This is a genomic window from Bacillus sp. XB1 (assembly GCF_053557995.1).
Window position 1 is genome coordinate 57672 of the sequence record NZ_JBNRIL010000004.1, and the last position, 57671, is coordinate 115342.

Genomic DNA, 57671 nt, shown 5'->3' on the forward strand with positions numbered 1-57671 from the left:
AGGCATTTCTCGTGAAGATTTATTCATTACTTCAAAAGTGTGGAATTCGGATCAAGGATATGAAACGACACTTGCTGCATATGAAGAAAGCTTAAAAAAATTAGAGCTGGATTATTTAGATTTATACCTTGTTCATTGGCCTGTAGAAGGGAAATATAAAGATACGTGGAGAGCGTTAGAAACACTTTATAAAGAAAAACGCGTACGTGCAATTGGGGTAAGTAATTTCCAAATTCATCACTTACAAGATGTAATGAAAGATGCAGAAATTAAACCAATGATTAACCAAGTAGAATACCACCCTCGTTTAACACAAAAAGAATTACAAGCTTTCTGTAAAGAACAAGGTATTCAAATGGAAGCATGGTCACCACTTATGCAAGGTCAATTATTAGATAATGAAACATTACAAGAAATTGCTGAGAAACACGGTAAAACAACAGCGCAAGTTATTTTACGTTGGGATCTTCAAAATGGAGTAATCACTATTCCAAAATCAACGAAAGAACACCGCATTATTGCAAATGCCGATATATTTAATTTCGAATTAACGAAAGAAGATATGGAAAAAATCGATGCGTTAAATCAAAATCACCGCGTTGGTCCGGATCCTGATAACTTCGATTTCTAAGATTAAAGTAAGAAAGAAGAGTGCGTAAAAGCACTCTTTTTTTGTGCATAAAAATAGTTTCTAAATAAATACTACTTAGTATTAAGTTTGTGATAAGGGGCTGTAAACATGAATATAAAGCAATCGTTCAAGATTTTAGCTATGTTTTTAAGTGTTTTATTTGTGTTATTCCCGCTTCAAAAAGCATTTGCAGAAGTTATGGACCATACAAAGTATGAAATGAATTGGAGTTATAGTAAGTCAAAGAAGAAACCAATTCGAACAGAGCTTATTAAAACGGCAGATGGCAAAATTGCTTTTTGCTTAAATGTAGATTTGAAATCTCCAAGCGGTCAAGATTTACCGGAAATGGGGAAAGTGGATATTAACGTATACCGTGTACTATTGAATGGATATCCACAAAAGAGTCCACAAGAATTAGGTGTTTCTGATTGGAGAGAAGCACATTACGCAACGCAGCTTGCAGTGTGGAATGCGTTAAAACAAATCGATATTAATGATTTAGATTTCCGCAATAAAAATGTAGAGAAAGTAACGAAAGACATCGTTGCAAAAGCAAGCGCTAGTGAAGAGTTACAAGAAATTACGATGAGTGTAACTCCTACAGAAGAACAAGAAGCAGTATTAAAAAATGATTTCTTTGAAACAGGTTTATATACAGTAGAAACAAATGCAAAAAGCGGAACGTATAAAGTGCAAGCAACAGGTGCGCCAGCGGGCGTGAAATTTGCAAATGAAAAAGGCGAAACAAAAACAGAATTTAATGTAGGAGAAAAGTTCCGCATTTTAATTCCGAAACAAACACCAGCTGGTGGATTTAGCTTTAAAGTATCAGGAAATTTAACGAAATTACAAGGGATTGCGCATAAAGGTACACCGACTATTCAAAATGCAGTAGTATTACTTGAGCGTAGTGAAGAAAAAACAAGTCCAGAGTTAGCGGTAAGTTGGAAAAAGGCTGAGGCTCCAAATAAACCAAATAAGCCATATACTCCAAATGAACCGCATAAACCGAATCAAAAGAGATAATGAGAAAGCATTGGCGTATGCCAATGCTTTTTCATATGAATTCTTTAAAGGTATATCAAGATAATAATTAATCGAGTAAAACACTATTTTAACGTTTTAAAAAGTATTTAAAAATAATAAAATGTGACAAAATCTAAACGTTACAATAAATAGATTTTATTCACGAAATTGTAACATTATTCTAATTAGAGAGGCTATCAAACAAAGTGTAAAGCGTGTAAAATTCATTTGGAAAAACTACCTATAGATGGTCATATATGAAGAAAATGTAAGTTTTTATTGTTATTTTTATTTTTAGATGTATAGATGACAATACTGAAAAATATCTTTTACTATTCTCTTTTTTTATGTAGCAAGAGAACTCATCACAAATAGAGAGAAGTGAGGAGGGCATATTACATAAAAATTTTACAATGTAAGAAAGCGAATGCATGGAGAGAAATGCGGTAGTAATATATACAGGTGCGCGAGGTGTTAGTCCATTCATCAAATGTTTTTATAGAAATAATAGGATTACTTATTAGATGAATATATAGGGTAGTTTATCTAAATAAAGGAACAGGGGACACAGATTATGTCGAAGAAAAAGACGAGTAGGGTATTAGTAGCTGGAATATGTATATCTACATTATTATCGCCAGTAGCTTTCGAAGCATCGAAAGGATATGCAGCACCTTTGGAAGAAAATAAAGGTGGGAAATTAGAAGAGGTAAAAGAGAATAAGTTTGAGCAGAGAGTATTTCAGTTGCCGGGGAAAGGTAGCGTAGAAGAAGAAAATAATCGTTTAAGAGTTACTTGGAAACTTTCCGCTAATGAACCGACTGGAATTTATGCAGAGCCAAATGAAGAGATTACAATTGACATAAAAGGAACGCAGTCTATCCAAGCTTTTATTGGAACGAGATCTTATGATGAAAAGGACCCAGAGGAGTTTGATTTAAAACCAGGGAAAAATGTTATTTCATCTTCAAGAGGCGGTATTTTATATTTTTATAATATGAATAACGAAGGAGAAGTAACAGCTTCCGTTACAAATGGTGGTAGTCACTTTCCTTTATTTATTTTAGGTAAGCATACAAAAAAAGATTGGGATGAAATGTTAAAAAAATATAAGGATCCTTATGCAGTTGAATTAAAAGGTGAGAGAAGCTTAATTACTACTACTTACGATTCTGTGCAGAAATATATGAAGAATACGGATCCAACAGATTTAATGAAATTGCATGATAAGATTATCCGTTTAGAAAACGCAGTGGCAGGATTATCTGAGGACAGTGTTGGGGTTGCAAAATCTCCAACTCATTATGTTCAGTTTGTTGAAAAACGGAAGCCTGCTAAAGGGGACTTTATGTTTGCAAAACATTATCATACAGGATATATTCCAACTGCAATGAATAGAGTTTTAGATATAGAGGTACTTGAGAAGGATGGATGGGGACCGTGGCATGAAGTTGGTCATTTACATCAACAAGAACCGTGGAAGTGGTCTAAAGTAAGGGAAGTAACAGTAAATATTTACTCATTAGCTGTTCAAAAGGCGTTAGGGAATCAATTAGAAATGGATGAGCACTATAAAAACTCATTTGAGTATTTAGAGAAGCCTAAAGCAGAAAGATTCATTGATGATATTAATCCTCTTACAATGTTTTGGCAATTAAATGTAGTGTATGGAGAACATTTTTATCCTAGGTTACATCAAGCTTATCGTTTGTTACCTCAGAGTGAAATGCCTCATTCTGATGAAGAGAAAAAGCAGCTATTTATTTATATGACATCGCAAGTGGCAGGGCAAAATTTAATTCCTTTCTTTGAGGAATGGGGATTAACACCAAATGATGATATTAGAGAGAAAATAGAAAAATCAAAGTTACCTAAATTAGAAAAGGAAATCTGGAAAGCTACAGATAGTAATGATATTCGTGAGAAGCAAGTTGAACCGTATAAGGTTCCATATGGTGAACCTGCTAATGAAGTACAAAATCTTTTAGTTGGTACAGATTCTGACGAGAATGAAGCAAGTAAACTTGTTCGAAATTTAGGTGAGAATGTAAAAGTAACAGGAAAGATTGTATGGCCTAAACTAGAGAATGGTAAACAGGAAGTGTTAGTAGAAATTGGGGATGAGAAAGGAAATAAAAATTCAATTCCTGTCCAAGTTAACGGATTTTATGATGACAGTATAGTTTTTCAAGGACTTTCAGATGATGTAATGTCGACAGTGACACTTCACCACAATAAGAAGAAATTAAATGTAAACTTTACTAATAATGAAATACATTACCGTTTTGAAAAAGAAGAATATATGGGCTTAACGCTATATGATCGAAATGGGATTGAAAAGAAACGCGTATCTGCAGAAGGACAAGAAACGGGAAAAAGATTTGCGATGGAACTAAATGAATTGGATTTTGAATATGGTGATGTAGTAAAAGTATTCCATGCAGAACCGGATCGTCTGAAGTGGTACCAAAATAATACACTTGTAGATCAAGGGAAGGCTAAAAATAAAAAAGAGAAATTATTCCAAATCACTGAGCAAGGGTTCGAATTAAAAGATAGTTTACAAGAAGTGACGGCGAAACCGCAAAAAGTAGTAGTCGGAATGGATGTAGACAAACTAGATCCGAAAGAATTTGTACAAGTAAAAGATGGAGAAGTGGTTGGTTTTGCAGAAAAACCAAATACATCAAAAATCGGAGAACAAAAAGTAAAAGTAGAAACGAAAGATCGATTTGGAAATAAGAAAGTGACAGAAGTTCCTCTAATAGTAACATATGGAGATAGCCTACTTGTATATGGGCTAAGCTATAGAGATGGTGACTTAAAATCAATTGTAACTTTGCATCATGATACGAAAAAACTGAGTGCGACAGATACAAAGAACCTAATTCATGATTACTTTAAAGATGAAAAGTATTTTGAATTCACATTGTACGATAAAGAAGGAAGAGTGAAGAAAAATATAGCAGTAAAAGGTTTAGAGAATACGCAAGAATTTGCTAAGGAAGTAAATGGAATTGCATTTGAGTATGGAGATGTAGTGAAAGTATATCATGCGGAATCTTCTCGTTTACATTGGTATCAAAAAGATGTATATGTGGGCGAAGGAAAAAGTAAAGAGATAAAGGAATTAGTCTTCAAAATAACTGAAAATGGATTTGAAAGATTAGACGGTGAGCAAACAGTAAAAGCAAATCCGCAGCAAGTAGTAATCGGAACAAATAGCGAAACGCTAGACGCGAAGAACTTTGTTGAAGTACAGGGTGGAGAAGTAGTAGGTTTTGTAGGGGAAATAGATACGACAAAAATTGGTCAGCAAAAAGTGAAAGTAGAAACGAAAGATCGTTTTGGAAATAAGAAAGTGACGGAAGTTCCTGTAGAAGTGACATATGGGGATAGTCTAGTCTATCAAGGTGTGTCCGATGTTACACGTTCAATTATTACGTTAAACCACGCTGAAAAGAAATTACATGCAACATTTACAAATGATGAGATTCATTATCGCTTTGTAAATGAACAGTATATAGGCCTTACGATTTATGATCAAAATGGAACTGAGAAAAAGCATGTAACCGCAGAAGGACAAGAAACTTCGCAGAATTTTGCAGAACAAGTAAATGGTATGGCGTTCGAGTATGGTGACGTATTGAAAGTGTATCATGCCGAGTCAGATCGTTTAAGTTGGTATAAAAAGAGTGAGTTAGTTGGAAAAGGAGATAAGAAAAAGTTTAAAGAAATTTCCTTTAAGGTTACTCCAAATGGTTTAGAACAAGTGTAATAATAAAAAAAGCTCGTAAAACATTATGTTTTACGAGCTTTTTCTATTATTCAGCTTCAGAAACTACTGTGAAGCGTTCGTTTACATGTTTTGGGTTTTCAATCTCATCAAGTGCTGCAACTGCGAAGTCTTCGTAACTTACGTAGCTATCACCTTTTGAGTTAACAAGAAGATTGTCTTTGCCAGCTTTGTAAGAACCAGTGCGTTTTCCTAATGCGAATAGTGCAGAAGGGCTGATGAATGTCCAAGTGATATCATTTGTTTGTTGTAAAATTTCTAAGTTTTTACCTTGGTTTTGAGCTGTTGCAAGATATTCTTTCGGGAAACCTGGTGTCTCAAATACACGTGTTGTTTTCTCTTCGTCTACAAATAAGCTTCCAGCGCCTCCAACTACAAGTAATTTTGTATTTGGTGCGCCTTTCATAGCTTCAATAAGTACGTTTCCTGCATCTACGTGAAGGTGTTCTTCGCCTGCTGGAGCACCGAATGCATTTACAACTACGTCAAATGCCTGCAGGTCGTTAGATGTAAGAGAGAATACATCTTTCTCTAAAACTTTTACGTTTTCTTCTGTAATTTTTGCAGCGTTTCTTACGATTGCAGTTACTTCATGTCCGCGATCCAATGCTTCTTTTAAAATACGACTTCCTGCTTTACCAGTTGCTCCGATAATTCCGATTTTCATAATAAATCCCTCCAAAGTGTTTTGTTAAAGTGTATATCTGAAAGTAAATGAATTTGTTGTAATTAGGTTTGTTACAACCTGTTGTAATCATTATAGTTACAGGTTGGTATTTTTGTCAATAGGGTTGTTTGTGAATTTATTTTTTGTTTTAGTATGCACAGTTAGAGGGAGGGTAGTCAGTCATAAAGATATTGTTACTGTGAACCTGGCTAATATTTGGAAATTGCAAATTGTCGAAAAATGTTGATTTTTGAATGTTTTTTAAATATAATTCGTTTTATGGAGAAAAGGAGGGGTTAATTGTATGAATATTTTAGAGCAATTTATTTCATCAACAAATACAATTCTTTGGTCATATATTCTTATTGCAATGTTAATTGGTTTAGGGCTTTATTTTTCTATTAAATTGAAATTCGTACAAATTACTCATTTAGGGGAAATGGTTCGTTTAATGAGTGATGGACTAACTGGAAAGACACGTAAAAAGGGCAGCGTATCATCGTTCCAAGCATTTTGTATGAGTTCTGCAGCTCGTATTGGTATAGGTAACTTAGCTGGTGTAGCGTTAGCTATTTCTATGGGAGGACCTGGAGCAGTATTTTGGATGTGGGTTATTGCGATTATCGGGGCTTCTTCAAGTTTCGTCGAAAGTACGCTTGCACAAATTTATAAAATAAAAGATGGCAGTGGATTCCGTGGTGGTCCTGCTTATTATATGGAAAAAGGTTTAAATAAACGTTGGATGGGGATTTGGTTCTCTATTCTGATTACAATTAGTTACGGTTTAATTTTCAACTCAGTACAAGCAAACACAGTTACATTAGCGTTTAAAAATGCATTTGGTATTGAGCGTTACGTTGTTGGGATTGTATTAGCAGTATTAGTTGCGGTTATTATTTTTGGTGGTGTAAAAAGTATTGCGCGTATGTCGGAAATGATTGTTCCGCCAATGGCAATTCTTTATATTGCAGTAGCGATTTTCGTTGTTATTAAAAACTTCTATTTACTACCAGATGTGTTTACAGAAATCTTTAACGGTGCATTCGGTTTAGATTCAGCTGTAGGCGGTGGTATCGGTGCTGCGATGAAATATGGTATTCAGCGCGGGTTATTTGCGAACGAAGCAGGTATGGGTAGTGCGCCGAACGCGGCAGCAACAGCTGATGTAACGCATCCAGCCAAACAAGGTTTTATTCAAACAATCGGCGTTTTAGTAGATACATTCTTAGTATGTACATCAACAGCATTTATCGTACTATGTTCTGGTGCATATAAAGCAACGAACTTAGAAGGTATTGAATTAACACAAAATGCATTAAGCTCACAAATTGGCCCATGGGCGAGCAGTTTCTTAGCGATTATTATTTTCTTATTCGCTTTCAGTTCACTTCTAGGAAACTACTACTATGGTGAAACAAATATTGAATTTATTAAGCAAAGTAAAACGTGGTTAACAATTTACCGTGTTGCGGTAGTTGGAATGGTATTATTCGGTTCTGTTGCGACGCTTCAAGTTGTATGGAATATGGCAGACTTATTTATGGGTCTAATGGTAATAACGAACTTAATTGCGATTACACTTCTTGGCCGATTTGCGTACGCGGCATTAACAGACTATGTAAGGCAAAAGAAACAAGGGAAAGATCCAGTCTTCAGTGCAGATTCTATTCCTGGTTTAACGAATACAGAGTGCTGGGATAAGCCAGTGGTAACAGATAAAGAAAAAGCAGTGTAATTGAAAAGGTGAGCATCGAGGTAAATTCGATGCTCGCCTTTTTTGTTGTAGTAAATGATGAAAAAGGTGAGAGGTAATTATTAATATAACTTTTTTTGTTTGTTTCTCTCGTTATTTGTGGGGAACGTACTGTTTTAAAAGTATGGCTGGTCGAATAGGATAAGTTATTAAGTATTGGATAAATGCATGTAATGGCTATGTTTTTATGTAAAAAAACACATATGTTAAAAGAATTAACGTAATCATGTCATAAAACCTAACATAAAGTTCTTGATTACTAAAAGTTTTTAGAATATAATTTTCTTATTGTTAGGAAGAGGGGGCAATGCAAATATGGATTTTTTAGCTAAGGTAATTGGGGATGTAAATAATATCCTTTGGTCATATGTCATTATTGCGATGTTAATTGGGTTAGGGCTCTATTTTTCATTTCGTGTAAAATTTGTCCAAGTTCGTTACTTCGGTGAAATGATTCGTTTGCTTGGGGATGGAGCAAGCTCGAAAACGAGGAAAGCGCAAAAAGAGAAGAGCGGTGTATCATCATTTCAAGCATTTTGTATGAGTACAGCTTCTCGTGTAGGTACTGGTAACTTAGCTGGTGTAGCTATTGCGATCTCAGCAGGTGGTCCAGGAGCAGTATTTTGGATGTGGTTAATCGCGGTAATTGGGGGTGCTTCTGCATTTGTAGAGAGCACATTAGCGCAAATTTATAAAGTAAAAGATGGGAATGCATTCCGTGGGGGCCCAGCGTATTATATGGAAAAGGGTTTAAAGAAACGCTGGTTAGGTGTTGTGTTCTCTGTTCTAATAACAGTAAGTTTCGGATTGATTTTTAATGCTGTACAGTCTAATACTGTAGCGGCTGCCTTTGATGGGGCATTCAAAACAGATAGTAGGTTAGTAGGTCTTGTTATGGCTGGTTTACTTGCAGTTATTATTTTCGGCGGAGTAAAACGAATTGCTCGCGCGGTTGAAATGATTGTTCCAGTAATGGCAATTATTTATGTAGCAGTGGCATTATTCGTTGTTGTAACAAACATTACGGCAATTCCGTATGTATTTAAAGAGATTTTCTTACATGCTTTCGGAATTAAAGAAGTAGTAGGTGGAGGATTAGGAGCCGCGATTTTACTAGGGGTAAAACGCGGATTATTCTCAAATGAAGCAGGTATGGGGAGTGCGCCGAACGCAGCAGCGACTGCGAACGTAACGCACCCAGTTAAACAAGGTTTCATTCAAACTTTAGGGGTATTTACAGATACATTATTAATTTGTAGTTGTACAGCATTTATTATTCTTTTATCAGATGTGCATAATGCAGCTGATTTAAATGGAATTCAATTAACGCAGCAGGCGTTAAGTCAACATATCGGTCCATGGGCTTCTATATTTGTAGCAGTTGCAATCTTCTTGTTTGCATTTAGTTCATTAGTAGGTAACTACTACTATGGTGAAACAAATATTGAATTCTTAAATGGAAGTAAAGTGTTATTAACAGCGTACCGCATTGCTGTACTTGGTATGGTTATGTTAGGATCTGTAGCGACAATTCAAATCGTTTGGGATGTAGCAGATTTATTCATGGGTATTATGGCTGTTATTAACTTAGTGGCGATTGTATTCCTCTCTAAGTATGCTTTTGCGGCATTATCAGATTACGTAAAGCAAAAGAAACAAGGGAAAGATCCGGTATTCTATGCGGATTCTATTCCAGGTTTGAAAAATACAGAGTGCTGGGATAAGTCAGCAGTAGCTGATAAAGAAAAAGCAGTATAATGAGGTGAGCATCAAGTGAAACTTGATGCTCATTTTTTGTTTTATCCAGTTGTTTATAGATGGTAAAAGACGAACATTTATGAGTATTTCATAATTAAATGTAATTTTTTAAAGAAAAGTGCGGATATGAGTTGTGATTTATGTTAGAATGGAAAATGCCTTTGAAACAAGAGTTTTTATGACATTTCCTATCCAATCGAAGGTTACGGAGGAGAAATGGAAAGTTCGGATTATTTCTTGTTTTGAATGGTCAGACGTTCAACGTTAATGAAGAGTTAAATGGAGGATTTTATTAATGAAGTTTGTTATGTTCCTTGTAGGATTACTCGTTGTATTTGTACTCGGTTTTCTTATAAGTGCCGATCGAAAGAAGATTAAGTATAAACCAATCGCAATTATGCTTATTATTCAGCTAGCATTATCTTATTTCTTATTAAATACGCAAGTTGGTTATATTTTAGTAAAAGGAATTTCAGATGGATTTGGCGCACTTCTTGGATATGCGGAAGCTGGAATCGTTTTCGTATTTGGTGGTCTTGTTAATAAAGGAGAGGTTTCATTCTTCTTAACAGCGCTATTACCAATCGTATTCTTTGCGGTTTTAATCGGAATTCTGCAACACTTTAAAATTTTACCGATATTTATTCGTGCTATTGGTACGTTGTTAAGTAAAGTAAATGGTCTAGGAAAACTAGAATCATATAATGCAGTAGCAGCTGCCATTGTTGGACAAGCAGAAGTATTTATTACAGTAAAAGATCAATTAAGTAAAATCCCAAAACATCGTTTATATACATTATGTGCATCTTCTATGTCGACAGTGTCGATGTCAATCGTTGGTTCTTATATGAAAATGATCGAACCGAAATATGTAGTAACAGCACTTGTATTAAATTTATTTAGTGGTTTCATTATCATTCATATTATTAACCCGTACGATATTACAGAAGAAGAAGATACACTGAAATTAGAAAATAAGAAAAAACAATCATTCTTTGAAATGCTAAGCGAGTACATTATGCTTGGTTTCACGATTGCGATTACAGTAGCAGCTATGTTACTTGGTTTCGTAGCATTAATTACAGCAATTAATAGCTTGTTTGATTCAATGTTCGGTATTACATTCCAAGCTATTTTAGGATATATTTTCTCACCATTAGCATTCGTAATGGGTATCCCGCAAGCTGAGATGGTAACAGCGGGACAAATTATGGCAACAAAATTAGTATCAAACGAGTTTGTTGCAATGCTTGATCTTGGAAAAGTAGCTGGTGATTTATCGGCTCGTACAGTTGGTATCCTTTCTGTATTCCTTGTATCATTTGCGAACTTCTCATCTATCGGAATTATCGCAGGTGCAACGAAAGGTATCGATGAAAATCAATCAAATGTTGTATCATCATTTGGTCTACGCCTTGTGTACGGTGCGACATTAGTAAGTATTCTATCAGCGATTATCGTTGGTGTTATGTTATAAAAAAAGATGGCTCTAGCTCATAGCTAGGGCTATTTTTATGGTAAATTTGCATGAAAAAACCAATTAATTAGGAATATATTAACATATAAAAATCTTTTAAAATTTATATTGCATTTCGTCTAGATAACGCTTACAATTTGATTTGTAGGTGGTATCAATTTCAGACTTTCAATTATGGTAGGAGAGAAGAAGCTACCTTTTATAAATTGCAATTTATGTAAACGCTTACTGATTTTAGATGACAGTTGAATAGTTTTAGGGGTTTTAAATTTTTTTAACAACAATGGTCAGACGTCATTCGTTATACGTTATACGACCAATAACTCGTGGGAGAAGTGGAGGATTCACATATGAAGTTCGTAATGTTTCTAGTCGGTTTACTTGTAGTGTTTGTACTAGGTTTCCTTATCAGTTCAGATCGTAAGAAAATTAAATATAAACCAATTGCACTTATGCTTGTCATTCAATTGGTGCTTGCGTATTTCTTACTAAATACAAAGGTCGGATTCGTATTAGTAAAAGGAATCGCAGATGGATTTGGCGCCATTTTAAAATTTGCGGAAGCTGGGGTTAATTTCGTATTTGGTGGTCTAGCAAACGATGGACAAGCACCATTCTTCTTAACAGTATTATTACCGATTATTTTCTTAGCAGTATTAATCGGGATTCTGCAACATATTAAAGTTTTACCGATTATCATTCGTGCAGTCGGTTTCCTATTAAGTAAAGTTAACGGTTTAGGAAAACTAGAATCATATAATGCGGTAGCAGCTGCAATCGTTGGTCAAGGGGAAGTATTCATTACGGTAAAAGATCAACTAAGCAAATTACCGAAAAATCGCTTATACACACTTTGTGCATCTTCAATGTCTACAGTATCGATGTCAATCGTCGGTTCTTATATGAAAATGATTGATCCAAAATATGTAGTAACAGCACTTGTATTAAACTTATTCAGTGGATTCATTATCGTTCATATCATTAATCCATATGAAGTAAAAGAAGAAGACGATATTTTAGAATTACAAGAAGACAAGAAACAAACATTCTTTGAAATGTTAGGCGAATATATTATGCTTGGTTTCTCTATCGCTGTAACAGTAGCGGCGATGTTAATCGGTTTCGTAGCATTAATTACAGCAATTAACGGTGTATTCGATTCAATTTTCGGAATCACATTCCAAAGCATTTTAGGATACATCTTCTCACCATTAGCATTTGTAATGGGTATTCCAACATCAGAGATGCTACAAGCAGGACAAATTATGGCAACAAAATTAGTAACGAACGAATTCGTTGCAATGCTTGACCTTGGAAAAGTAGCTGGTGATTTATCAGCTCGTACAGTAGGTATTTTATCTATCTTCCTTGTATCATTTGCGAACTTCTCATCTATCGGAATTATCGCAGGTGCAACGAAGAGTATCGATGGCAAACAAGCAAACGTTGTATCATCATTCGGTTTAAAACTTGTATACGGTGCAACATTAGTAAGTATATTATCAGCGATTATCGTTGGGGTTATGCTTTAATAAATTAAGAAAAGCAATGAGCGTAGGCTCATTGCTTTTTTGTTTAACTTGCTTTATCCAAGTCTCTTTTAAAACGTGGTTTCTCTAAATAAGTTCCCAGTCTCCACACATATTCCACTGGCCCCATTCGGTATTTCTGGAGCCAATAGGTGCTAACGAATAATTGAATCGTATAAATTCCGATGGTTAAAAGAATACCGAAGAAATAGCCGATTTTCCCGTATAAGCCAAATCCATATGCGTAAAAAATAGTTGTTGCGATAATAGATTGCACTAAGTAATTACTAACGGACATTTTCCCCATGTTCGCCATGTATGTTAGTAGACGGGTTGCTTTTTTGTAATGGAATAATAAAATGATTGTGCTTCCGTAAAAGAAGGTCATAGTTACTGGTGTAAGGCCATCTTGTAACATAATTAAAAGCGGGTGCTTTACGAACATAGCTAAGATTTTAATTGTAAAAGAAAAGAGACCGGTGGCAAACCATATTTTTTTGACAGCAGGTATATGTTTATTGACCTCAAATAGCCAGCCTTTTTTCCCTACATACATTCCGAGTAGAAACAGTGGAGACATAAAAATTATTGCGAAAACTGATATGAAAAATAATCCGAATGCACCGTCAATTCCCATGTAATCAAAAGGATTTTCAGTCAATCTAAAGTTGACGTGATCCATATAGCTTCCAGTTTGATGGACTTTATGTTCTTTTTCAGTATAAGGTGCTAAATCATTTATATTTGTAGATGGATCAGTTTGATAAGACATAAGTGTAATAAGTGCGAGTAGAATAATCGCCCAAATGAGCAAAGTTTTCGGTTTTCGATTGATGAACATCATTAAGAAAATCCCAATTATTCCGTATGCAAATAAAATATCGCCCTCCCAAACAAAAGTGCCGTGAATGTAGCCGAGTAGTAAAAGAATGAGAATACGTCTTATGTATGTGGGGAAGAATTTTTTTCCTTTTGCGATAATACTTTTTTGTAACAAAATAATGCTAAGTCCAAATAGAAAAGAAAATAGGGATATAAAGTTATGTGTGCCGAAGAATTGAATAAACCAATTAGCGCCTTTATCAAGATCGCCGAATAGATAAGTTGGTTTTTCACTGGTGAAGAACCCGAATTGAATTAATGTCATATTGACTAGTAAAATGCCAAACAAAGCGAAACCACGAATTGCATCAACAGCTTCTACACGTTGATTCATTTTTCCTTTCCTCGTATATTCGTTTTTATATTGAAAATAATACCATTTTATAGCTGGCACTATGTCAAATATGAGGAAATTTAAGGTGATTTTAAGATAGAGAGCAAACAAAAAAATCACCTTAATTCATGTATTAAGGTGATTGAAATATTATTCAGCTGGAGGCGTAAATGTACGTTTCTCTAATTCAGCATCTAGCATAAACAGTGCGTTTGAATCACTTGTAATACGTTTTAATTTTTGAATGATGCTATCGAATGAAGCTTCTTCTTCAACTTGTTCGTCAACGAACCATTTTAAGAATGTAATTGTTGCATGTTCACGCTCGTCCCAAGCGATATCAGATAAGTTATAAATACGTTTCGTTACTTCACGCTCGTGCTCAAGTGCGACTTCAAAAGCGTTTAATACAGATTCGTATTCGTTATTTGGATTATCAAATCCAGTAATAATAGCGCGTTCTCCGCGGTCATTAATATAGTTGTAAAGCTTCATTGCGTGGAAACGTTCTTCTTCAGCTTGTACAAGGAAAAAGTTAGCGAATCCATCATAGCTCTCAGCTGTACAGTAAGCAGCCATTGCCATATAAGCATGGGCAGAGTAAAATTCAAAGTTCATTTGTTCATTTAATGCGTCGTGCAATTTTTTTGATAACATAAAATCCCCCTTAGTATTGTGACAATAATATTATACCATAATTGATAATATTCTCATTTAGATACTTCGAACCTTTTCGAAAGCTTTGTGACGTGTGCATCCATAATGTCTTGTAAGTCTAAATCATATTTTTGCGAAAGAATAATAAGGTTAGATAGTACATCGCCAAGTTCTTCTTTTAGTTCTTGTTTTAGCTCTTCTTCTGTTTTCGCATCTTCATCAGGGCGATCGCGGCCAATTTCAATAGCACGAACGACTCGTGAAACTTCCCCAACTTCCTCGGTTAAGAAATTTAAGCGAATAAAGGCATTATACTGTGACCAGCTTCGTTTTTCGTAAAATTCCTCAACCCATCTTTGAAATGCAACGATATCCATTTCTTCCTCATCTCCTCAATATGTTGTACAATGTTCATTGTATCATAACAATATATAGTTTCGGGGTGTAGGGATGAGAAAGATTTGTGTGTTTGCAGGTTCTAATTTAGGGGAGAGACCAGAATTTAAAGAGCAGGCAATTCAGTTAGGTAAAATGTTTGTTGAGAACGACTATGAGCTCGTATACGGTGGTTCATGTGTCGGATTAATGGGAGAAGTAGCAAACGAAGTTCTTCGTTTAGGTGGACGTGTAACAGGTGTTATGCCGCGCGGTCTATTCCGAGGAGAAATTGTGCATACAGGATTAACAGAATTAATTGAAGTAGAGACGATGCACGAACGTAAAGCTAAAATGGCAGAGCTTGCAGATGCTTTTATTGCGCTTCCAGGCGGATACGGAACGTTTGAAGAACTATTTGAAGTTGTATGTTGGTCACAAATTGGTATACATAATAAGCCGGTTGGTTTATTAAACATAAAAGGTTTTTACGGACCAATTTTGCAAATGGTTGAACGTGCAGCGGAAGAAGGATTTATGAATCCATCAAATAAAGAATTGATCGTTTCAGCAGAGACAGCAGATAAACTGATTCATGCAATCCAAAATTATGAGCGTCCTGTTTTGGGAACGAAGTGGAAGCAACTATCATAGCAAATACGGAAACACATGTCGTTTTAATTTAAGATGGCATGTGTTTTAATTTGGTTAAATATGTTAATTTTAGATGTAATGTTTTTGGAAAAGGAGAAAGAGATGGAGGAGTTTGTGTATTTAAGACCGGTCTTTAAAAGTATTTTAGCAGCATCTATTCTTGTTATGCTAATTGTTTTGAGACAGAAGAAAGAGTTGATTAATGAATTTTCGCTTTGGTTTATCTCGGTATTGTGTATCGGTGTTTCCGCGATAACGTTGTTTATGTCTGGGTTTATCGTTGATGAGTATAATCTAGGTGGAGATCCACAATCGTTTTGTATGTTTATTGCGATTGGTTGTATTAGTGGTCTGAATTTCATTATTTATTACAGAAGGCAATAAAAGAGGCATTCCATATTACTTTGGAATGCCTTTATCATTTTGATTGCTTTGTTTTTTATACAGGTACCAGCCACCCCAGCCGCCACCAATTGCTACGACAATGAGGAAAGCATAGTCCTTAACCTCGACACGTATATTGAAAATATTAGCTATAAGTAAGAGAATCCCAACTGTTATTAACGCAAAAAATGCTCTAATTAAGTAGTCTTTCAACTGAACCACTCCCGTCATTTAAGTAGTAAATGATGAATTTGGAAAAGCTTTTTGGGTCTATGATACTAAAGGGTGTTTCCTATATTTTAACATAGATGAGATTGTAATATATTGATAAAAGTAGGGGAGAGGTGTTTGTTAATATTGTCGTGATTTGTCGATAAGTCGATATAATTAAAAAATCGCTGATATATTGGAGGGAATCGCCGATATAATTGGAAAATCGCTGATATGTTGGGGGGAATCGCCGATATATTGGAAAAATCGCTGATATAAATTTCATGTACCAGCATGCGCGACCAATCTATAGAAAAAAGCGACTCTGAACGAGCCGCTTCCGCTTTTAATTATATCCAGCTCCGGTAGCTAGAATGTTCGGTGGCTTCGCTTTTTCCTGCGAGGCAAAGAGCGCCTCTACGTCAAAAGCTCCATCCCCCTCACATTCTGAGCAAGCTACCTCCGCTTTTAGGTGATATCCAGCTCCAGCGGCTAGAATCTCCGGTCATTTCACTCTCTCGCTCGAAGCAAAAAGCGCTTCAAGGTCGAGAGCTCCAATGCCCTGCGATTCTGAGCAAGCCGCTTCCGCTTTTAATTATTATTGATTCAAGAACGCACGTAGCATCCAAGCGTGTTTTTCTAGTTCTGTGTAGATGCCTAGTAGTAGGTCAGATGTCATTTCATCGTCAGAGTCTTGAGCGATTTCCATGCCTTTTTTCAGTTCGACTAGCATCATTTCGTAGTCTTTCATGATTGCTTCGACCATCCCTTCTGCAGTTTCTCCGTATGCTGCTTCTTGAATAGAAGATAGTTCTAAGTATTCTTTCATTGTTGCTACTGGTTTGCCGCCAATTGCTAAAATACGTTCTGCAATTTCATCGATGTGAGTAGCTGATTCTGTGTAAAGTTCTTCGAATTTCTCGTGTAATGTGAAGAATTGAGGTCCTTTTACGTACCAATGGAAGTTGTGAAGTTTTGTGAATAAAACGCTCCAGTCTGCTACTTGTTTGTTTAATACTTCGATTACTTGTTTGTTCATTATGATCAATCTCCTTTTGAGTTGTTATGTGATATCAATTACTAATTTATAATAATTATAATCTAGTAATCTCTATAAATCAACCCTTTTGCTGGAATTAATTTGAACAAATTATGAACTGTTGTAAATAAAAGGCCCTATTACGGTGAAGTAATAGGGCCTTTGTTTGAGATATGGCTCTTGTTCTGAACGAGCCGCTTGTGCTTTTAATGATATCCAGCTCCGGTGACTAGACCAGTCGGTCATTTCGCGCCTTCCTGTTCTGAGCAAGTCACCTCCGCTTTTAATTGATATCCAGCTCCAGCGGCTAGAATCTCCGGTCATTTCGCTCTCTCGCTCGAAGCAAAAAGCTCTTCAAGGTCGAGAGCTTGAAGTGTCCTGCGATTCTGAACGAGCCGCTTCCGCTTTTATTTGTTAAACAGCCTTTTGTTTTTCTTCTACATCTTGCCCATCCCAGCACTCTGTATTCTTTAAGCCAGGGATAGAGTTTGCAACGAAGACAGGATCTTTTCCTTGTTTCTTTTGCTTCAAATAGTCTACTAATGCAGCGTAAGCAAATTTGCTAAGGAATGAGATGGCAATTAAGTTTGTGAATACCATTAGTCCCATGAATAAATCAGCTAAACTCCAAACTGTTTTAAGAGCAGCGATTGATCCGAAGAATACCATTCCGACAACTGCAACACGATAAATCATTAACCATGTTTTACTTTCTTTAATGAATGCGATATTTGTTTCACCATAATAGTAGTTTCCTAGAAGTGAACTGAAAGCGAATAGGAAAATAATAATCGCTAAGAAAGTGCTTGCCCACGGTCCAATTTGTGAACTTAATGCGTTTTGTGTTAATTCGATACCTTCTAAATTTGATCCTTTGTAAAGTCCAGAACATAATACGATAAATGCTGTTGATGTACATACTAAGAATGTATCTACGAAAACGCCTAACGCTTGAACAAGCCCTTGTTTTACAGGGTGAGATACATCAGATGTTGCGGCTGCATTAGGAGAACTACCCATTCCCGCTTCTGTAGCGAATAAACCGCGCTGAATTCCGAACTTGATTGCTGCTCCAATACCACCAGCGATGGCTTGGTCTAAACCGAATGCACCGTTAAAGATTTCCATGAAAATGCTTGGTAACATACTGAAGTTGTTAATAACGACAAAAATAGCCACGCCGATATAAACGATTGCCATTGGCGGAACAATCATTTCTGTAATACGTGAAATGCTCTTAATGCCACCAAAAATAATAACTGCAACTAATAAGGCTAATAGAGCTCCTACGATTGTTCGCTCTAGTCCAAAAGCATTTTCAAACGCTATTGTTACTGTATTTGCTTGCACTGAATTGAAAATTAATCCGTACGCAACTGTAATAAGAAGTGAAAACCAGACGCCCATCCAGCGTTTGTTTAACCCTTTTTCCATGTAATATGCTGGCCCACCACGGAACCTACTTCCATCTTTTACTTTATAAATTTGCGCAAGTGTACATTCTACAAAACTAGTAGCTGCTCCGATAATTGCGATAAACCACATCCAAAATATTGCGCCAGGTCCACCCATTGAAATTGCTAATGCTACACCAGCTAAGTTTCCGATACCGATACGTGCTGCTGCACTTAAGCAAAATGCTTGGAATGGTGAGATGCTATCTTTCTTTTTTTCTTTTCGATTAAACCCTTTACTAATTAAGCTGACCATCTCACTGAAATGAGTAATTTGGACAAATTTTAATTTAAAAGAGAAGTAAAGACCGAAGCCGATTAGCATTGCAATAAGAATATATGACCATAAAATATTATTCGTTACCTCAAGGAATCTGCTAAAGATATCAACCATATAATACACTTCCTTTTTTTCGTAATAAGAAAATTATATGCAAAAAATATACGAGAATCAATTTTTCTAAAAAATTATGTTACTTAAAACATTTTTGTGTTATGATTATGTTACATCGTAATATTTTTAGAATTATTTACATTTTAAAAAACTAAATTTAAAGCGAGAAGGTGGGGATAATTTGAAAGAAGATTCTTTATGGAAAGTAAGCCTTGAGAGTTTGAAAATGAGAAGTAATATATTTTTTATCATTACATCTTTAAGTATCTTTTTAGGGTCCACTTATTATTACAATAAAAGATTTCCAAATCACAAATATCCTGAGTGGTTAGAATTTCTAAAGTTGATTGGATGAATAAAAGACAGAAAAACAGAAAATTAAAATAAACAAGTTATGGAGGAGCTAAAAATGAATATTAGAGAAAGTGAACTTCCGGGTATTGGTTATAAGTTTCAAATCGTTACGAAAGGTAATGAAAAGATGGTAATTGTCATTCATGATGATGGTCGTAGAGAAATGTATCATTTTGATTCAGACCATGAAGAAAGCATCTCAAGTATTTCACTACGTGACTCAGAGGCAAGACAAATCGCTGCAATATTAGGTGGAATGGTATATAAGCCTAGGGCGTTAGAAAATGTTGAGATGGTTTTTGAAGGTTTAGCGATTGAGTGGTTCAAAGTGGAGAATACAGCTCCAGCAATCGGAAAAACAATTGGCGATCTTGAAATAAGAAAAACATATAGCGTAACAATAATCGCGGTTATGAAGAAGAACATGAAGAAGCTATTTAATCCAGGACCAGAAACAGTAATTGAAGAAGGAGATATGCTTGTAGTTTCAGGTGAGAGAGAAGAAATTAAAAAAATCATTAATGAATTACTTTCAAATAGGGGGGACTGATTAGATGGATACGTTAATTTTTGAAGTTGGTACAGCTTTAGTTTTAGTGGCAATTGCAGCAGTAATTGCTGGAAAATTTAAATTCTCAGTAATTCCTTTTCTAATCGTTCTTGGAATGTTAGTAGGACCGCATGCACCGACAATAGGTGTTATCGATCTCAAATTTATTGAAAGTGCAAGTGTAATTTCTTTCCTTGGACGGATTGGGGTTCTATTCCTTCTATTCTATCTAGGATTAGAATTTTCAATGAAAAAACTAATTAAATCTGGACGCTCTATTGCGATTGGCGGAACGATTTATATTTTAATTAACTTTTCACTTGGTTTGTTATACGGATTTATAATGGGATTCCCATTACTAGAAATCTTAATTATTGCGGGTATTATTACGATTTCTTCTAGCGCTATCGTTGCTAAAGTGTTAGTGGACTTAAGAAGAACTGGTAATAATGAAACCGAATTAATTTTAGGAATTATTATGTTTGAAGATATATTCCTTGCTGTATATTTATCAGTTGTTTCTGGTTTAGTACTTGGGGATCACGCTTCCTTCTTAGGTGCCCTTACTTCAATTGGAATTGCTTTAGGATATATGCTTCTATTCTTTATAGTAGCTAGAAAGGCTACGCCGTTATTAAATAAATTGCTCAATATTAGCTCAGATGAAATCTTTATTATTGTAGTATTTGCTTCGTTATTCTTCATTGCTGGTTTTTCAGAAACAATTCACGTTGCAGAAGCAATTGGAGCACTTCTTCTAGGATTAGTTTTCTCTGAGACAGAGCATAGTGACCGAATTGAACATCTTGTTGTTCCATTTAGAGACTTTTTCGGAGCTATTTTCTTCTTCAGCTTCGGGTTAAGTATTGATCCGTTCTCATTAGGCGGAGCGATATGGTTAACGTTAGGTGCTGTCCTTCTTACGATAATCGGTAACTTTGTAGCAGGAATGATTGCAGGAAGACAAGCTGGATTATCTCATAAAGCATCAACAAATATCGGATTAACAATCGTTTCAAGAGGAGAGTTCTCCATCATTATGGCTAATATCGGTATCGCCGGTGGTTTAATGTCAGTACTGAAACCATTCTCAGCACTATACGTGCTTATACTATCCATTTTAGGCCCACTTCTGACAAAAGAGTCGAAGAATGTATATAAATTCTTAAATAAAATCTTTAAGTGGGATACGAAGACTAACTAAATTAAAAAAATAAAAGTACAAGATATTTCCTGCTTGTACTTTTATTTTGGTGATGAAAACAGTAAAGAGAGGTACATGATGTTAGGAGAGTTGATTCATTCGGTTTTAGTTTTTTTAGAAGGACTTGGTTATTGGGGAATTATGCTTGGATTAATGCTAGAGGTTATTCCAAGTGAAATCGTATTGTCTTATGCAGGCTATTTAGTATCAACAGGAAGCATTACATTTTGGGGCGCTGTCGCGTTCGGTACAATTGGTGGTGTAATTGCACAACTATTCATTTATTGGATTGGTCGATATGGAGGAAGACCTGTTCTTGAGCGATATGGAAAATATATTTTAATTCAGAAGAAACATATTGATTATGCTGAAGATTGGTTTAATCGTTATGGAACTGGCGTTATCTTTACCGCACGTTTTATTCCGGTTGTGCGTCATGCTATTTCGATACCAGCGGGTATTGCGAAAATGTCACATGCTAAGTTTATTACGCTAACTACATTAGCTGTTATTCCGTGGTCAATTGTGTTTGTATATTTAGGTTTTAAATTAGGAACAGAGTGGGAAAGTATTAATAAAGTTGCGGGGCCATATGTGAAATACTTTGCACTTGTTGCTATTGTTTGTGCAATTGGTTATTTTGTATTAAAAAAAATGATGAAAAAAAAGTGATTACAGAAAAGGAATCTATGTCGAAGTAGATTCCTTTTTATTGGCATTTTTTCAAGGATGAAAGAATACGTTTAATATTTACTATATTGTGGCATACATATAGGAAAAGGGAGTTTGGAAAGGGGAATAAAGAAAAATGGAACTCCAGTTTCAAAATGTATATCAACAGGTAGAGAATTGGTATGTGTTGGATTCGGAGCTTCCTTGGGATGTCAAAAAGCTGAGAGAGGATTTGTGTTCTCTTATTGAAGTATGTAAAACACCCGTTATTTTTTGTGATACGTGTGATGCAAATGATGTACTTCTATCATTAGGGGAAGAGGAAGAAGAGTTCCTATTCCCAGTAGGTGGTTTTTATCATAAAGAAAAGAAATTAATTTTCGTTTGTATGTGGGAAGAGTATGAGCAAGTTCTCAAAACGCTACTGCATGAATTTCGCCATGCGATGCAACATAAGAGAGATATATTGTATGTGGGAAGTGAACGGTACGAAGAGCGGTGGATTGAAAAAGATGCGAGGAAGTTCGCGGAGAGGAAATTGGATGAATATAAGAGTAGAAAGTTAATGTAAAGCATAGTGGAGAAATAGCCCTGTGCTTTCTTTATGCTTATTAAAAATAAGTATTTGACTTTTATTAAGTTTAGTTCTAAACTAATGATATGAAACGAGCGAGGTGATGAAATGAAAACAGAAGATAGACTAGGGCTACTATTATGGTTTCGTTTGTCACGCTTTTATAATAAGAGTATTCGTGAGACGAATCAGCATTTGAAAAGATGGAATGTATCTGCCGCCCAGTTTGATGTGTTAGCTCAAGTTGGAGGACATGATCGTTTAACGCAGCAAGAACTTGGAAATAAGCTATTTGTTACGAAAGGAAATGTAACGCAGCTTTTAAATAAAATGGAGCAGCTTGAGTGGATTTTGCGTGAACAAGAGGGTACTACGAAATATATTTCTTTAACAGAAAAGGGAAGAGCTTTATATGAAGAAATCGTCCCACCTCAAGAAACGTTCCAAGCAGAGAAGTTTCATAATTTAAACATAGAGGAACAAAAGCAATTATTAACACTACTAAAAAAGTTACAATAAGAAAAAAATTTAAAATAAATCTCGAATTCGAGATAGTATGAGGTGAAGGATATGTTTAGAAAAATTGATCATAAAAATATGGGCAGAGCAAATCATGGTTGGTTAAATACACATTTTCATTTTTCTTTTGCCAATTACTATAATCCAAATAACATGAACTTCGGAGCGTTACGTGTTATTAATGATGATCTAGTAGCGGCGCAAACTGGTTTTGATATGCATCCACATCGTGATATGGAGATTATTTCTTACGTTGTAGATGGTGCTTTAACACATGAAGACAGCATGGGAAATCGCGGAACAATTGAGCGTGGACATGTTCAATATATGAGTGCTGGCACGGGCGTATTTCATAGCGAGCATAATTTAGGCGATGAAACGCTGCGTTTATTACAAATTTGGATTTTACCAGACCGTGCAGATCATAAACCAAACTATGGTGAGTTTAAATTTGATTGGAGCAAGCGTGAAAATGAATGGTTCCACATGGTATCTTCAGTAGAAGGAAATGCACCAATTCAAATTCACCAAGATGCGAATTTATATTCCTTATCATTAGAGGCTGGAAAAGAAATTCATTTTCCAGTGAAAGAAGGCCGTCAATTGTATCTTGTACAAATTGAAGGAAGCAGTGTAATCAATGGTGAAAATCTTGTTATGCGTGATGCAGCGGAAGCGGTAGAAGAAGATATTCATATTGAAGCAAAAGAGCAATCACACTATTTAGCAATTGAATTGAAAAAACAATAAAAGGTTTATAGAAAAGAGGACATCCGATAGATGTCCTCTTTTTTTGATTGGAATTGTCTGAAAAATGTTTCTCAAATTTTCGGTAGAGGTATCAGCTGGGAAAATAAGAATTGTATAAAAGTGTCAAAAATCTTTATGGGAATGGGGAATGTTATAGTGAAAAAGCAAGTCATTTCATCAGCATTAGCGTTAACTGTTATCGCCGGGGGATTTGGAGCGTTTGGGGCAACGACAACGAAAGCGGAAGAACAAAAAATTCAATATCATCAAGAATTTAAAACACCTGCATACATAGGTGAAGAATGGAAAGCACCGGAAGGACTAGATAAAAAAGAGACAGTCTTTCAATACTTAGAGAGTAAGAAAGATATGTTTAAATTAGCAGGAAATATTGAAAAGCATTTTAATATCGTTGGGGAAGAAAAAGACGCTGAATCTGATACGACACATGTGAAGCTAGTTGAGAAACATAATAACATTCCTGTGTACGGTTCTGATCAAACTGTTACACTTGATAAAGAGAATAATGTAAAAGCATTCTTCGGACAAGTTATTCCGAATTTAGATGATAAAAATATTCCTGCAGCTGCAAGCATTACTGCGGAACAAGCAGAAACGATTGCAAAGGCAGATATTGAGAAAGAAATTGGTAAAGTAAAGAGTTATGACGGTGTGAAAAAAGATTTATTTGTATATGAAAAGGACGGTAATTACTATCTTGCATACTTAGTTAAGGCATCGATTTCAAAACCAGCTCCAGGATATTGGCATTATTTTGTTGATGCAACGAATGGAAATGTTATTGAGAAATATAACGCTGTAGATAACATTACTGGATTTGGTTACGGAGTATTAGGTGCTAGACAATCATTTGAAATTGCTCAAGATACGAAAACAGGACAATTCAACTTGTTTGATGGTAAACGAGGACAAGGTGTTCATACATTTGATGCAGAAAATATGGACGAGAACTGGTTTAATTTATTCTCACAATGGCTTGGATATACAGGAGAAGAAGTTGAAAGTAAATCTAAGTTCTTCGAAGATAAAGCTGCAGTTGATGCGCATGTAAATGCGGGAAAAGTATATGATTACTACAAAAAGACATTTAATCGTAACTCTTTCGATGATAAAGGTGCGAAGCTTATTTCAACTGTTCACGTAGGTACAGCTTGGAATAACGCAGCTTGGAATGGTGTGCAAATGATGTACGGTGATGGCGATGGAAAAACATTCATTCCATTATCTGCTGGACTTGATGTTATCGGTCACGAATTAACGCATGCTGTAACTGAACATACAGCAAACCTTGTTTACAAAAATGAGTCAGGGGCGTTAAATGAATCGTTATCTGACATTATGGGTGTTATGGTTGAGAAGAAGAGCTGGGATTTAGGTGCTGACATTTATACACCTGATAAACCAGGCGATGCACTTCGTTCATTAAAAGATCCAGCGTCTATTCCAAACCCATTAAAACCAAGTGAAGGTTACCCAGATCACTATAGTAAACGTTATACTGGAACAGCTGATAATGGCGGCGTTCATATTAACAGTAGTATTAATAATAAAGCTGCTTATTTAGTATCTGAAGGCGGAGATCATTACGGCGTGAAAGTAACTGGAGTGGGCCGTGAAGCAACAGAAAAAATTTACTACCGTGCGCTTACGAAATATTTAACTGCAAACTCTGACTTCAAAATGATGCGTCAAGCGGCACTTCAGTCAGCTGAAGATTTATACGGTAAAAACTCTAAAGCTGTACAAGCTGTAACGAAAGCTTATGATGCAGTAGGTGTAAAATAATAAGAGAAAAGACCTGACATCCTAGTCAGGTCTTTTCTTTATCCCGCTATCCGCAAATGATGAAATTTCCACTTTATTTAGTCGCGAATACCTAATGCGATTTTTGCCATACGTGACATACGTTCTTTCGACCAGGGCGGATTCCAAACGACATTTACTTCTATTTCATTAACTTCAGGTACGTTTGTTGATAATACTTTTTTAACGTCTGATACGATTTGCCCAGCCATTGGACAACCGATAGAAGTCATAGTCATCGTAATGACAGCATTATTATTTTCATCTGCTGTAACGTCATACACTAATCCAAGATTAACGATATCAACACCTAGTTCAGGGTCAATAACAGCTTCTAAATTGGCAAGTAATTTATTTTCAAATGCTTCTTGTGACATAAGCAGCCCCTCCTACACTTTAATGATATCGATTCTCATTATAACGGAAATGAGCATAATGTGCAGGAAATGAGCTCAAAAAAATATCCCTCTTTCAAAGAAGGGATATTTTTGAACATCTATTCTGTTTTAAAATGAGATACGAGTTGATCTAACTCTTCAACTGTTTGTTTCATTTTTCTAGCAGTTACTGTCATTTCATTCATAACAATAACTTTCTGTTCAGCAGATTGTGCCGTTGCGGCAGTTTCGCTGGATACTTCAGTAGAGATAGAAGCGATGTTATTAAGTGAAGCATTCATTTCTTCAGCACTTGCAGCCATTTCTTCAGCAGTTGCTGATATATCTTGCATTTGAGTAGATACTTTATTTACTTGTTCCACAATTGTTGTGAAAGAAGTACCAGCTTCACGAATAACATTGATACCTTCAAATGCTTCAGAACGGCCTTGAGACATCATAGAGCTAGCAGTTTCTGTATCATTTTGAATTTGATGTAGTAATTGATTAATGTCTGTTGCAGCTGTTTTAGATTGTTCAGCAAGTTTTCGAACTTCGTCAGCTACGACAGCAAATCCTTTTCCGTGCTCGCCAGCACGAGCTGCCTCAATAGAAGCATTTAAAGCAAGTAAGTTTGTTTGCTCAGCAATATTAGAAATAGATTGTACAGCAGTATCAATATATTTCGTATGAGTGATTAGACGTTCAACCACTTCTGACGTAGCATTTACAGCTTTGTGTATTGTTGTCATTTGTGAAACAGATTTTTGGATAACCGTACTTCCATCGCTAGCATGTTCAGATGTGGCAACAGCAAGTTCCGCTACAGATGAAGCAGATTCAGCGATGCGCTGAACACTTACTGCCATATCATCCATTGCAGTTGAACTTTCTTCCATACTAGAAGTTTGTGATTGAATACTTGCATTTAAGTTGGACATCGAGCTTTGGACTCTTAATGTCGCCTCACGTGATGTATTCGTTTTTTCTAGCATATTTTCAGAAGCGGTTTGTACTTCCACTGATGTTTTTTGAACACGATTAATGATATGTTGTAGGTTTTCTAACATTTTATTAAATGATGTTGCGATAGCACCTATTTCATCGTTGCTATTTACTTGTAGACGTGCCGTTAAGTCACCTTCTTGAGAGGCTAATTCTTTTAGTTTCGTGTCAATTTGTTGAATTGGTTTCACAAGTTTACCAGAGAACCACCATGCAAGAATAATTGCAGCGACAATACAAATAACAAGTGATAAGAAAATAACATATTCAATTAAGAGTGCAGATTGGTCAATTTTTTCAATAGATTGTTCACGTAATTTAGCTTGTTCATTACTGTAATTTGTGAAGTCACCAATTACTTTATAGACCGTTCCGTTTTCTGAAGAAGCTACTTGTAAAGCTTCTTCCCATTTTTGTTCTTTTGCAAGAGTGAATACTTTTTCTTCAATGAACTTTCTCCAAGTAGACCCTAATTCCATTGTGCTTTTTACGGACGAAGAAAGATTTGGATTAGAAAGAAGTTTATCTTTTGAATCTTCAAGACGTTTACTCATCTGATTAAACTTGTCTAATTCGACTTGATCATGTTGTAGTAAATAACCCCTTAAAGCAGATAGCTGTACTTGATAAGCGTCTCCACGTTCTTTCAATTCTGTTGCCAGTGGAGAAATTTCTTTTTGTAATGTTTCAGCTTTACGAGATTGGTCAATAGCAAAAAATAAAATAAAAGCTAAGGCGATGCCAAATAAAGCGCAAATCGTTCCCATCATGAACATAAGTTTTTTTCTGATACTTACAAAATTCATATAATTAAAAGCCTCCTTTGTGAAATCTTAGTATTAGAATTAATAAATGTAAAAAATTGAAAGAAAGCTTTACTCCAGTTGGAATAAAGCTTTCTTATTTCCTTTAGGAATTATAGCAGACGGAATGAGAGATAGAAAGAGATATTTTAAAGTGAAAAAGGAGAACCTGTAAAACTTTCTTTCCTATACCTTTGAGCTCGTGTCATTTTCACTTTAAGCGTTTGTTTTGAAATGAGAGACGAGAACTTCAAGTTCTTGTACGATTGTTTTCATTTCAGATGATTTGTTAGCCACGATACTCATTTTGTTTACTTGATCACCAGCTGAATGTGCTGTTTGTAATGTTTCTGCAGCAACTTCATTTGAAATAGAGGCGATATTATTTAAAGCTGCGTTCATTTCTTCAGAGCTTGCAGCCATCTCTTCAGCAGTTGCAGACATTTCTTGCATTTGCGTAGAGACTTTGTTAATGTGGTTAACAATTTCTGAGAATGAAGATCCGGCAGTACGAATAACAGTAATTCCTTCAGAAGCTTCTGCTTGACCTTGTGTCATCATGTCATTTGCTATTTTAGTATCGGCTTGAATTTGATGCAGTAAATGGTTAATGTCAGTTGCGGCTAGTTGAGATTGTTCAGCAAGTTTTCGAACCTCATCAGCAACAACAGCGAATCCTTTTCCATGTTCACCAGCACGAGCTGCTTCAATAGAAGCATTTAAAGCGAGTAAATTTGTTTGCTCGGCGATATTCGAAATAGATTGAAGTGCAGTATCGATATGATTTGTATGTGTAATGAGTCGCTCAATTACTTGTGATGTAGCGTTAACAGCTTCGTTAATTGTGTGCATTTGTGTAATAGATTTCTCAATGACTTTATTCCCATCATCTGCTTTTTCTGAAGTTGTGACAGCTAAACTAGTAACAGAAGAGGCGGACTCAGCGATACGCTGAACACTTGTTGCCATGTCATCCATTGCAGTTGAACTTTCTTCAATGCTAGAAACTTGTGAACGAATATTGTGTTCAAGAGCATTCATAGTTTCTTGGGTCCTTGCGGTATTTTCCATAGAAGCAGTCGTTTCGATAAATACATTTTCGGAAGCTTCTTTTACACTTGTTGATGTTTGTTGAACTTGTTTTATTATATGCTGTAAGTTAGTGAGCATTTGATTAAAGGAATTTGCAATGTCACCTATTTCATCTTTACTTGTTACGTGTAATCTAGCCGTTAAATCTCCATCTTGAGAAGCTAATTCTTTTAACTTCTCATCAATTTGTCGAATTGGTTTAACGAGTTTACCAGAGAACCACCATGCTAATAAAATAGACGTTAATGTACATGTAATGAGTGAGAAGAAAATAATATATTGAATAAGTGATGAAGAAGACTCGACGTCAGCAATTAATGCGTCACGTTTCTCATTCTCTTCATTTGTATATTTATTAAAACGATCTAAAAGATCATTTACATAATCTGTTTGTGCTAAAGCAATTTTGGATGCTTCGTCCCATTTTCCTTCACGAGCAAGAGGTAGTACCTCATTATCTATGACGCTACGCCATTTTCCCCCCATTAAAATAGCTTCTTTCATTCCTTCTGGGAGCTTCTTGTCACTTGTTACTTTCTCTCTAGTATCAGCTAATTTTTTCCCTTCTCGGTTGAACTTATCTAATCCTTTTTGATCATGTGATAGTAAATATTCTTGTAAACCAGCAACTTGTGCTTGGAACCAATCGCCACGTTCTTTTAAAATCGTCGCTCTTTTTGATACATCATTTTTTAACGTTTCAATTTCACTTGCTTGATTCATGGCGAATGAAAGAATAACTATAAGAGCAATGCTAAATAAAGAAGAAATGCTTAAGAGTGTGAACAGTAGTTTTTTTCGAATACTAACATATTTCATCGTTACCCCTACCCTCATTTAAACTGTTTATTATGATTTATGGATATTCAAAACGAAATTAATAAAAACATTATTATGAAGTTATTAATCTGTTCAATGAAAATTATAGCAGATAATGGAAGGAGTCAGATTGGTATTAGAAAAAGTTCTTAAAATGTATACATTTGCATATCATAAAATTCATAAATAAATATTAGAAATGCTATTGAAATTTGAAATGACATCATGTATACTTCTAATTAGTTGATAACGATTATCAGTATCAACTAAAACATTACTCTTCGTTATGTTGGTCATACCCCTTTTTGACGGCGTAAGTCAGAGACGAAATGTTGAAATATCTTGTGTCCTATTCTACAGAATTATGGTAATCTCCAACCTCAACTTATATGCGTGAGCATGCAAAAAGGATCCTATCCGTGAAGGGATCCTTTTTTGCATGCTGTCGCAATTATTGTATATAGACCAGGGATACGTTCTTCGATTCCTTCCGGTGCAGTAGAAGGGAAGAGCCATCTTTGATGAGGTCCGTGTTCTTCAACTAGTTTTTCAATTTTAAAATGTTCTTCCGCGAGTGTTGTAATAATTTCTCCTAACGTCCAGCGACGGATGGTTGTTTTAGGTAGCGATTCTTTCTGTGCTTCTGTAAGAAGGATGCTATAAGCAACATCATCTTCAATTAATTCTTTATCGAAATAATTTCCACTTGCTCGAAATGATGGATGGTCTACTCCTAATAGCTTTGTGTATATTGGATGGTAATCGCGAAGGATAAGTATTCCACCGGGCTTTAGTAGTTGAGAGATTGTTGTAAAAAGTGGTTTTAAATCTAGAAAGTAATGAAGTACACCAAGTTCCAGTAATACGATATCAAATGATTTGGAGAGATTTACATCTAGTACATCAGAAACGATGTAATGAATAGAGACGCCTGCGGCTTCCGCAAGTTCATTTGCATATTTTGCATTACTTGCTGAAATATCAACAACTGTTACGTCAGCTCCTAAAAGAGCGAGTGCGACAGCTTTATTTCCTTTTGAGCCGAGTAAATTAATAATACATTTTCCTTTTGGAGATTGTATGTAAGGTAAATAATGTGCTACTTCGCGCGTGGGATCTTTCATGATTTTTTTCGCATAATCAGCTGGTGCCCCGTGGCGATTCGTCCAAGCTTCATAAGCAGCTGTATTCCAGCTTTTTTCATTTATAGTGCTTAGTTGTTTTTGGTTCAATGTTATCACTCCTTTTGTGAACGTATAGTTATTCGGCAGAGGGATGGGATTTCCTTTTCTTTCTGAATAAAAGTTTGATTTTTCTGTTATTAAGTCGTACAATACTTTTTATACGTAAAAGCGTTGAAAAGGAAAAGTAGGATGAACACATTCTTTCCAGAGAGCTTCGGTAGCTGAGAAGAAGCAAGAATATTCATTTGAACAATGGCCTTTGAGCTTCGTCCTGAACTTATCAAATGATAATAGTAGGCGGCGACGAGAGTTGGTACTCGTTATCAAAACCACAGTATAAGAGCATATAGCTCCGTACTTGTTAAGGCTAATTATGTGAGTAATTGGCGAAATAAGGTGGTACCGCGACTGTTTATACAGCCCCGCCCTTATCTTTTTTAAGATAAGGGCGGGGCTTTTTATATTTAAAAGGAGGAATGTAAGATGAGTATTTTTATTGGAGGCGCTTGGCCGTATGCAAATGGTTCGTTACACCTTGGCCATATTGCGAGTTTGTTACCTGGAGATATTTTAGCGCGTTATTACAGGGCAAAAGGTGAGAATGTGCTGTATGTTTCAGGGAGTGATTGTAATGGAACACCGATTGCAATTAGAGCAAAACAAGAAGGTGTGACAGCGAAAGAAATTGCTGATAAGTATCATGAAGAGTTCCAGCGATGTTTTCGTAGCCTTGGTTTTACTTATGATTGCTATACACGTACAGATAGTGAGCACCATCATGAAACAGTTCAAAATGTTTTTTTACGTTTATTAGAAGAAGGACATATTTATAAAAAAACAGTGGAACAAGCGTATTGTGAAACGTGTACGCAGTTTTTACCGGATCGTTATGTAGAAGGAATATGTCCACATTGCCATGAAGCAGCAAGAGGAGATCAATGCGATGCTTGTTCTGCTATTTTAGATCCTCTCGATTTGTTAGAAAAGAAATGTAAGTTATGTGGTAGTACGCCATCTGTAGAGGAAACAGAGCATTTCTATTTTGCATTGCATACATTTCAGCAGCAAATTAAAAGGACTGTAGAAATTGCCAAACAAACAGGGACATGGCGCGACAATGCGATTCAACTAACAGAGAGATATGTAAAGGAAGGATTACTAGATAGGGCCGTATCACGTGATTTGCCAATTGGGGTACCAATTCCAGTAGAAGGGTATGAAGATAAGAAAATTTACGTATGGATTGAAGCAGTGACAGGCTATTATTCAGCGAGTAAACATTGGGCTGAAGAAACAGGGAAAGATGATCAAGAGTTTTGGGATAGCGAAGCGAAAACATATTATGTGCACGGAAAGGATAATATTCCGTTTCATTCCGTCATTTGGCCAGCGGTATTACTTGGAATAGGGGAGGAAGCAATCCCGCGTCATATCGTTTCGAATGAATATTTAACAGTTGAAAAAAGAAAATTATCTACAAGTAAAAACTGGGCAGTATGGGTGCCTGACATATTAGAACGCTATGATCCAGATTCTATTCGTTACTTTTTAACCGTCAACGCACCAGAAAATCGCGATACTGATTTTTCATGGCGGGAATTTATTTACAGTCATAATAGTGAATTATTAGGTGCATACGGGAACTTTGTGAACCGGACATTAAAGTTTATTGAAAAATATTATGGTGGTATCGTGCCGAAAGGAAGTATTGAAGTAGAGCTGAAAGATAAAGTAGAAGGATTATATAAACAGGTAGGAGAGGCGATTGAGCAAACTAAATTTAAGGTGGCGCTAGAGACAGTATTTGATACAGTACGTTTTGCAAATAAATATTTTGATGAAAAGCAGCCTTGGAAACAAAGAGAAGATGATCCAGTTTCATGTGAAGAAACGATTTATAACTGTGTGTATCTTATCGCTAATTTTGCCCATCTCCTTGAGCCATTTTTACCATTTTCAAGTGAAAGAGTTCGAAACACATTGTCGATTGTGAAACGAAATTGGGAACCGCAAAATACGTTGCCAAGTAGAATTGATAGCGTACAGCCATTATTTGAGCGAATCGATGTAAAACAAATTGAGCATGAGATAGAGAAGCTGTATGGAGCGGTAAAATGAGATAGAGAAAAAGACCTTTCAAGTAAATGAAAGGTCTTTTGTTATGCAGTATGGTTCTCTTTCTTATCTTTCAAAAAGAAAAGTACAGCAAGGATTACAAGAATAATAGCTGCAATATCATACGTTATTTTAAATGTAGTATTAAAGTTTAAGTACTCTACGAAAGGAGTTTTCACTGCTCCTGCATATATACAAACGGGAACGAGAAGTAAATCGTAAAATTTCTTTTCTTTCATATATCTTATTAGGAAGAAGATACACATAATAGCAAAAAATACGATGCTTAAAATAGTCATTTATACCTCCAGATAAATTTACTTATTTTAATTGCAGTTATATCTTTTATATAAATTCTGTATTTTTTCAAGCGCTGTGCACGCGATTTTGTTTCCTTTCTTTCCTAGCCGTAAGCAGCTGAGGAGTGAAAATCCCAACCAATATAAAAATAATACCAATCCACTGCATGAACGTTACGACTTCATGTACAAGTGTAATAGAAGCGATAATAGCAGTTGGTAATTCAGCTGCACCTAATATTGTACCGAGTCCTGTTCCAACCTTTGGTACACCGATTGAAAAACAAATGACAGGTACAACAACGCCGAATAATCCGAGGAAGAAAGCATATTTCCATAGACCGGCTTGCAAAGCACCGTCTGTTAAAAAGGTTGGCGGAAAGAATAGGCATACGATAAGAGTAGCACTTGTTGTCATAAGAAAGCTTTTCGTATAAGGCGGAACATCCGTAGCGACGCGCCCGCTTGCAAAAACATAGAATGAAAAAGAGACCGCAGCTAATAGCCCAAAGATAATCCCTTTCGTAGAAAAACTTTGTCCGAGGCCTTCAAATACACCACCTGCAAACAATGTACCAGCAAATAAAATAAGGATAGATATGATCTTATCGCGGCTTGGAAATGTTCGATTTGCAATGGCTTCGATAATGAGACCAATCCAAGTGAACTGAAAGAGTAGGACGACAGCGATAGATGCGGGTAGTTCTTCTACAGAAATAGCGTAAAAAATCCCAGTCATACTCATTGTTGTTCCGACGGTTAGTAATGAAAAAAATTGTTTTTTTGTTACTTTATGATGTGAAAAGAAAAGAACGAGTAGAAATAGTCCAATCCATCCGAAGACATATTGTCCCCCTAGGAGTTGATGTGCTGAAAATCCATTTATGAATCCGAGTTTGAAAATAGTTGAAAGTATGCCGTAGCTGCAAGCACCGAATAAAACGAGCAATGAATATTTAAACTTTTCCATAAAAAATCCTCCTTTTAAGTAATAAAAAACGCCCGCTATCCAAATAAGGATAACGGGCGAACGAAACAGAGTAAGACACTCTACAAAATTCCGCCACTCACACATGAAGTATGAGTTTGGGGTATGTAATTATAGTGAATGTTACATTGCTTTTGGGAATACAATGGAGCATTTTACACCTTGAGCTGTGTTTTGTATCCCGTAAGGAAACTGATGTTTATCTAATATTTGTTTCACGATATATAATCCAAGACCACTACCTTGTACTAACCCGTGTTTATCAGGATTTGCGCGATAGAAAGGCTCAAATAAATGAGCAAGTTTATCTTCATCAATTTGTGAACCTGTATTTAATACTTCTAATGCGTAACCATTTGGTTTTTCATAAAGCTTTATATATACGTGCTGATGGTCAATTGTATAATGAATTGCATTTGAAATAATGTTAAAAATAGCAGTTTGAATAAATTTAGGATCAGCTAAAATTTGTACGTCGTGTTTAATATTAGATTGTACATTTAATTGTTTTACAGATACAAAGTAATCTACTTTCTTCATAACATCCTCAATAATATTAGATAAAGAAATGACTTCTAAATTCGGTTTAAATTGAGGGTTTTGTATTTTGGATAATTCCGACATTTTTTCCGTTAATATGTTAATGTCTTGCATCATCTCGTAGGAACGTTTCAAATACTTATCTCTATCTTTATAAGCTCCAATTCCGTGAATCATGCCATCTAGTTGTCCCATGACGGCTGCGATTGGTGTTTTTAATTCATGGGACACCATAGACATAAATTCTTTACGAGATTGTTCTAATTGTTGTTCCTTCTTGAGCTCGTTTCTTAAATCTTGATTGCTTGCATGTAAATTCTTCACAATATTTGGTACTTGTGAAGCAGCTACTTGCAAATTAAAATCTGTTTGATCTGTATTTTTGTTAAGTAGCTTTTTATCTGAGAAATCAAGATTCATAATATCTTTTAAAGCATCGCTCATATATTGAAAAGGTTTGGCAATTAGTTTTGTATAAATTAAAGATCCGAGTAGTGATAATGCAAGCATTGTCGCGCCAATATGTGGAGCTAATTGCTGCAACGCATCTGCTAACTTTGGATTATCCTTTGTATCATTTGTTTTACTTGCTGCATTTTGTGTATGTAAGGCATCATTATTAGCAGCTTTCTTTTCTGCTTCTGTAGGCGGATTAGAAGTGCTATTTTTCCCCGAAAGATTTTGTGTATGTTCTTTTGCCTTTACAGTTTGGCTAGGCTGCAAAAGGTGATTGATAGCTGTAGAAAGAGATTTATAATCTATAATAGAAGATTGAAAATTAGAAATGCTCCCCTCTGACACAGCTTTATTTTGCTTCGTTTTACTTCCGTCGTTTTGCTTATCTGAATCGGCCTGTTCTGTAGTCGGCGTTCCATTTTCTTTCGCAAAACGTTCTTTATCGTAGTTTGAAGCTAGAAAGTAAATAATTTGATAAAGGCAAAGTGATAAAAGAATACAAAATAATAAGGTTTTGATGAAAATACTTTTGGTGATGTTGTCTTTGCTACGATTCGATTTTGTAGCCAATGCCTTTCACCGTTTTAATATAAGGAATTCCTAATTTTTTTCTTAAGTTTTTAATATGTGTATCTATAACTCTTACATCACCATAATGTTCATAGCCCCATACCTTATTCAACAAATCACTTCTTGATAATACTTTTCCTCGATTTTGCAGTAAAGTATAAATAATTTCAAATTCTTTTGTTGTCAATTCAATTTGATTACCATGAACATAAGCTGCATATGCTGTAGAGTTTAACATCAATTCATGGAATTGTAGTATAGTTGCAGCTTCTGCTTCCTTCGTTGCTGCCCTTCTTAATACAGCCTCTACACGCTTAATAAATACAGTGTAATGGAACGGTTTCGTAATATAGTCATCAATACCTAATTCAAATCCTTTAATTTCACTTTCTTCATTATGTAAGCCTGTTAACATAATGATTGGTACATCAGATTGTCCTCGCATAATTTTACAAATACTATAGCCATCTATATCTGGTAACATTACATCGAGGAGGACAAGATCGTATGAATTTTTTTGGAAAAGAAGAATACCTTCTGTTCCAGCACCAACTACATCAACTGTAAAGTTTTGTGCCATTAGAAATTCACGAATAAGTTCTTGTATATCTGGGTTGTCTTCAATCACCAGTATATGCGTCATAGTAACACCTCCTAAATAACGCTTTTTACTGCAATATTCGAATTCATCATTTTTCGAGTGACTCAGATTGTTTATACATATAATAAGCCCCCGCTATAAAATAATCATGAAGGTAGCAAGGGGAATAGTTTAGTGTTACTGAATAGTTCAGAATTACAGTAGTTCTATTATAGTATGTATTATAAAATTTATAAAACATTATAACTGTATAATTTTAATATCTACGTTTATCAATGTTTAAATATCAGCTAATCAAATCTATTCCTATTATATATGTAAATACAGTTGTTTTGCTACTGTAAATGAATAAATAAAATAAGCCAAGACATAAAATTCTTGGCTACACATAAATCTTGTTTTTAGGCTATTTTACAGTGACAGTAGCTTGCTGCTGAACGCGCTCAAATAACCAGTGTATATCATTGTTATACATACGAATACAACCAAGTGTTGTCCATTTGCCGATTGCTTGATTATTGTTAGTTCCGTGAATCGCATAAGTTGTTCCGTAAGTTCCTGCCATATTTAATCCGAGCCAACGGTCACCAAGTGGATTACGTGGATCGCCGCCTTTAATTTTGCCTGTATAATAAGGGCGGTTTTTAATTTTATTTACGATTTGAAAAGTGCCTTTAGGTGTAGGTGTTGCAGCTTTTCCAGTAGCGACAGTAAAACTTTTTATAAATTTTCCATCCTGATAATAATCCATTTTATTTAACTGAGTGTCTACAATTAATTGATCTTTCGTTGTAGCTGCCTCTGCACTAGCGAATGGAAGAGTTAAAAATCCTAATGATAATAGTGCGCTTAATAATAATTTTTTCATTGTTATTCTCCTTTTACTATCGTAATAGTCTTACATACAATGAAGTTGTAATCCTCGTAATGCTTTATTTACATTTTCATCTAATGTTTCAAAGAATGTAGTGATTTTGCTGTTGTGTTTGTTGTTATCAATAAGTAATCTTTCATTTAATAAAAGCTCACCACGTAGTCCAAAACTTTGAACTTGAATATTTAGCTCATCTTCATTTTCAGAAATGATTGGTAAGAAATAGTGAAAAGCTTTTGTTGGAATGATGTAGCTTTTGCCAATCATGCTTTCTTGATTTGAATTAATCCATTTTTTCGTGACAATTTTAATATTCTTTTTTGAAACGATAAAAGATAGTGTTGTAGATTTTGTTAAACTTACGTCAAATTCACTTGTTTCACATATTTGTAAATTAAAAACGGTTTCATTTTGATGAGATTCAACATTTGTATTAATAAAATCGTGCATTTTATATGCTTCCATTTCGTATTCACCCTTTTTTCAATTTCGAAAAACGACTTATATTTATTCAAATTAATGCTTAGTCATATATTGGTTAAATTTTTCAACAAATTCCGATATAATCTTACAATACGTATATGAAGCTAATATGAAGTTAGCATGAGTTTGTGATGGTTTTTTATTGAGAACAAAATAAGAGAGCTTTTTTAGTGCTAAAAAATGGATAAAATCTGCATGTTATTAATGCGTCTTTTCGCTATTGCGACTTGGAAAATAATTTTTACTATTTAATAAAGAACGAAAATCATTAGTGTGACCCTTACAAAAATGTAATAAAAATGTAAGCTATTGTGATAGTTATTTCGACAATTTTTTTATACAATAATAGTAAGAAGTTGTACGTGATTGAAAGGAGAGATGACATGGAATGGATTCATGAATTATTTCAGCAATACGGGTATTATGTTGTACTTGTCGGCTTGCTGTTAGAATATATTGCACTTCCGTTTCCGGGAGAGCCAACATTAGCATATGCGGGATTTTTGGCACATAAGGGTGATTTAAGTTTACCGATTTTAATCATTCTATCCTTTATTGGGACAAGTGTAGGGATGACGATTCAATACTTTTTAGGAAATAAATTAGGTATGCCTTTCATTCAAAGGTATGGGAAATACGTATTTTTAACACAAAGAAAAATTGACTTAACGAGAATGTGGTTTGATAAGTATGGGTACTTCCTAATTTTTATTGGTTTCTTTATTCCTGGTGTACGTCATTTCACAGGATACTTTGCAGGAATTATTAATTTACCATTCCGTCGTTTTGCCATTACAATTTATTCAGGCGCTCTATTTTGGGTATCATTCTTCTTAATCGGTGGTTACTGGTTAGGTGGAAACTTACATGATATCTTTGGAGTGCTAGAAGGTCATATCGGTAAAATCATTTTTGGAGTTATTGTGATTGTAGCGGTTACGTTGGGTATTCGTTTCCGTAAGCAGTTAAAACGAGTATTACTACAAAACGCAAGTTAATATGAAATCCATTCTATGTCAGAATTTAGGAAGGCAGTGCAAAAGCACTGCCTTTTTTATTTTATTTTTAAGACTATGTTTAATGCACATTTTACATTCTTTATAGGAATTTGATACAGGATAAGAAATAAGTATTTTGTCAATTATTATAGTCGTAATGACAATTATAATTGACAAATATAAGGATATTATTTACAATTTTAATTAAATAAATGAAAAAGAGGGAAGACATGAAGCTTCAAAATCGAGTGAGGGAATTGCGAGCAAAGCATCGTTTATCACAAGGGGATTTAGGGAAAGCGATTGGATCATCACGGCAAACGATTAGTTTAATTGAGCGTGGGGATTATGCACCATCTATCGTATTGTCGTTAAAAATCGCACAAATTTTCAATGTACCGGTGGAGGAAATATTTACGTTAGTAGAGGGGGAAGAGGACGATGAAGAGTAAGCGAAAAAAACAATTTGATTCTGTGGGGAAAATAGCATTAAGTATGATAGGAGGATTTTTAACGTCTTATATAGCTTTAAATTTACTCTCGGATGAACCGAGAAAATTATCATCCAATACATTTATAGGTATATGTACTATTTTTGGAATTTTAATGATGTACTATACTTGGAAGAATACACGTATGTTAGCAGAGGCACGCGATGAAGAAGAGAGCGTACAAGGCAGAAAATTAGGCATTATAAGTATATATTTACGTGTAGGTGATATAGTGACGCAGGCATGGTTTGTATATGCAGTTATTACATGTAGACGTGCACTGTTGCAGGATACAAATGTTTCATTTGCGGTGTGGAATTTAGTAGCTTCTATTGTTTGTTTAACTACTGTAGTAATTATCGGACTCATAACAAAAAATCGTTATAATAAGCTATATCCTGAACAAGGTGTAACGTATATGGAATCTATGAAAATGTGGACGAAAAACGCAGATGAAGGATTAAAGCACATTGTGCATGAGGCTGGATATAAAGCATATGAATTTACGAATACAATATTGGCATATGTATGGTGGGCTGCCGTTATATATACAGCTGCTAGTAATATCGATTTTGTATTAATTGGCTTAATCTCATTTATTTGGATATTGCATCTTGGGAAGTTCATGTACGAAATGCAAAGGAAAATGATTTATTAAGGGGAGAAAAAGGTGGATATTTTAAGAAGGCCAGCTGGCTCAATGACAGTGGCGTTAATTCTGTCCATTTTATACGGAGTAATCCGAACTGGGAAATTAGAAGTAATTTTGAACCTATGGGCAATAGTTGGAATTTCATTATTAGTGTTAGCCATTCATGAGCTAGGACATGTAGTATTTGGTGTAATAGGTGGTTTAACATTTAAATTTATGACAGTAGGAACCATTACTATTCAAAAAGAAAAGGGAAAATTACGCATTCGAGCAAATAAATTATGGGCTTACTTTGGAGGCGTTGCAACACTAGTACCACCTTCTATAGAGACACCGAATCTTTCGAAAAAATGGGCGTGGCTCACTTTAGGTGGACCAATTACGAGTTTACTGTTTGGTATTACTTCCGGTTACATATACATGGTGAGTTATTATCAATATCTTTTATATTTTTCCTTTTTCCATTTTGCAATCTTTGCGGTTACAATTGTGCCGATAAAAGGAACGCTTATGAGTGATGGGATGCAATTTCTTATTTTAATTAAAGATGATGAAAGAGCTAGAAATCATTTATATGAGATTCAAATATCGAGTGAGTTATTTAGTTATAAAAGACCGAAAGATTGGGATGAAAGATTAGTAGAATTGAGTGAGGAGAAAATAAAAGAGAATAAAGGGATAAGAGAGATAATGAGTAGACTTATGCTTGTCTTTTTTGCTCGTGCAGATCAAGAGGGAATGGAAAGAGCGATACCGTATATAGAAAGAATTGTTCAACTACCTGTAACGAAAGAAAATAAGTTTTTCGTTAGTAGTTTTCATAGTTGGTATCTTTTATATAAAGCCCTTTATGAGATGGATAGTCTTTCTTTGCAAGAAGCAAAGGAACATGCAAAGGCTATTACAAAAATGGACTTAAACGGATATTATCGTACACAAGGAATTATCAAATATTTAGAGAATGATCTAGAAGCTTCCCATACTTATATGAAGAAAGCTGATAAAGAATTAAAGAGCGCCGAGAAGAGTGAGATTGGATATTTACAATTAGAAAGAGAATGGTTTGAGCAGTTGAAGGTGAGGGTATCTTACGATGGATGAGGTATCCTCTTTTTTATATGTCATCTTATGCCGTTCCATAAATAGCCTGGGGCGAGTAAAATGAGATAAGAAGAGCAAAGCTTGGAGGAAGTAAATATGGAAATTTTATCAATTATTTTGATAGTCTTGCTCATTTATGTTGTTTTTAAAGTGGCATATGTAGCATTAAAGATACTCGCGATCCTATTAATTATCTTTTTAATCGTAGAGTTCGGCAGTAAGTTGCTTGGGGGATAGGGTATATTGTGCGTTTCGAGTGTCGAAGGTTGTCGTTAAATCGATATCTTGTGTTGAACCGTTGATATAATGAAAAAATCGTTGATATAAGTGGAGAAATGATCGATATATTTGAGAAATCGTTGATATATTTTAGTGAATACGAAGTGGGGTATGTGGAAAAGAAGTTGCCGTTGGGTAGCTTCTTTTTATTGTAGTGGCAGGGTATAGAGCATAAATAGGTTGCCGAAAATTGCCGGTAAGTCGATATCCTGTGTCGAATGGTCGATATAATGAAAAAATCGCTGATATAAGTGGAGAAATCGCCGATATATATGGAGAATCGCTGATATAATCCGGTTGGTACTGGATGGGGTATGTGAGAAAGAAGTTGCCGTGAGGGTAACTTCTTTTTATCGTGATGCGGGGATATGCAAAACAATATAAAAAGCTGGAAGAGTATCTTCCAGCTTAAGAGTTACTTTCAATTTGACGACCGCTATCTTCTTCAGTGTCTTGTAATAGGTTGAATACGTCTGCTAGGCAGAATGCAATGAACCAAGTCCATAGACCGTGGAAGAAAGCTGAGCTTAATTGAAGTGGTAATGTATAGTTTGTCATTGAGTAGGAAATACATCCACCAACGATTCCGATCATTGTTAATAACATTGTTTTTTGAGCATTTTCTTCTGGATTGAAGAGGAAGTAAATGTATCCGCCTAAAATTGAAGCGCTTACAAGCGTTTCGATTCCATTAAAGATGATATTCTCTCCAAGCTGAGTGTTTGTCCAGAAGCAGATTGTTCCGCCGATAATAGCAAACAGGACAGCTATTGTATATCGTATATATTGATTCATATGTTCATCTCCCTATGTAATAAGATGATTTGGAAGTCAAAAAGGTAGGTATAGTATATTGAAGTGAGTTTTAATTGTACGTATCTTTTTATAAAAAAATCATTGAAGAGTAACTAAGATGATCGGTTGTTTAAACCGTTACGTGTATGGTGTCTGAAATATACCCGACTGCTCGTTTCTTTTTGCTTGTAAAATAAGAGAAACTTCCAAGTCTATATACTCTTTTTTTGTGAGTCTGCTTTCATTATAACACATTTAGGGACATAATAATAGAATTATCTGATTTTGTAATAAGTGTAAAAAATAAAAAGCGTAAGGAAATACCATTAACGGTGCAGTTTAGTGGAAGAAGGATTTTAATTTATTATGATGAAATATGTAATCAAGGTGAGATCTAAGAATGAGGCTTAAATACTATAAAAAATGTTTTATAGCATGAATGTAAGGGAGGAGAGCTAACTTGGAGTTCACAACAGAAAGATTAATAATTAGACCTTTTAAGAGTACTGATTTACAGGATGTATTTGCTATTTATAATAGTGATGATACATGTAAGTTCCTATTACATAATAAGTGGACTCATGAAGACATGCAGAAAAGATTTAATAAGAAGCTAGCAAATAATGTACTTACTAAAGAAACAATATTAAGTTTGGCAGTTATATACAAAACTAAAGTAGTTGGTGATTTATCCGTATGGTACACAAATATGAAAGACACTGTTGAGATTGGTTATAGTTTTGCAAAGGAAGTAGCTGGGAGAGGTTTGGCAACAGAAGCAGTAAGTAGTTTGGTATTGAAATTATTTAATGAATGTAATGTACATCGTATACAGGCTAATCTTGATGCACGTAATACAGCTTCACAAAAATTGTGTGAACGAATAGGCATGAGAAAGGAAGCCCATTTCATACAAGATTTTTGGAATAAAGAGGAATGGACAGATAGTATTGTATATGGAATGCTATCCTCCGATTTGTAGTAATAAACTTAGTGATTTTATTATGCTAAAAGGTACGTTAGTTGAATAACAAAGGGCATAACATATTATATATGACTAATATGTTATGCCCTTTAATTTATTAACCTGTTTTATATGCGTTTGAAACGGCCGACAATTTCAACTGTTTCAGTAATGTTCATAAATGCTTTGTTATCCACTTGACGGATAATACGTTTCATTTCGCCTAACTCATAGCGAGTCACGACAGTGTAAATCATTTTTTTCTTATGGTTTGTATAGCCGCCGACAGCGTCTACCATTGTCACCCCGCGTATGCCGTGATGTAGTAGTGCGCTTTTTATTTCCTCGCCTTTTTCTGTAATAGTCATTATCGTTAATTTAATATGTTTCGTATGCACAGCGTCGATAACTTTGCTGACTACAAATCGACTAATTAACGTATAAAGTGTAATATCCCATCCGAAAATAAAACCTGCTGCTACAAGTAAGATTAAGTTGAATACAAATATGATTGCTCCAATTGAAACATCTCGATATTTCGCTACAATCAATCCGACAACATCAAAACCACCTGTTGAAGAAGCAAATCGGAATATAATTCCTGAAGCTGCTCCGCAGATAACACCACCGAATACAGAAGAAAGTAAAATATCGTCTGAAACTTGGTGTACCGGGATAATGTTCATCGCTAACGATGATACAGCTACAAAGTACGCTGTTAAAAAGGTTGTCTTCTTTCCTAAGTAAAAGTGACTTAAAATAAGAAGAGGAATGTTTAGTAAAAAGATAAGTGCACCGATATTGTAGTGCATTAAATAACCGATAATCATCCCTACACCAGCGAATCCACCGCTAATCATATTATGCGGGATAAAAAACATATTCATAGAAATTGCATACAAAATAGAAGCTATAAAAATAACAACCAACTGTATCATAAATTCTAAGTGAAATGTTTTAGCTGCTGGGAAGGATAAAAAGGCGGTGTCGGGAACGTAATCGGCGTCTCCTAGTTGACCCATAGTATGTTTCATCTCCATATTCATTTTTGATTACAAGAAGAGAATAAAGGTTTTTTCAAAAACTGGCAATAGTTTTATTATAATGCAAAAATTTTATAAATTTCTAATAAATCAAGCCTATTCATTGATGTGTGTGAATATGCTAAAGAAAGCGAATACAACGTTTCTTAATTATTGTTTTCTTGAGAAAATATGCAAAATACTTTTTTTGAAAATAAAAGGAAATAGAGAATATTTGCCCGATGTGCTAAAATGACCTTATTAAGGATGTGAAGCGATGGAATTTTTATTGCAGGATGCAATTCTATATATATCGTTTGTAACGACAGCACTTTGCTTATTAGAAGTTTTCTTCCTTGCTAATGTTTCTCGCTTTGTGCGTCAACAAGCATCAAGCGGTAGACAAAGAGCTTTTACGTTAGTTGATACATGTGAAGATAGTGCGGGAAATGTACCGCTATTTTCAATTTTTTATAAATATGGAATGATTCGTTCCGTACGCAGACAAGAATCAAGTGAAGAGAATGATGAGGTTGGTCCGTATACACCAATGTTTCGCTAAATAATTACGAAACATTGGAGGAATGAACATGTTAAAATCATACCGAGCTGCGCTCATTAGTTTATCAGTAGTACTTGTTTTTGTTTTATCTGGCTGCAGTAATGCAGGCACAATTGATTCACATAGTACGGGGATATGGAACCATTATTTCGTATATCCAATCTCGTATATGATTCAATTTGTTGCTCATCATATACCGGGAGCTAGCTTCGGGGTTGCTATCATTATTATGACGCTCGTTATTCGTTCAGCCATGATTCCATTAGCTGTTTCGCAATATCGCAGCCAAGCGAAAATGAAGAAAATGCAACCTGAATTGCAGAAGCTAAAGAAAAAATACGGTGATGTAAGCAAAGACCTTGAAAAACAAAAGCAGTATCAAAAAGAAATGTCAGAACTAATGAAATCAGGCGGTTGGAATCCACTTGCTGGTTGCTGGCCAATTTTTATACAAATGCCGATTTTCTCTGCTTTGTATTATGCGATTAGCAGAACGGAAGAGATTCGCACATCTTCGTTTTTATGGGTGAACCTAGGACATGCAGATCCATATCATATATTACCGATTATTGCAGCGTTAACGACATTTATTCAGATGAAAGTTTTCCAATCGAATATTACACCTGGAGAACAAGTACAGATGCTAAAGATGCAGCAAATTATGATGCCAGCAATGATTCTATTTATGGGGTTTGCGGCGCCATCAGGACTTGTGTTGTACTGGATAACAGGTAACTTATTTACAATGACACAAACAATTGTATTAAGAAAAATAATGGAACGTGAAGAGTTACAATTACAAAAAGCATAGAGAAACACCGCTCATTACGAGCGGTGTTTTTTATTTGAATCGTTAAGGAAATTTTAAGAAACCAATATTACTATTGGCGTTGTATACGAAAGTGTACATGCTTTAGAAATATGAAGGAGGGAATTTCCTATGAAGAAGAAAACAGTTGGTTATTTAGCGATTGCAGGTGCTTTATCATTCGGAATCATTGGAGGAGTCGGTGTTCCGGCATTCGCGGCAACAAATACTCCAACAGCTGAGCAAGCGACAAAAACAGCGAAAAAAGATTTAGATGCCGCTACAAAACAAAAAGTAAAAACGATTATGGACGATACAAAGAAACAGTTACAGGAGCTAGGTGTAAAGCTTCCAGAAAAAGAAAAACGTAAAGAAATGTTTGCGGGATTAGATGAACAGGCGAAAGAAAAAGCGAAGTCGATTTTAGAGCAAGAAAAGTCTGGAAAATTAACACGAGAACAAGCAAAAGAGGAATTAACAAAGTTAGGCGTAAAAATGCCGGAGAAAGGTAAGCGTGGAGACATGTTTGCTAACTTAGATGAACAGGCGAAAGAGAAAGTGAAGTCGATTTTAGAGCAAAAGAAATCTGGAAAATTAACGCATGAGCAAGCAAAAGAGGAATTAACAAAGCTAGGCGTGAAAATGCCGGAGAAAGGTAAACATGGAGACATGTTTGCTAACTTAGATGAACAGGCAAAAGAAAAAGCAAAGTCAATTTTAGAGCAAAAGAAATCTGGAAAATTAACGCATGAGCAAGCAAAAGAAGAATTAACAAAATTAGGTGTGAAACTTCCAGAGAAAGAGAAGCATGAAGACATGTTTGCAGGATTAGATGAAGCAACAAAAACAAAAGCAAAAGCGATTTTAGACAATGAAAAGAAACAATTAGAGGCATTGAATGTTGATTTACCGCACCATAAGTTTTTTATGAAAAAAGATGAGAAATAATTGAATGAAGTCGTATCTTTCGTGTGGGCAACCGAAAGGTACAGGCGTGAGGGGGCTTTCTTTTGAAAGACCCCCTTTTATTGTTGGCGTTTTTTGTTGGTAAATCGATATATTTGAAAAATCGCTGATATAATTTTTACAGCTACACTGCTCCAAAGATACGAGGGAATTAGAGAAATATTACAGCTTCTGTTATAATATAAGAAGATAAATATTTCCTATGTTATATAAAAAATATATTGATTTTTTCTAACAATTCAATATAATGAACAATAACTACAAAATTCGACATCAAGAAGTGATGATGAGGACACGATCAATTTTTTACGATTCTCAGAGAGGGAAGCCTTTGGCTGTGAGCTTCCTAATACGGAAAAATGGATTACCACCTCTGAACTGCAGCAGTGAACGAGCATCTAGTAATTGCTTGCCGGCAAAAACCGTTATTTAGACTTGAGAAATTGGTGAAGTGTATTACTTTACGAATTGAAACAAGGGTGGAACCACGAATACAACACTCGTCCCTTTTTTAGGGAGGAGTGTTTTTTTATTTCATTTTTGCATCACACTAGGATTGGAAGGAGGATACGCAGCATGCATCATGATGAGAAGAACAAAATTGGTTTAACAGTAGCACTTTCTATCGTAGTAGGAACGATTATTGGATCTGGTGTGTTTATGAAACCAGGGAGCGTATTAGATTACTCGGGGAGTTCTAATATGGCCATTCTTGCTTGGATAATTGGTGGTCTGTTGACGCTAGCAAGTGGTTTAACAGTAGCTGAAATTGGAGCGCAAATCCCGAAAAATGGTGGGTTGTATACGTATTTAGAGGAGATTTACGGAAGTTTTTGGGGATATTTATCAGGTTGGATGCAAACAATTGTTTATGGACCTGCTATTATCGGAACATTAGGTTTATACTTTAGTTCTTTAATGATTAATTTTTTCTATTTAGATAAAGTGTGGAATTTACCAATCGCAATTGGAACGGTTGTGTTCCTTGGCGTTGTAAATAGTATGGGAACAAAATATGGAGGTATCGTCCAAACGGTTACGACAATTGGGAAGATGATTCCGATTGTGTTAATTGTTGTGCTAGGTTTTTGGAAGGGGAATAGCGATATTTTTAACGTAGTTGTGCCGATATCAGAAAATCAAAGTATCGGTATGGCAATTTTAGCAACGTTATTTGCTTATGACGGCTGGATTTTACTTGCTTCGATTGGTGGAGAAATGAAGAATCCAACAAAGTTATTACCGAAAGCAATGACAGTAGGGATTTTAATCGTAACGGCTGCTTACGTATTAATTAACTTGGCGTTATTAAATGTATTACCAGCAGCAAAAATTGTAGACCTTGGAGAAAATGCAACAGCGACAGCTGCAGGCATGTTACTTGGAGAATATGGCGGAAAAATTATTAGTATTGGTATTATCGTTTCTATTTTCGGCTGTTTAAATGGAAAGATTTTAACGTTTCCACGTATCCCAATGTCTATGGCAGAGCGTGGACAACTTCCATTTTCTAAGTTTATTGCAAAGGAAAGTCCGAGATTTAAAACACCAGCAAATGCGATTACTGTTGAAATCATTTTAGGAATTATTTTAATGATTATTAGTGATCCAAATAAGCTATCTGAGATTTCCGTATTCATTATTTATATTTTCTATGTAATGACGTTTATTGGTGTCTTTATTTTAAGAAAACGTAATAAGAATAAAGAGCGTGCATATAGTGTACCGTTATTCCCAATCGTACCAATCGTAGCGATTTTAGGTTCGTTATTTGTAATTGGTAGTGCAATTATTAACGATCCAGTAAGTTGTTTCTTATCGATTGGAATTGTATTTACGGGACTGCCGGTGTATTGGTACTTGAATAAGAAGAAAGAAACAGAATGATGAAAAGGTAGGCGTATTATACGCCTACCTTTTTTACTGTAAAAAAATTGTACTTGCTTCCACTTTCTATTTTGGTTACTATGATGGTAGTAACCAAAATAGAAAGCGTGGGGAAAGACTTGAATTTTCGTGTTTATATTTTAGCTATCGCGGCTTTTGTAGTCGGAACGGTTGAGCTAATTATAGGAGGAACGCTCGATTTAGTTGCCAATGATTTAGGAGTATCTATTAGTGCAGCTGGTCAGCTTATAACAATATTTTCGGTAGTATTTGCTTTGTCAGGTCCAGTTTTATTAGCTTTGACAGGGAAGTTTGAAAGAAAAACATTGTATGTTGGAGCATTATCGATTTTCTTAATCGGAAATATTATTTCGGCATTTAGTGTGAATTACGGAATGCTGATGTTCTCAAGGGTTATTTGTGCGGCGAGTGGTTCATTAATTATTGCACTATCGGTAACACTTGCTTCTAGTGTAGTAGAACCGCATTTTCGTGCGCGTGCAATTGGAATCATTTTTATGGGAATTAGTGGATCACTTGTACTTGGAGTACCGCTTGGTCTTGTACTCGGAAATGCATATGGATGGCGTGCACCATTTGTATTAATTTCGGTATTAACAGTTATGGCAATTGCTTGTATTTCATTATTCTTAACGAAAGTACCACCGACATCGGTATTATCAATAAAAGAACAACTTGCTACTTTAAAAGATAAAAAAATTGTAAGTGCACAGTTAACATCATTTTTGTTTTTAACAGGGCATTTAACATTGTATGCATATTTAACACCGTTTTTAAAAGATGTCATGCATGTTGAAGCAAACTGGATTAGTGTGTTTTACTTTATTTTCGGAATCGCAGCAGTAATTGGTGGCGGATTCGGTGGCTGGCTTGCTGATAAATGGGGATCGAAGAAAAGTATTATTTCTATCATTATCGTATTTGCGTGTGCAATCTTCATACTGCCATTAATGACATTCTCATTCCCGCTCTTCATCATTATGATGGGACTTTGGAGTATGCTGAGCTGGGCGATTTCACCAGCGCAACAAAACTATTTAATTGAAATTGCACCAGAATCAGCTGGTATTCAGCAAAGTTTAAATAACTCTGCCCTTCACTTAGGGATTGCACTTGGTTCAACAGTAGGCGGAGTTGTTATCGAAAAATCATCTGTTATATATAATGCTTGGGTAGGCGGTGGCTTTATTGTATTAGCACTGCTTTGCGCGATTTTCTCGATTACGAGAGGACGCTCTACTCAGTTCGTGAAAGAAGAATCTATCGTTTGATAGGTTCTTTTTTTATTTGTAAAAAATTGCAGGTTTTAGTAGAAAGGTGGAGAATTTGTATGTAGCGAGGTGATGTATATGTATACGAATTTTTCAATTATTGGTCTTCTAATTTCAATGCTCCCCTTGTTTCTTATTATTCTTGCACTTAGATGGGTTCGTTTCATCTATAAAAATTCAGAGAAACAGGTAGAGCAAAATGAGAAAATCATTGAGCTGTTGATGGAGATAAAGGAACAAAACGAAAAGGAGTCTAAGTGAAAAACTAGACTCCTTTTTATTATTTAATTAGTATCTTAATTTCATTAACAAACTCTTAATTTCCTCATCTTCCATAAAGAGGTCATGGTGTTTCTGGGTAATCTTTGCAAGTGCAACGTCATGATAGAAAAATTCTGTAAAGAACTTTACGAAAGGTTGTGACATTGTTTTCATCGCTTGCCATGACTCTTGTTCTACGCCAGCAAATAAAATTTCACGATCGTCAACGATGAGTAGCAAGTAGCGCTCTAATGCATTAGGTTCTTCAGCTGGGATTAGAAAATGCATGTTTTCTAAGTCTGTTTCTACTTCTCCAACAATAAGGGATTCAATTTGAACACCTTGTTTTGCTTTTTGTTCTAGTAAAGGAAGATATTCTAAAAGAGTATCATTCCAAGCTGAAATACGGATTGATTCTTTTGCACTTTCAATGAGTTCCTTACTTTGAACTCGAATAGAAGATTGCATCTTTAAGCTCCACACACGGTCATCTGTAAATGATTTTTTTGATATATTTGTTTCCAGTTCTTTAATATTTGATTGGAATTCTGTCGTTAATTTTTCAATTGCTAGCTTTAGTGGTAATGCTGTATACAGTTTTTTCTTTTCTGAAACAGAATCCATTACCATTCCTTTATCGATTAGGCGTGCTAGCACTTCATATATTTTTGCTTTTGGAACACCTGAATGCTTCACAATTGTTGTAGCATCTAATGGTTCATTGCTTGATACGACAACTTCATAAGCTTGGCTTTCATATTGTGAGAAACCGAATTTTTGTAACATAGTTCCCTCCGAACGAATGAGATTATATTTTAAGGATAATGAACTATTTGTTTTTGCACAAGTGGTAGTCCGTTTTCTAATTGTATTAAGGTGAGAATTAATTTCAATTTTTAAATTTTATCTATTATACTTAATATAATGATTAATAAGATTTTAATTTAATGCGAAGGGGATGCTGGGGGGAAGATGTTAAGAAGTTTACGTTTAAAAATTGCGGTAGTGTTTTCAGTTCTTATTTCTATGATGTTCGTAATATTGGGTACAGCTGTGTATCAATTACAGAAAGAAAAGGAAGTGCGTTCCTTAGACGAGTATTCTCAAAATGCGATGGATCTTGTAACAGAGCAACTTACGACATTTGTTCAAAGAACGGATGAAGATATGGGGTATTACGCGAACAGTGAGATGATTCGTAATATACTTCAAGGTGGGGTTACTCCAGAAGAGGAAGCGTTTTTAACGAAAGAGTTTGCGGAGTATAAAAAGAATCATCCTGGTATTTTAGATTTATATATTGGTACGAAAGATAAAAAAACATTAAGTGCCAATCTTGCTGAAGGTGGGCAAGTGCCAGAAGGATACGATCCAACGACAAGACCATGGTATAAAGATTCAGAGGCTGATGTAAAAAAGGTCCACTGGGGACAACCTTCTTATGAAATTGCAACAGGAAAGTTAAGTGTAGGTGTTTCTAAAGCAATTACAGCTCAAGATGGATCTGTATTAGGCGTTGTTGCGATGGATGTATCGCTTGGGACGATTCAGAAGTTGCTTCACAATATTCAATACAATAATGACGGAGAAATGTTTATTATAAATGATAAAAATATGGCTCTTGTTTATCCAGAAAAGATAGGAAAAGATGTTTCTAAAGAGCCACTTATAAAGAGCTTAAATAAAGAGGTAACAAAATATGCGGTCAGTACAATAAAAGGTGAAGATGTAGTTGTTTACAGTCAATCATTTGATACGATGAAATGGACGATAGGAATCTTTTATCCGAAAGAAACGATCGATGGGCTATTAAATAGTACGAGAAATACAGTTATTATAATGGCATGTATTAGTTTATTAGTTGGAATCGTAGCTTCCTACTTGTTCTCAAGAAGATTAGCAAGACCACTGCAACTATTAAAGAATCACGTGCAAAAAGTAGCAGAAGGCGATTTAACGTTGCGAATGAAAGTGACAAGTAAAGATGAAGTTGGAGAGTTGACTAAGCACTTTAATGATATGGTTGAACAAATGAATGAAATGGTAAGTAAAATTAAAAACAGTGTATCAACGGTGCAACAATCAACGAATAGTTTACATTACTTAACGAATGAAACAGTAGCGGCTAGTAGAGAAGTTTCAGGAGCAATGGATGATGTGAGTGGAGGAGCCTCTACTCTTGCGAATAGTGTGGATGAAGTTTCAGCTCAGCTCGAGAATATGGCGGAGTCAGTGGAACAAATGAATAGCTCCGTCGGTGAAATAAAAGGAGTGGCTGGCAAAGCGGAAGAGGCATCTAAGCAAGGATTAAATACAATGAGGAATTTAATCCGTACGAGGGGACAATCATCTTCGATTGTTGTTCATACAGAAGAAGCATCGGATAAGTTAGAACAAAGAGTTGGATCGATTCAAAATGTTGTTGAGCTTATAAAAGGCATTTCGGATCAAACAAATTTACTTGCTTTAAATGCATCGATTGAAGCTGCCCGTGCAGGTGAGCAAGGTAAGGGATTTGCGGTTGTTGCTGAAGAGGTTCGGAAATTAGCGGAACAATCAAAAGAGGCAACCGGAGAAATCACAACGATGATTGGTGATGTACAATTAGAAGTAAAAAGGGTTGTAGAAGTTGTAAGTAAATTGAAAGACATTGCAGATGTACAAAATAAAGTGACGACAGAGGCGGAAATGGAGTTCCGCACAATTATGTCAGTTGTAAATACGATTAGTACTTCAGTTGAAAAAATTGTAGAAGAGGTACATAACATAGGTTACGAGCAAGGGGAAATTACAGCGGTAATGCATACAATTGCTGGTACGAGTCAAGAAAGTGCAGCTGTTTCTGAAGAGGTACATGCTGCAACGGAATCACAGGTGAATCATTTAGAAAAGGTAGCTCACACGATGGAAAGTTTGACAGAACATATGAGAGATTTAGAAAGATTAGTCGAGCAGTTTAAAGTGGAAGAGTAACATATTAGTAAAATGATGAGGATTTCGGTAAAATAGACAATGGATATATAAGAAACGATTATAGGAGGAAGACTACTATGGCAATTGTTGATGTATCGATTATTCCAGTAGGAACAGGTAATCCAAGTGTTAGTGAATATGTAGCAGAAGTACAAAAGGTGCTAGAGAAAAATGCGGATCGCGTGAAGTATCAATTAACACCGATGAATACAATTATTGAAGGAGATCTTCCTGTCATTCTAGAAGTAATTCAACAAATGCATGAAGTTCCATATACGAAAGGTGCGCAGCGCGTTGCAACAACTATTCGTATTGATGATCGTCGTGATAAAGTAAGCACAATGGAGAAAAAATTAAACTCTGTTCGATCAAAATTATAAGAAAAAGCAGCGACCTTCGCTGCTTTTTTCATATAGGAGGTAAATAAAATGAGTGAAAAGTTTAACGAGCAGTTTGATGGTTTACTGGAGAAATACACTGAGCTGTTACTTGGAGAGAGCAATGAAGAGAGAAAAGAACAGGTACAGAAGTGGGCACTGTATTCTTACATAGCGAAGACGATGCCAGCTTTAGTAAAGCATTGGAATGAAACTTATCCAGATGCGAAAGAAGAGATGGTACAGTTAATTACAGATATTAAAAGGCTGAATGAAGAGAAGCGAAATGAGCAATAAAAAAACTTAAGGGAAATATAATCGTAAGTTTTCTGTATTAATATCCTTATATAATTTACATGGAATATTAAGGGTTTTATAGGCATGTCGAATATTTTCGACATGCCTATTTTATGCCTATTAAACTCCATTTTTCTAAATGTCGAAAAATATTTCAGGTATATTTATAAGCAGAAATATAGGTTTTTAAATGTTTTTATAGTATTTTATAAATTATCTAAATAATTATTTGTATCCAATAATTTTAAACAATGATATAATTTTGAAGAGGGGTAAAAAACAGATAAATTACAGTCATAGGGGTGAATTACATGGAACAATTAATGCGAAATTCGTTTCTTTTCTTGTCAAAAAATAAAGCGCTAACAAAACTGGCTAAAAAGTACGGTTTACGCTTTGGTGCAGGTCGCTTTGTCGCAGGGGAGACAATTGAATTAGCGACAGCAGCTATTAAACAATTGAACAAGCAAGGACTTTGTGTAACAATCGATTATTTAGGGGAATTCGTTGATAATGAAGCGGAAGCAAATGAAATGGCTAACCAATCGATTGAAGCAATCCGTGCAATTGGAAGAGAAGGTCTTGATTCGCAGCTTTCTTTAAAGATGACTTCTATGGGATTAGATATCTCTGATGAAATCGTAATGAACAATATGCGCCGTATTTTAGAAGCGGCGAAAGAAAATGGTGTGTTCGTTACCATTGATATGGAAGACTATACACGCTGTGGTAAAACAATTGATATCTTTAAACAATTAAAATCTGAATACGATAATATTGGTACTGTTATTCAAGCTTACCTATATCGTACAGAAAAAGATATTGAAGATTTAAATGCTTATAATCCTAATTTACGTCTTGTAAAAGGTGCTTATAAAGAACCTGAAGAAGTGGCATTCCCAGACAAGAAAGATGTAGATGACAATTATAAAAAAATTATTAAAATGCACTTATTAAATGGAAATTATACTGCAATTGCTTCACATGACGAAGCGATTATTGAATATACAAAAAAACTTGCTGAAGAACACAACATTCCAAGGGATCAATTTGAATTCCAAATGTTATATGGTATTCGTAATGAGCGTCAACTTGAGCTAGTAAAAGAAGGCTACAAAATGCGTGTTTACGTACCTTATGGAAACGACTGGTATGGATATTTCATGCGTCGTCTAGCAGAGCGTCCAGCAAACGTTGCGTTCGTATTAAAAGGTATGGTTAAAAAATAACCAAGGAGAAAATACTCCTTGGTTATTTTAATTGCTGAAATGCATAATGTGCCATTTTCTTCGTATCAGGATACAGTTGCTTGCGGGTAGAAGATAATACAACATTAATGACACGTTTACCGTCTTTTTCATCCACTGTTACGACTGTATATTTGCCAAGTGCTGATAGACCGCTTTTACTTCCAATCGCATATGGATCGTCATATAGTTCTTCTCGTCCGTAGTTTGCGATGTTTGGAGAGCGTTCTGAAGTATGTAGAGTTGTACGCGTTGAATTCATATATTCTAAAACAACTGGATACTTTAATGCTTCTTTCGTAATAATAGCAATGTCATATGGCGATACTTTATTTCCAAGTGCATCAGCACCACTTGCGTTCTTGAAAGTCGCATGCTTTGTACCAAGTTCCTTCGCTCTAGCATTCATCATTTTCACAAATTCATTTTTTGATCCTGCGATATGTTCTGCAATTGATTCAGCTATTGGGTCTGCACTAATGATAAGCATAAGTTTTAATGCCTCATCACGCTTTAATTTTTCTCCAGCACGAAGTTTAATTTTCTTGCTTTGACTTTCTGTTTTAATTGCGTTGTCTGTAACTGTAATTTCTTCATCTTCTTTTACATTCTCTAGTAAAAGAAGGGTTGTCATCATTTTGGCTATACTAGCCGGATAAGAGCGTTCGTCTTCGCGTTTCCCATACAAAATTTCACCTGTGTCTGCATCGATTGTAACCCCATATTGCCCAGTAATGTTGGGTTGATCAGCTCTTACAGCTTGTTGTCTTTGTGCATAAGAGAAGAAAATCATCCCTGTAAATAGTGTGGCAATCATTACAATCATAACTATTGTTCGTTTCATTATAATTCCCTCATTTGTTACAAATAAATTGGGCAGAAAAAGCAGCCATTAATCATTATGCCACGTTCTCTGCCCAAAAATATAGCGTTATTTTTCGCCCATATTATGCTTTTTATATTGTTGGTTATTACCTTGACGTCCTTTTTCCACGCCGTGGTTATGCGGACCTGCGTTTCCAGTTACACTAGCTGCACTAATTCCAGCCTTTGAAGGGTTCTTCTTAAGTTTTGCCATATATATTCCTCCAGTTTCGTCAGATTATAAAAAGGGAAAGTGTATTTTAGTGAAGAAAATACATATATAGCATGGCCAAATGAAAGAAAAGTATTTATTTCAGAAAATTTTATCAATAAATATATTGCGAAAATTTAAACAGTATCATATATTTATTAGTAGAGGCTCACTCATTGATTGCGACTTATGTCGAAAAATTGAATGAGCATTCATTCAAGAATAGGGGGAGAATTGGATGTTCCAAATTAAAAAGGCTGCTGTTCTAGGTTCAGGCGTAATGGGTTCGGGAATTGCGGCACACTTAGCTAATATTGGTATTCCGACATTATTGCTTGATATTGTACCACCTGCGCTTACGAAAGAAGAAGAAGCGAAGGGACTTACATTAGAACATAAAAGTGTGAGAAATCGTTTTAGTAATATGGCTGTGCAAAAACTATTAAAGCAAAAACCAGCTCCTCTGACAGTGAAAGGAAATCTAGCACTGATTGAAGCAGGTAACTTAGAAGATGATCTTGAGCGTCTAGCTGATGTAGATTGGATTATTGAAGTAGTAGTTGAAAACTTAGATATTAAAAAGAAATTATTTGAAAAAGTAGACGCTGTTCGTAAACCGGGCTCAATTGTAAGCTCGAATACGTCAGGCATTTCAGTTGAAAAAATGGCAGAAGGTCGTTCAGACGACTTCCAGAAACACTTCTTAGGCACACACTTTTTTAACCCACCACGATATTTAAAACTTCTAGAGGTAATACCGACGAAAGAAACAGATCCACAAGTATTAAGCTTCATGAAACTATTTGGCGAAGACGTTCTTGGAAAAGGCGTTGTTATCGCAAAAGATACACCAAACTTTATTGGAAACCGCATCGGTACGTACGGTTTACTTGTTACTCTTCAAGAGATGGTAAAACGCGGCTATAGCATTGGGGAAGTTGATTCTGTAACAGGCCCACTTATTGGTCGTCCGAAGAGCGCAACGTTCCGCACATTAGATGTTGTCGGTTTAGATACATTCGTACACGTTGCAAATAACGTATATGAAAATGTGCAAGAAGAAGAGCGTGATGTATTTAAAGTACCAGCTTTCATGCATGACATGCTTGAGAAAAAATGGCTTGGAAGCAAAACAGGTCAAGGATTCTTCTTAAAACAAGGAAAAGAAATTTTAGAACTAAATCCTGAAACGATGGAATATGAAGCGCGTAAAAAATTAAAAGCTGCATCCGTAGAGTTAAGTAAACAAGAAAAAGGATTAGCGAATAAATTGAAAGCGCTTGTATACGCAAAAGACCGCGCAGGAGAGTTATTATGGAACATCATTACACCAACTCTTTTATACTCTGCAAAACTGCATAAAGAAATTGCTGACGATATCGTTGCAATTGACCAAGCGATGAAGTGGGGCTTCGGCTGGGAGCAAGGACCGTTTGAAGTTTGGGATGCAATCGGAGTTGAAAAATCTGTTCAAAAGATGGAAGAAAACGGCGTAGTCGTTCCTACTTGGGTGAAAGAAATGTTAGAGAAAGGTTTCACTACTTTCTATAAACATGATAACGGCGATAGCTACTATTACGATAATGGCGAATATAAGCTAATCGAACGTAATAAAAAAGCAATTTCTCTTAAGCAATTAAAAGCGAAAAATGGTGTCTTAAAGAAAAATAGCGGAGCGAGCTTAATTGATTTAGGCGACGGCATCCTTTGCTTAGAGTTCCATTCGAAGAGTAATGCAATCGGTATGGATATTACGCAAATGATTAACTACGCTGTTGATGAAGTAGAAAAGAATTATAAAGGTCTTGTTATCGGTAACCAATCGAAGAACTTCTGCGTTGGTGCGAACTTAGCAATGATCTTAATGGAAGCACAAGATGACAACTACTTTGAAATTGAGTTAGTTGTGAAAAACTTCCAAGATGCAATGACGAAAATTAAATACTCT

Annotated in this window: 56 protein-coding genes and 2 other annotated features (2 of these 58 cut by a window edge); of the genes, 34 read left to right on the forward strand and 22 right to left on the reverse strand. The window is 35.4% G+C overall.

Annotation, left to right across the window (positions count from 1 at the left end; translation table 11 throughout):
* The 3 genes from ACK1U5_RS23310 to ACK1U5_RS23320 form a co-directional block, all read left to right on the forward strand.
* Positions 1-631, forward strand: partial view of an aldo/keto reductase gene (locus tag ACK1U5_RS23310; protein ID WP_000793550.1) — the 3' portion only. Its footprint begins 209 nt before the window's first position; the window shows 631 of its 840 coding nt (coding positions 210-840); its start codon lies off the left edge, out of view; the stop codon is at positions 629-631.
* A gap of 108 nt (positions 632-739) precedes the next feature.
* The gene (locus ACK1U5_RS23315; protein WP_001022514.1) at positions 740-1660 is read left to right on the forward strand and encodes a thioester domain-containing protein; all 921 of its coding nucleotides are present in this window, start codon (positions 740-742) and stop codon (positions 1658-1660) included.
* Positions 1661-2234: 574 nt separating this feature from the next.
* Positions 2235-5438, forward strand: a complete 3204-nt coding sequence (locus ACK1U5_RS23320; protein ID WP_100240264.1) for a putative mucin/carbohydrate-binding domain-containing protein — start codon at positions 2235-2237, stop codon at positions 5436-5438.
* A 46-nt stretch (positions 5439-5484) separates the two neighbouring features.
* Here the strand turns inward: ACK1U5_RS23320 and ACK1U5_RS23325 are convergent, their stop codons facing one another.
* A complete protein-coding gene (locus ACK1U5_RS23325) occupies positions 5485-6123 on the reverse strand; it encodes an NAD(P)-dependent oxidoreductase (RefSeq protein WP_000689896.1) in 639 nt (212 codons plus the stop codon).
* Between the two features lie 304 nt (positions 6124-6427).
* Here ACK1U5_RS23325 and ACK1U5_RS23330 point away from each other — a divergent pair, with 304 nt between their 5' ends.
* The 4 genes from ACK1U5_RS23330 to ACK1U5_RS23345 all read left to right on the forward strand — a co-directional run bounded on the left by ACK1U5_RS23330 (position 6428) and on the right by ACK1U5_RS23345 (position 12643).
* Positions 6428-7858, forward strand: coding sequence for an alanine/glycine:cation symporter family protein (locus ACK1U5_RS23330; protein ID WP_087875927.1), 1431 nt, complete (start codon positions 6428-6430; stop codon positions 7856-7858).
* 333 nt (positions 7859-8191) lie between these two features.
* Positions 8192-9634 carry an alanine/glycine:cation symporter family protein gene (locus ACK1U5_RS23335; RefSeq protein WP_087875926.1) on the forward strand — a complete coding sequence of 481 codons (1443 nt, stop codon included), beginning with the start codon at positions 8192-8194 and terminating at the stop codon, positions 9632-9634.
* A gap of 295 nt (positions 9635-9929) precedes the next feature.
* On the forward strand, positions 9930-11111 hold the full coding sequence (locus ACK1U5_RS23340; protein WP_000673839.1) for a NupC/NupG family nucleoside CNT transporter: 1182 nt from the start codon (positions 9930-9932) through the stop codon (positions 11109-11111).
* Between the two features lie 350 nt (positions 11112-11461).
* On the forward strand, positions 11462-12643 hold the full coding sequence (locus ACK1U5_RS23345) for a NupC/NupG family nucleoside CNT transporter (protein WP_000673874.1): 1182 nt from the start codon (positions 11462-11464) through the stop codon (positions 12641-12643).
* Positions 12644-12686: 43 nt separating this feature from the next.
* Here ACK1U5_RS23345 and ACK1U5_RS23350 read toward each other — a convergent pair whose 3' ends face one another.
* The 3 genes from ACK1U5_RS23350 to ACK1U5_RS23360 form a co-directional block, all read right to left on the reverse strand.
* A complete protein-coding gene (locus ACK1U5_RS23350) occupies positions 12687-13856 on the reverse strand; it encodes a DUF418 domain-containing protein (RefSeq protein ID WP_087876166.1) in 1170 nt (389 codons plus the stop codon).
* Positions 13857-14006: 150 nt separating this feature from the next.
* Positions 14007-14513, reverse strand: a complete 507-nt coding sequence (locus ACK1U5_RS23355) for a ferritin (protein ID WP_000949403.1) — start codon at positions 14511-14513, stop codon at positions 14007-14009.
* 53 nt (positions 14514-14566) lie between these two features.
* Positions 14567-14890 carry a MazG nucleotide pyrophosphohydrolase domain-containing protein gene (locus ACK1U5_RS23360; RefSeq protein ID WP_000355749.1) on the reverse strand — a complete coding sequence of 108 codons (324 nt, stop codon included), beginning with the start codon at positions 14888-14890 and terminating at the stop codon, positions 14567-14569.
* Positions 14891-14963: 73 nt separating this feature from the next.
* Between ACK1U5_RS23360 and ACK1U5_RS23365 the strand changes: the two genes are divergently transcribed.
* Together ACK1U5_RS23365 and ACK1U5_RS23370 are read left to right on the forward strand one after the other, a co-directional pair.
* Positions 14964-15542, forward strand: coding sequence for an LOG family protein (locus tag ACK1U5_RS23365; RefSeq protein WP_001225751.1), 579 nt, complete (start codon positions 14964-14966; stop codon positions 15540-15542).
* A 102-nt stretch (positions 15543-15644) separates the two neighbouring features.
* A complete protein-coding gene (locus tag ACK1U5_RS23370; protein WP_000390910.1) occupies positions 15645-15926 on the forward strand; it encodes a hypothetical protein in 282 nt (93 codons plus the stop codon).
* Between the two features lie 15 nt (positions 15927-15941).
* Here the strand turns inward: ACK1U5_RS23370 and ACK1U5_RS23375 are convergent, their stop codons facing one another.
* The 3 genes from ACK1U5_RS23375 to ACK1U5_RS23385 form a co-directional block, all read right to left on the reverse strand.
* Positions 15942-16139 carry a hypothetical protein gene (locus tag ACK1U5_RS23375; protein WP_087875925.1) on the reverse strand — a complete coding sequence of 66 codons (198 nt, stop codon included), beginning with the start codon at positions 16137-16139 and terminating at the stop codon, positions 15942-15944.
* Between the two features lie 595 nt (positions 16140-16734).
* On the reverse strand, positions 16735-17175 hold the full coding sequence (locus tag ACK1U5_RS23380) for a Dps family protein (RefSeq protein ID WP_001041895.1): 441 nt from the start codon (positions 17173-17175) through the stop codon (positions 16735-16737).
* Positions 17176-17589: 414 nt separating this feature from the next.
* Positions 17590-19023 carry an alanine/glycine:cation symporter family protein gene (locus tag ACK1U5_RS23385; RefSeq protein ID WP_000227591.1) on the reverse strand — a complete coding sequence of 478 codons (1434 nt, stop codon included), beginning with the start codon at positions 19021-19023 and terminating at the stop codon, positions 17590-17592.
* Between the two features lie 409 nt (positions 19024-19432).
* On the opposite strand from ACK1U5_RS23385, the gene ACK1U5_RS23390 reads away from it, so the two are divergent.
* The 7 genes from ACK1U5_RS23390 (at position 19433) to ACK1U5_RS23420 (ending at position 25452) form a co-directional block, all read left to right on the forward strand.
* Positions 19433-19927 (forward strand): cation:proton antiporter regulatory subunit, encoded by a 495-nt coding sequence (locus tag ACK1U5_RS23390; RefSeq protein ID WP_001026075.1) that lies wholly within the window; start codon positions 19433-19435, stop codon positions 19925-19927.
* 4 nt (positions 19928-19931) lie between these two features.
* Positions 19932-21131 carry a cation:proton antiporter gene (locus ACK1U5_RS23395; RefSeq protein WP_000380223.1) on the forward strand — a complete coding sequence of 400 codons (1200 nt, stop codon included), beginning with the start codon at positions 19932-19934 and terminating at the stop codon, positions 21129-21131.
* Positions 21132-21209: 78 nt separating this feature from the next.
* The gene (locus tag ACK1U5_RS23400; protein WP_000900221.1) at positions 21210-21803 is read left to right on the forward strand and encodes a DedA family protein; all 594 of its coding nucleotides are present in this window, start codon (positions 21210-21212) and stop codon (positions 21801-21803) included.
* Between the two features lie 136 nt (positions 21804-21939).
* Positions 21940-22374 (forward strand): DUF3920 family protein, encoded by a 435-nt coding sequence (locus ACK1U5_RS23405; protein ID WP_000422795.1) that lies wholly within the window; start codon positions 21940-21942, stop codon positions 22372-22374.
* A gap of 111 nt (positions 22375-22485) precedes the next feature.
* Positions 22486-22896, forward strand: coding sequence for a MarR family winged helix-turn-helix transcriptional regulator (locus tag ACK1U5_RS23410; RefSeq protein ID WP_061139651.1), 411 nt, complete (start codon positions 22486-22488; stop codon positions 22894-22896).
* Between the two features lie 51 nt (positions 22897-22947).
* The gene (locus ACK1U5_RS23415; RefSeq protein ID WP_000488643.1) at positions 22948-23646 is read left to right on the forward strand and encodes a pirin family protein; all 699 of its coding nucleotides are present in this window, start codon (positions 22948-22950) and stop codon (positions 23644-23646) included.
* 156 nt (positions 23647-23802) lie between these two features.
* Positions 23803-25452, forward strand: coding sequence for a M4 family metallopeptidase (locus ACK1U5_RS23420; protein ID WP_033685825.1), 1650 nt, complete (start codon positions 23803-23805; stop codon positions 25450-25452).
* Positions 25453-25529: 77 nt separating this feature from the next.
* On the opposite strand, the gene ACK1U5_RS23425 is transcribed toward ACK1U5_RS23420, so the two are convergent.
* The 4 genes from ACK1U5_RS23425 to ACK1U5_RS23440 all read right to left on the reverse strand — a co-directional run bounded on the left by ACK1U5_RS23425 (position 25530) and on the right by ACK1U5_RS23440 (position 30798).
* Positions 25530-25847, reverse strand: coding sequence for a metal-sulfur cluster assembly factor (locus ACK1U5_RS23425; protein WP_000076422.1), 318 nt, complete (start codon positions 25845-25847; stop codon positions 25530-25532).
* Positions 25848-25966: 119 nt separating this feature from the next.
* The gene (locus ACK1U5_RS23430) at positions 25967-27658 is read right to left on the reverse strand and encodes a methyl-accepting chemotaxis protein (protein ID WP_001012203.1); all 1692 of its coding nucleotides are present in this window, start codon (positions 27656-27658) and stop codon (positions 25967-25969) included.
* 213 nt (positions 27659-27871) lie between these two features.
* Positions 27872-29566 (reverse strand): methyl-accepting chemotaxis protein, encoded by a 1695-nt coding sequence (locus ACK1U5_RS23435; RefSeq protein WP_000878437.1) that lies wholly within the window; start codon positions 29564-29566, stop codon positions 27872-27874.
* Positions 29567-29979: 413 nt separating this feature from the next.
* The gene (locus tag ACK1U5_RS23440; RefSeq protein WP_061139653.1) at positions 29980-30798 is read right to left on the reverse strand and encodes a class I SAM-dependent methyltransferase; all 819 of its coding nucleotides are present in this window, start codon (positions 30796-30798) and stop codon (positions 29980-29982) included.
* Between the two features lie 114 nt (positions 30799-30912).
* Positions 30913-31183, forward strand: a binding site (T-box leader).
* Between the two features lie 50 nt (positions 31184-31233).
* Between ACK1U5_RS23440 and metG the strand changes: the two genes are divergently transcribed.
* On the forward strand, positions 31234-32868 hold the full coding sequence (gene metG, locus ACK1U5_RS23445) for a methionine--tRNA ligase (protein ID WP_087875921.1): 1635 nt from the start codon (positions 31234-31236) through the stop codon (positions 32866-32868).
* Between the two features lie 41 nt (positions 32869-32909).
* Here the strand turns inward: metG and ACK1U5_RS23450 are convergent, their stop codons facing one another.
* From ACK1U5_RS23450 to ACK1U5_RS23475, 6 genes are all read right to left on the reverse strand, one after another.
* Positions 32910-33164 carry a hypothetical protein gene (locus ACK1U5_RS23450; protein ID WP_000154132.1) on the reverse strand — a complete coding sequence of 85 codons (255 nt, stop codon included), beginning with the start codon at positions 33162-33164 and terminating at the stop codon, positions 32910-32912.
* 67 nt (positions 33165-33231) lie between these two features.
* Complete coding sequence (locus ACK1U5_RS23455) at positions 33232-34134, reverse strand: EamA family transporter (protein ID WP_087875920.1); 903 nt, start codon at positions 34132-34134, stop codon at positions 33232-33234.
* Positions 34135-34275: 141 nt separating this feature from the next.
* Entirely contained in the window at positions 34276-35718 is a 1443-nt protein-coding gene (locus ACK1U5_RS23460) for a sensor histidine kinase (RefSeq protein ID WP_000201976.1), read from the reverse strand.
* The gene (locus tag ACK1U5_RS23465; RefSeq protein ID WP_000148833.1) at positions 35696-36361 is read right to left on the reverse strand and encodes a response regulator transcription factor; all 666 of its coding nucleotides are present in this window, start codon (positions 36359-36361) and stop codon (positions 35696-35698) included. The genes ACK1U5_RS23460 and ACK1U5_RS23465 overlap by 23 nt, the downstream gene beginning before the upstream one ends.
* 364 nt (positions 36362-36725) lie before the next feature.
* Positions 36726-37187 (reverse strand): L,D-transpeptidase, encoded by a 462-nt coding sequence (locus ACK1U5_RS23470; protein WP_000735058.1) that lies wholly within the window; start codon positions 37185-37187, stop codon positions 36726-36728.
* Between the two features lie 30 nt (positions 37188-37217).
* Positions 37218-37658 carry a DUF3978 family protein gene (locus tag ACK1U5_RS23475; RefSeq protein WP_000388768.1) on the reverse strand — a complete coding sequence of 147 codons (441 nt, stop codon included), beginning with the start codon at positions 37656-37658 and terminating at the stop codon, positions 37218-37220.
* A 401-nt stretch (positions 37659-38059) separates the two neighbouring features.
* Here ACK1U5_RS23475 and ACK1U5_RS23480 point away from each other — a divergent pair, with 401 nt between their 5' ends.
* The 5 genes from ACK1U5_RS23480 (at position 38060) to ACK1U5_RS23500 (ending at position 41155) form a co-directional block, all read left to right on the forward strand.
* The gene (locus ACK1U5_RS23480) at positions 38060-38674 is read left to right on the forward strand and encodes a DedA family protein (protein WP_000454755.1); all 615 of its coding nucleotides are present in this window, start codon (positions 38060-38062) and stop codon (positions 38672-38674) included.
* A 230-nt stretch (positions 38675-38904) separates the two neighbouring features.
* Positions 38905-39126 carry a helix-turn-helix transcriptional regulator gene (locus ACK1U5_RS23485; RefSeq protein ID WP_000776168.1) on the forward strand — a complete coding sequence of 74 codons (222 nt, stop codon included), beginning with the start codon at positions 38905-38907 and terminating at the stop codon, positions 39124-39126.
* Positions 39116-39823 (forward strand): DUF3169 family protein, encoded by a 708-nt coding sequence (locus ACK1U5_RS23490; protein ID WP_016110907.1) that lies wholly within the window; start codon positions 39116-39118, stop codon positions 39821-39823. The genes ACK1U5_RS23485 and ACK1U5_RS23490 overlap by 11 nt, the downstream gene beginning before the upstream one ends.
* 42 nt (positions 39824-39865) lie before the next feature.
* Positions 39866-40918: a site-2 protease family protein gene (locus tag ACK1U5_RS23495; RefSeq protein ID WP_113710832.1), complete on the forward strand. Its 1053-nt coding sequence runs from the start codon at positions 39866-39868 to the stop codon at positions 40916-40918.
* A 96-nt stretch (positions 40919-41014) separates the two neighbouring features.
* A complete protein-coding gene (locus ACK1U5_RS23500) occupies positions 41015-41155 on the forward strand; it encodes a DUF3985 family protein (RefSeq protein WP_000404758.1) in 141 nt (46 codons plus the stop codon).
* 450 nt (positions 41156-41605) lie between these two features.
* On the opposite strand, the gene ACK1U5_RS23505 is transcribed toward ACK1U5_RS23500, so the two are convergent.
* Positions 41606-41992, reverse strand: a complete 387-nt coding sequence (locus ACK1U5_RS23505) for a DUF3938 domain-containing protein (protein ID WP_001077776.1) — start codon at positions 41990-41992, stop codon at positions 41606-41608.
* Between the two features lie 460 nt (positions 41993-42452).
* Here ACK1U5_RS23505 and ACK1U5_RS23510 point away from each other — a divergent pair, with 460 nt between their 5' ends.
* Positions 42453-42974: a GNAT family N-acetyltransferase gene (locus ACK1U5_RS23510; RefSeq protein WP_000397306.1), complete on the forward strand. Its 522-nt coding sequence runs from the start codon at positions 42453-42455 to the stop codon at positions 42972-42974.
* 110 nt (positions 42975-43084) lie between these two features.
* Here ACK1U5_RS23510 and ACK1U5_RS23515 read toward each other — a convergent pair whose 3' ends face one another.
* On the reverse strand, positions 43085-43978 hold the full coding sequence (locus ACK1U5_RS23515) for a YitT family protein (protein WP_000530044.1): 894 nt from the start codon (positions 43976-43978) through the stop codon (positions 43085-43087).
* Between the two features lie 277 nt (positions 43979-44255).
* On the opposite strand from ACK1U5_RS23515, the gene ACK1U5_RS23520 reads away from it, so the two are divergent.
* The 6 genes from ACK1U5_RS23520 (at position 44256) to ACK1U5_RS23545 (ending at position 49754) form a co-directional block, all read left to right on the forward strand.
* A complete protein-coding gene (locus ACK1U5_RS23520) occupies positions 44256-44540 on the forward strand; it encodes a hypothetical protein (protein ID WP_000394934.1) in 285 nt (94 codons plus the stop codon).
* Positions 44541-44568: 28 nt separating this feature from the next.
* Entirely contained in the window at positions 44569-45351 is a 783-nt protein-coding gene (locus ACK1U5_RS23525; protein ID WP_000920519.1) for a membrane protein insertase YidC, read from the forward strand.
* A gap of 129 nt (positions 45352-45480) precedes the next feature.
* Entirely contained in the window at positions 45481-46296 is an 816-nt protein-coding gene (locus ACK1U5_RS23530; RefSeq protein WP_069605093.1) for a hypothetical protein, read from the forward strand.
* A gap of 292 nt (positions 46297-46588) precedes the next feature.
* Positions 46589-46825: a binding site (T-box leader), on the forward strand.
* 65 nt (positions 46826-46890) lie between these two features.
* The gene (locus ACK1U5_RS23535) at positions 46891-48201 is read left to right on the forward strand and encodes an APC family permease (protein WP_069605094.1); all 1311 of its coding nucleotides are present in this window, start codon (positions 46891-46893) and stop codon (positions 48199-48201) included.
* Positions 48202-48308: 107 nt separating this feature from the next.
* Positions 48309-49493: an MFS transporter gene (locus tag ACK1U5_RS23540; protein WP_002001400.1), complete on the forward strand. Its 1185-nt coding sequence runs from the start codon at positions 48309-48311 to the stop codon at positions 49491-49493.
* Between the two features lie 78 nt (positions 49494-49571).
* Positions 49572-49754: a hypothetical protein gene (locus ACK1U5_RS23545; RefSeq protein WP_000288473.1), complete on the forward strand. Its 183-nt coding sequence runs from the start codon at positions 49572-49574 to the stop codon at positions 49752-49754.
* A gap of 27 nt (positions 49755-49781) precedes the next feature.
* Here the strand turns inward: ACK1U5_RS23545 and ACK1U5_RS23550 are convergent, their stop codons facing one another.
* Positions 49782-50540: a TrmB family transcriptional regulator gene (locus ACK1U5_RS23550; protein ID WP_000939479.1), complete on the reverse strand. Its 759-nt coding sequence runs from the start codon at positions 50538-50540 to the stop codon at positions 49782-49784.
* Between the two features lie 186 nt (positions 50541-50726).
* On the opposite strand from ACK1U5_RS23550, the gene ACK1U5_RS23555 reads away from it, so the two are divergent.
* The 4 genes from ACK1U5_RS23555 to ACK1U5_RS23570 all read left to right on the forward strand — a co-directional run bounded on the left by ACK1U5_RS23555 (position 50727) and on the right by ACK1U5_RS23570 (position 54630).
* Positions 50727-52727: a methyl-accepting chemotaxis protein gene (locus ACK1U5_RS23555; RefSeq protein WP_113710563.1), complete on the forward strand. Its 2001-nt coding sequence runs from the start codon at positions 50727-50729 to the stop codon at positions 52725-52727.
* Between the two features lie 77 nt (positions 52728-52804).
* Positions 52805-53107 (forward strand): MTH1187 family thiamine-binding protein, encoded by a 303-nt coding sequence (locus ACK1U5_RS23560; RefSeq protein ID WP_001018860.1) that lies wholly within the window; start codon positions 52805-52807, stop codon positions 53105-53107.
* Between the two features lie 48 nt (positions 53108-53155).
* Complete coding sequence (locus ACK1U5_RS23565) at positions 53156-53401, forward strand: YusU family protein (protein ID WP_001290594.1); 246 nt, start codon at positions 53156-53158, stop codon at positions 53399-53401.
* 311 nt (positions 53402-53712) lie between these two features.
* The gene (locus ACK1U5_RS23570; protein ID WP_000436772.1) at positions 53713-54630 is read left to right on the forward strand and encodes a proline dehydrogenase family protein; all 918 of its coding nucleotides are present in this window, start codon (positions 53713-53715) and stop codon (positions 54628-54630) included.
* Between the two features lie 22 nt (positions 54631-54652).
* Here the strand turns inward: ACK1U5_RS23570 and ACK1U5_RS23575 are convergent, their stop codons facing one another.
* Positions 54653-55492: a D-alanyl-D-alanine carboxypeptidase family protein gene (locus tag ACK1U5_RS23575; RefSeq protein WP_087965471.1), complete on the reverse strand. Its 840-nt coding sequence runs from the start codon at positions 55490-55492 to the stop codon at positions 54653-54655.
* Between the two features lie 87 nt (positions 55493-55579).
* Positions 55580-55726: a YuzL family protein gene (locus tag ACK1U5_RS23580; protein ID WP_001096344.1), complete on the reverse strand. Its 147-nt coding sequence runs from the start codon at positions 55724-55726 to the stop codon at positions 55580-55582.
* 235 nt (positions 55727-55961) lie between these two features.
* On the opposite strand from ACK1U5_RS23580, the gene ACK1U5_RS23585 reads away from it, so the two are divergent.
* Positions 55962-57671 carry the 5' portion of a 3-hydroxyacyl-CoA dehydrogenase/enoyl-CoA hydratase family protein gene (locus tag ACK1U5_RS23585; RefSeq protein WP_113710564.1) on the forward strand. It continues 672 nt past the right edge of the window, so the window shows 1710 of its 2382 coding nt (coding positions 1-1710); the start codon lies at positions 55962-55964; its stop codon lies beyond the right edge, outside the window.

Bases quoted from the DNA above. Each gene is read 5' to 3' on its own strand.
- ACK1U5_RS23315 (WP_001022514.1), top strand. From the start codon at position 740: ATGAATATAAAGCAATCGTTCAAGATTTTAGCTATGTTTTTAAGTGTT.
- ACK1U5_RS23320 (WP_100240264.1), top strand. From the start codon at position 2,235: ATGTCGAAGAAAAAGACGAGTAGGGTATTAGTAGCTGGAATATGTATA.
- ACK1U5_RS23325 (WP_000689896.1), bottom strand. From the start codon at position 6,123: ATGAAAATCGGAATTATCGGAGCAACTGGTAAAGCAGGAAGTCGTATT.
- ACK1U5_RS23330 (WP_087875927.1), top strand. From the start codon at position 6,428: ATGAATATTTTAGAGCAATTTATTTCATCAACAAATACAATTCTTTGG.
- ACK1U5_RS23335 (WP_087875926.1), top strand. From the start codon at position 8,192: ATGGATTTTTTAGCTAAGGTAATTGGGGATGTAAATAATATCCTTTGG.
- ACK1U5_RS23340 (WP_000673839.1), top strand. From the start codon at position 9,930: ATGAAGTTTGTTATGTTCCTTGTAGGATTACTCGTTGTATTTGTACTC.
- ACK1U5_RS23345 (WP_000673874.1), top strand. From the start codon at position 11,462: ATGAAGTTCGTAATGTTTCTAGTCGGTTTACTTGTAGTGTTTGTACTA.
- ACK1U5_RS23350 (WP_087876166.1), bottom strand. From the start codon at position 13,856: ATGAATCAACGTGTAGAAGCTGTTGATGCAATTCGTGGTTTCGCTTTG.
- ACK1U5_RS23355 (WP_000949403.1), bottom strand. From the start codon at position 14,513: ATGTTATCAAAAAAATTGCACGACGCATTAAATGAACAAATGAACTTT.
- ACK1U5_RS23360 (WP_000355749.1), bottom strand. From the start codon at position 14,890: ATGGATATCGTTGCATTTCAAAGATGGGTTGAGGAATTTTACGAAAAA.
- ACK1U5_RS23365 (WP_001225751.1), top strand. From the start codon at position 14,964: ATGAGAAAGATTTGTGTGTTTGCAGGTTCTAATTTAGGGGAGAGACCA.
- ACK1U5_RS23370 (WP_000390910.1), top strand. From the start codon at position 15,645: ATGGAGGAGTTTGTGTATTTAAGACCGGTCTTTAAAAGTATTTTAGCA.
- ACK1U5_RS23380 (WP_001041895.1), bottom strand. From the start codon at position 17,175: ATGAACAAACAAGTAATCGAAGTATTAAACAAACAAGTAGCAGACTGG.
- ACK1U5_RS23385 (WP_000227591.1), bottom strand. From the start codon at position 19,023: ATGGTTGATATCTTTAGCAGATTCCTTGAGGTAACGAATAATATTTTA.
- ACK1U5_RS23390 (WP_001026075.1), top strand. From the start codon at position 19,433: ATGAATATTAGAGAAAGTGAACTTCCGGGTATTGGTTATAAGTTTCAA.
- ACK1U5_RS23395 (WP_000380223.1), top strand. From the start codon at position 19,932: ATGGATACGTTAATTTTTGAAGTTGGTACAGCTTTAGTTTTAGTGGCA.
- ACK1U5_RS23400 (WP_000900221.1), top strand. From the start codon at position 21,210: ATGTTAGGAGAGTTGATTCATTCGGTTTTAGTTTTTTTAGAAGGACTT.
- ACK1U5_RS23405 (WP_000422795.1), top strand. From the start codon at position 21,940: ATGGAACTCCAGTTTCAAAATGTATATCAACAGGTAGAGAATTGGTAT.
- ACK1U5_RS23410 (WP_061139651.1), top strand. From the start codon at position 22,486: ATGAAAACAGAAGATAGACTAGGGCTACTATTATGGTTTCGTTTGTCA.
- ACK1U5_RS23415 (WP_000488643.1), top strand. From the start codon at position 22,948: ATGTTTAGAAAAATTGATCATAAAAATATGGGCAGAGCAAATCATGGT.
- ACK1U5_RS23425 (WP_000076422.1), bottom strand. From the start codon at position 25,847: ATGTCACAAGAAGCATTTGAAAATAAATTACTTGCCAATTTAGAAGCT.
- ACK1U5_RS23430 (WP_001012203.1), bottom strand. From the start codon at position 27,658: ATGAATTTTGTAAGTATCAGAAAAAAACTTATGTTCATGATGGGAACG.
- ACK1U5_RS23435 (WP_000878437.1), bottom strand. From the start codon at position 29,566: ATGAAATATGTTAGTATTCGAAAAAAACTACTGTTCACACTCTTAAGC.
- metG (WP_087875921.1), top strand. From the start codon at position 31,234: ATGAGTATTTTTATTGGAGGCGCTTGGCCGTATGCAAATGGTTCGTTA.
- ACK1U5_RS23450 (WP_000154132.1), bottom strand. From the start codon at position 33,164: ATGACTATTTTAAGCATCGTATTTTTTGCTATTATGTGTATCTTCTTC.
- ACK1U5_RS23455 (WP_087875920.1), bottom strand. From the start codon at position 34,134: ATGGAAAAGTTTAAATATTCATTGCTCGTTTTATTCGGTGCTTGCAGC.
- ACK1U5_RS23465 (WP_000148833.1), bottom strand. From the start codon at position 36,361: ATGACGCATATACTGGTGATTGAAGACAACCCAGATATACAAGAACTT.
- ACK1U5_RS23470 (WP_000735058.1), bottom strand. From the start codon at position 37,187: ATGAAAAAATTATTATTAAGCGCACTATTATCATTAGGATTTTTAACT.
- ACK1U5_RS23475 (WP_000388768.1), bottom strand. From the start codon at position 37,658: ATGGAAGCATATAAAATGCACGATTTTATTAATACAAATGTTGAATCT.
- ACK1U5_RS23480 (WP_000454755.1), top strand. From the start codon at position 38,060: ATGGAATGGATTCATGAATTATTTCAGCAATACGGGTATTATGTTGTA.
- ACK1U5_RS23485 (WP_000776168.1), top strand. From the start codon at position 38,905: ATGAAGCTTCAAAATCGAGTGAGGGAATTGCGAGCAAAGCATCGTTTA.
- ACK1U5_RS23490 (WP_016110907.1), top strand. From the start codon at position 39,116: ATGAAGAGTAAGCGAAAAAAACAATTTGATTCTGTGGGGAAAATAGCA.
- ACK1U5_RS23495 (WP_113710832.1), top strand. From the start codon at position 39,866: ATGACAGTGGCGTTAATTCTGTCCATTTTATACGGAGTAATCCGAACT.
- ACK1U5_RS23500 (WP_000404758.1), top strand. From the start codon at position 41,015: ATGGAAATTTTATCAATTATTTTGATAGTCTTGCTCATTTATGTTGTT.
- ACK1U5_RS23505 (WP_001077776.1), bottom strand. From the start codon at position 41,992: ATGAATCAATATATACGATATACAATAGCTGTCCTGTTTGCTATTATC.
- ACK1U5_RS23515 (WP_000530044.1), bottom strand. From the start codon at position 43,978: ATGGGTCAACTAGGAGACGCCGATTACGTTCCCGACACCGCCTTTTTA.
- ACK1U5_RS23520 (WP_000394934.1), top strand. From the start codon at position 44,256: ATGGAATTTTTATTGCAGGATGCAATTCTATATATATCGTTTGTAACG.
- ACK1U5_RS23525 (WP_000920519.1), top strand. From the start codon at position 44,569: ATGTTAAAATCATACCGAGCTGCGCTCATTAGTTTATCAGTAGTACTT.
- ACK1U5_RS23530 (WP_069605093.1), top strand. From the start codon at position 45,481: ATGAAGAAGAAAACAGTTGGTTATTTAGCGATTGCAGGTGCTTTATCA.
- ACK1U5_RS23535 (WP_069605094.1), top strand. From the start codon at position 46,891: ATGCATCATGATGAGAAGAACAAAATTGGTTTAACAGTAGCACTTTCT.
- ACK1U5_RS23545 (WP_000288473.1), top strand. From the start codon at position 49,572: ATGTATACGAATTTTTCAATTATTGGTCTTCTAATTTCAATGCTCCCC.
- ACK1U5_RS23550 (WP_000939479.1), bottom strand. From the start codon at position 50,540: ATGTTACAAAAATTCGGTTTCTCACAATATGAAAGCCAAGCTTATGAA.
- ACK1U5_RS23555 (WP_113710563.1), top strand. From the start codon at position 50,727: ATGTTAAGAAGTTTACGTTTAAAAATTGCGGTAGTGTTTTCAGTTCTT.
- ACK1U5_RS23560 (WP_001018860.1), top strand. From the start codon at position 52,805: ATGGCAATTGTTGATGTATCGATTATTCCAGTAGGAACAGGTAATCCA.
- ACK1U5_RS23565 (WP_001290594.1), top strand. From the start codon at position 53,156: ATGAGTGAAAAGTTTAACGAGCAGTTTGATGGTTTACTGGAGAAATAC.
- ACK1U5_RS23570 (WP_000436772.1), top strand. From the start codon at position 53,713: ATGGAACAATTAATGCGAAATTCGTTTCTTTTCTTGTCAAAAAATAAA.
- ACK1U5_RS23575 (WP_087965471.1), bottom strand. From the start codon at position 55,492: ATGAAACGAACAATAGTTATGATTGTAATGATTGCCACACTATTTACA.
- ACK1U5_RS23580 (WP_001096344.1), bottom strand. From the start codon at position 55,726: ATGGCAAAACTTAAGAAGAACCCTTCAAAGGCTGGAATTAGTGCAGCT.